Source organism: Mesorhizobium sp. M0954, assembly GCF_040319155.1.
Taxonomy (GTDB): domain Bacteria; phylum Pseudomonadota; class Alphaproteobacteria; order Rhizobiales; family Rhizobiaceae; genus Mesorhizobium.
On the sequence record NZ_JAMYNR010000008.1, the window covers coordinates 54,098 to 106,740 of the forward strand.

General features: G+C 63.9%; 61 protein-coding genes, 1 tRNA gene and 2 pseudogenes (2 of these 64 running past the window's edge). 35 read left to right on the top strand and 29 right to left on the bottom strand.

Going from position 1 to position 52,643, the window contains the following annotated elements:
- The 5 genes and pseudogenes from betI to NKH93_RS13060 form a co-directional block, all read left to right on the top strand.
- On the top strand, window positions 1-305 hold the 3' end of the coding sequence (betI, locus tag NKH93_RS13040) for a transcriptional regulator BetI (RefSeq protein ID WP_502893699.1). 412 nt of this gene lie to the left of the window's left edge; only the last 305 of its 717 coding nucleotides appear in the window; its start codon lies off the left edge, out of view; it ends in the stop codon at window positions 303-305.
- 76 nt (window positions 306-381) lie between these two features.
- Complete coding sequence (locus NKH93_RS13045) at window positions 382-1,683, top strand: flavin monoamine oxidase family protein (RefSeq protein WP_352618137.1); 1,302 nt, start codon at window positions 382-384, stop codon at window positions 1,681-1,683.
- 27 nt (window positions 1,684-1,710) lie between these two features.
- Window positions 1,711-1,887: pseudogene (locus tag NKH93_RS13050) on the top strand (aspartate aminotransferase family protein); the annotation flags it as partial.
- A gap of 50 nt (window positions 1,888-1,937) precedes the next feature.
- Window positions 1,938-2,141 carry a hypothetical protein gene (locus NKH93_RS13055; protein ID WP_352618134.1) on the top strand — a complete coding sequence of 68 codons (204 nt, stop codon included), beginning with the start codon at window positions 1,938-1,940 and terminating at the stop codon, window positions 2,139-2,141.
- 66 nt (window positions 2,142-2,207) lie between these two features.
- A complete protein-coding gene (locus NKH93_RS13060; protein ID WP_352618131.1) occupies window positions 2,208-3,002 on the top strand; it encodes an inositol monophosphatase family protein in 795 nt (264 codons plus the stop codon).
- On the opposite strand, the gene NKH93_RS13065 is transcribed toward NKH93_RS13060, so the two are convergent.
- The 6 genes from NKH93_RS13065 to NKH93_RS13090 form a co-directional block, all read right to left on the bottom strand.
- On the bottom strand, window positions 3,003-3,221 hold the full coding sequence (locus NKH93_RS13065) for an extracellular solute-binding protein (RefSeq protein ID WP_352970584.1): 219 nt from the start codon (window positions 3,219-3,221) through the stop codon (window positions 3,003-3,005).
- 293 nt (window positions 3,222-3,514) lie between these two features.
- Window positions 3,515-6,046 carry an NAD-dependent epimerase/dehydratase family protein gene (locus tag NKH93_RS13070; protein WP_352618126.1) on the bottom strand — a complete coding sequence of 844 codons (2,532 nt, stop codon included), beginning with the start codon at window positions 6,044-6,046 and terminating at the stop codon, window positions 3,515-3,517.
- A 190-nt stretch (window positions 6,047-6,236) separates the two neighbouring features.
- Window positions 6,237-7,124, bottom strand: a complete 888-nt coding sequence (locus NKH93_RS13075) for an arginase family protein (protein ID WP_352970586.1) — start codon at window positions 7,122-7,124, stop codon at window positions 6,237-6,239.
- Between the two features lie 370 nt (window positions 7,125-7,494).
- Window positions 7,495-7,995 (bottom strand): DUF6496 domain-containing protein, encoded by a 501-nt coding sequence (locus NKH93_RS13080; RefSeq protein WP_352451168.1) that lies wholly within the window; start codon window positions 7,993-7,995, stop codon window positions 7,495-7,497.
- 122 nt (window positions 7,996-8,117) lie between these two features.
- A complete protein-coding gene (locus NKH93_RS13085; protein ID WP_352471474.1) occupies window positions 8,118-8,795 on the bottom strand; it encodes a dienelactone hydrolase family protein in 678 nt (225 codons plus the stop codon).
- Between the two features lie 11 nt (window positions 8,796-8,806).
- Window positions 8,807-9,523, bottom strand: a complete 717-nt coding sequence (locus NKH93_RS13090) for a phosphoribosyltransferase (RefSeq protein WP_352471473.1) — start codon at window positions 9,521-9,523, stop codon at window positions 8,807-8,809.
- A gap of 297 nt (window positions 9,524-9,820) precedes the next feature.
- Here NKH93_RS13090 and NKH93_RS13095 point away from each other — a divergent pair, with 297 nt between their 5' ends.
- A complete protein-coding gene (locus tag NKH93_RS13095) occupies window positions 9,821-10,249 on the top strand; it encodes a CBS domain-containing protein (RefSeq protein ID WP_023677862.1) in 429 nt (142 codons plus the stop codon).
- Window positions 10,250-10,336: 87 nt separating this feature from the next.
- Here NKH93_RS13095 and NKH93_RS13100 read toward each other — a convergent pair whose 3' ends face one another.
- Complete coding sequence (locus NKH93_RS13100; RefSeq protein ID WP_352471471.1) at window positions 10,337-10,816, bottom strand: Hsp20/alpha crystallin family protein; 480 nt, start codon at window positions 10,814-10,816, stop codon at window positions 10,337-10,339.
- Window positions 10,817-11,095: 279 nt separating this feature from the next.
- Between NKH93_RS13100 and NKH93_RS13105 the strand changes: the two genes are divergently transcribed.
- Together NKH93_RS13105 and NKH93_RS13110 are read left to right on the top strand one after the other, a co-directional pair.
- Window positions 11,096-11,533: a DUF2267 domain-containing protein gene (locus NKH93_RS13105; RefSeq protein WP_023677864.1), complete on the top strand. Its 438-nt coding sequence runs from the start codon at window positions 11,096-11,098 to the stop codon at window positions 11,531-11,533.
- 49 nt (window positions 11,534-11,582) lie between these two features.
- Entirely contained in the window at window positions 11,583-12,053 is a 471-nt protein-coding gene (locus NKH93_RS13110) for a YbhB/YbcL family Raf kinase inhibitor-like protein (RefSeq protein ID WP_352918424.1), read from the top strand.
- Window positions 12,054-12,077: 24 nt separating this feature from the next.
- Here the strand turns inward: NKH93_RS13110 and NKH93_RS13115 are convergent, their stop codons facing one another.
- Together NKH93_RS13115 and NKH93_RS13120 are read right to left on the bottom strand one after the other, a co-directional pair.
- Window positions 12,078-13,553: an FAD-dependent oxidoreductase gene (locus tag NKH93_RS13115; RefSeq protein ID WP_352618116.1), complete on the bottom strand. Its 1,476-nt coding sequence runs from the start codon at window positions 13,551-13,553 to the stop codon at window positions 12,078-12,080.
- Between the two features lies 1 nt (window position 13,554).
- Window positions 13,555-14,544: a hypothetical protein gene (locus NKH93_RS13120; RefSeq protein WP_352814990.1), complete on the bottom strand. Its 990-nt coding sequence runs from the start codon at window positions 14,542-14,544 to the stop codon at window positions 13,555-13,557.
- 295 nt (window positions 14,545-14,839) lie between these two features.
- On the opposite strand from NKH93_RS13120, the gene NKH93_RS13125 reads away from it, so the two are divergent.
- Complete coding sequence (locus NKH93_RS13125) at window positions 14,840-15,109, top strand: hypothetical protein (RefSeq protein WP_352471467.1); 270 nt, start codon at window positions 14,840-14,842, stop codon at window positions 15,107-15,109.
- 24 nt (window positions 15,110-15,133) lie between these two features.
- A pseudogene (locus NKH93_RS13130) lies at window positions 15,134-15,569 on the top strand (YqaA family protein).
- A gap of 199 nt (window positions 15,570-15,768) precedes the next feature.
- Here the strand turns inward: NKH93_RS13130 and NKH93_RS13135 are convergent.
- The 3 genes from NKH93_RS13135 to NKH93_RS13145 all read right to left on the bottom strand — a co-directional run bounded on the left by NKH93_RS13135 (window position 15,769) and on the right by NKH93_RS13145 (window position 18,373).
- Complete coding sequence (locus NKH93_RS13135; RefSeq protein ID WP_352471466.1) at window positions 15,769-16,542, bottom strand: sulfite exporter TauE/SafE family protein; 774 nt, start codon at window positions 16,540-16,542, stop codon at window positions 15,769-15,771.
- A 224-nt stretch (window positions 16,543-16,766) separates the two neighbouring features.
- Complete coding sequence (locus NKH93_RS13140; protein ID WP_352970589.1) at window positions 16,767-17,654, bottom strand: DUF1259 domain-containing protein; 888 nt, start codon at window positions 17,652-17,654, stop codon at window positions 16,767-16,769.
- A 92-nt stretch (window positions 17,655-17,746) separates the two neighbouring features.
- A complete protein-coding gene (locus NKH93_RS13145; RefSeq protein WP_352970591.1) occupies window positions 17,747-18,373 on the bottom strand; it encodes a hypothetical protein in 627 nt (208 codons plus the stop codon).
- A gap of 262 nt (window positions 18,374-18,635) precedes the next feature.
- Between NKH93_RS13145 and NKH93_RS13150 the strand changes: the two genes are divergently transcribed.
- A complete protein-coding gene (locus NKH93_RS13150; protein WP_352471462.1) occupies window positions 18,636-19,541 on the top strand; it encodes an alpha/beta fold hydrolase in 906 nt (301 codons plus the stop codon).
- Here the strand turns inward: NKH93_RS13150 and NKH93_RS13155 are convergent.
- A tRNA-Arg gene (locus tag NKH93_RS13155) sits at window positions 19,536-19,612 on the bottom strand. The two genes, NKH93_RS13150 and NKH93_RS13155, sit on opposite strands and share 6 nt — an antisense overlap.
- 47 nt (window positions 19,613-19,659) lie before the next feature.
- Window positions 19,660-20,352: a winged helix-turn-helix transcriptional regulator gene (locus NKH93_RS13160; RefSeq protein ID WP_352457625.1), complete on the bottom strand. Its 693-nt coding sequence runs from the start codon at window positions 20,350-20,352 to the stop codon at window positions 19,660-19,662.
- Between the two features lie 338 nt (window positions 20,353-20,690).
- Here NKH93_RS13160 and NKH93_RS13165 point away from each other — a divergent pair, with 338 nt between their 5' ends.
- The 4 genes from NKH93_RS13165 (at window position 20,691) to NKH93_RS13180 (ending at window position 22,259) form a co-directional block, all read left to right on the top strand.
- Entirely contained in the window at window positions 20,691-21,017 is a 327-nt protein-coding gene (locus tag NKH93_RS13165) for a DUF1330 domain-containing protein (protein WP_023677873.1), read from the top strand.
- A gap of 115 nt (window positions 21,018-21,132) precedes the next feature.
- Window positions 21,133-21,663: a hypothetical protein gene (locus NKH93_RS13170; protein WP_352918418.1), complete on the top strand. Its 531-nt coding sequence runs from the start codon at window positions 21,133-21,135 to the stop codon at window positions 21,661-21,663.
- Window positions 21,664-21,783: 120 nt separating this feature from the next.
- Entirely contained in the window at window positions 21,784-22,074 is a 291-nt protein-coding gene (locus NKH93_RS13175; protein WP_352471460.1) for a hypothetical protein, read from the top strand.
- A gap of 41 nt (window positions 22,075-22,115) precedes the next feature.
- Window positions 22,116-22,259, top strand: coding sequence for a glycine zipper domain-containing protein (locus NKH93_RS13180; protein WP_198023575.1), 144 nt, complete (start codon window positions 22,116-22,118; stop codon window positions 22,257-22,259).
- A 72-nt stretch (window positions 22,260-22,331) separates the two neighbouring features.
- Here NKH93_RS13180 and NKH93_RS13185 read toward each other — a convergent pair whose 3' ends face one another.
- Window positions 22,332-23,495 (bottom strand): M20 aminoacylase family protein, encoded by a 1,164-nt coding sequence (locus NKH93_RS13185; RefSeq protein WP_352451192.1) that lies wholly within the window; start codon window positions 23,493-23,495, stop codon window positions 22,332-22,334.
- Window positions 23,496-23,765: 270 nt separating this feature from the next.
- Between NKH93_RS13185 and NKH93_RS13190 the strand changes: the two genes are divergently transcribed.
- A complete protein-coding gene (locus tag NKH93_RS13190) occupies window positions 23,766-24,944 on the top strand; it encodes a D-alanyl-D-alanine carboxypeptidase family protein (protein ID WP_352918610.1) in 1,179 nt (392 codons plus the stop codon).
- A gap of 4 nt (window positions 24,945-24,948) precedes the next feature.
- A complete protein-coding gene (locus NKH93_RS13195) occupies window positions 24,949-26,076 on the top strand; it encodes a CobW family GTP-binding protein (RefSeq protein WP_352918416.1) in 1,128 nt (375 codons plus the stop codon).
- Between the two features lie 194 nt (window positions 26,077-26,270).
- On the opposite strand, the gene NKH93_RS13200 is transcribed toward NKH93_RS13195, so the two are convergent.
- From NKH93_RS13200 to NKH93_RS13220, 5 genes are all read right to left on the bottom strand, one after another.
- Window positions 26,271-26,546 carry a sulfurtransferase TusA family protein gene (locus tag NKH93_RS13200; RefSeq protein ID WP_352471458.1) on the bottom strand — a complete coding sequence of 92 codons (276 nt, stop codon included), beginning with the start codon at window positions 26,544-26,546 and terminating at the stop codon, window positions 26,271-26,273.
- A 5-nt stretch (window positions 26,547-26,551) separates the two neighbouring features.
- Window positions 26,552-27,880 (bottom strand): L,D-transpeptidase family protein, encoded by a 1,329-nt coding sequence (locus NKH93_RS13205; RefSeq protein WP_352918608.1) that lies wholly within the window; start codon window positions 27,878-27,880, stop codon window positions 26,552-26,554.
- Window positions 27,881-28,090: 210 nt separating this feature from the next.
- Complete coding sequence (locus NKH93_RS13210) at window positions 28,091-29,041, bottom strand: acetyl-CoA carboxylase carboxyltransferase subunit alpha (protein WP_352471457.1); 951 nt, start codon at window positions 29,039-29,041, stop codon at window positions 28,091-28,093.
- 99 nt (window positions 29,042-29,140) lie between these two features.
- The gene (locus NKH93_RS13215; protein WP_352540217.1) at window positions 29,141-30,049 is read right to left on the bottom strand and encodes a site-specific tyrosine recombinase XerD; all 909 of its coding nucleotides are present in this window, start codon (window positions 30,047-30,049) and stop codon (window positions 29,141-29,143) included.
- Window positions 30,046-30,195 (bottom strand): hypothetical protein, encoded by a 150-nt coding sequence (locus NKH93_RS13220; protein WP_023677884.1) that lies wholly within the window; start codon window positions 30,193-30,195, stop codon window positions 30,046-30,048. Before NKH93_RS13220 ends, NKH93_RS13215 begins: the two co-directional genes overlap by 4 nt.
- 158 nt (window positions 30,196-30,353) lie before the next feature.
- Between NKH93_RS13220 and NKH93_RS13225 the strand changes: the two genes are divergently transcribed.
- The 4 genes from NKH93_RS13225 to NKH93_RS13240 are packed head-to-tail and all read left to right on the top strand — an operon-like array spanning window position 30,354 to window position 33,838.
- The gene (locus NKH93_RS13225) at window positions 30,354-30,956 is read left to right on the top strand and encodes a shikimate kinase (protein WP_352471455.1); all 603 of its coding nucleotides are present in this window, start codon (window positions 30,354-30,356) and stop codon (window positions 30,954-30,956) included.
- Entirely contained in the window at window positions 30,953-32,095 is a 1,143-nt protein-coding gene (gene aroB / locus NKH93_RS13230; RefSeq protein ID WP_352831624.1) for a 3-dehydroquinate synthase, read from the top strand. The genes NKH93_RS13225 and aroB overlap by 4 nt, the downstream gene beginning before the upstream one ends.
- Window positions 32,092-32,988, top strand: a complete 897-nt coding sequence (locus tag NKH93_RS13235) for an HlyC/CorC family transporter (RefSeq protein ID WP_352471453.1) — start codon at window positions 32,092-32,094, stop codon at window positions 32,986-32,988. The genes aroB and NKH93_RS13235 overlap by 4 nt, the downstream gene beginning before the upstream one ends.
- A gap of 40 nt (window positions 32,989-33,028) precedes the next feature.
- Window positions 33,029-33,838 carry an alpha/beta hydrolase gene (locus NKH93_RS13240; protein ID WP_352918414.1) on the top strand — a complete coding sequence of 270 codons (810 nt, stop codon included), beginning with the start codon at window positions 33,029-33,031 and terminating at the stop codon, window positions 33,836-33,838.
- 3 nt (window positions 33,839-33,841) lie between these two features.
- On the opposite strand, the gene NKH93_RS13245 is transcribed toward NKH93_RS13240, so the two are convergent.
- Window positions 33,842-34,144 carry a BolA family protein gene (locus tag NKH93_RS13245; RefSeq protein ID WP_352540216.1) on the bottom strand — a complete coding sequence of 101 codons (303 nt, stop codon included), beginning with the start codon at window positions 34,142-34,144 and terminating at the stop codon, window positions 33,842-33,844.
- Between the two features lie 133 nt (window positions 34,145-34,277).
- On the opposite strand from NKH93_RS13245, the gene NKH93_RS13250 reads away from it, so the two are divergent.
- The 6 genes from NKH93_RS13250 (at window position 34,278) to NKH93_RS13275 (ending at window position 39,984) form a co-directional block, all read left to right on the top strand.
- Window positions 34,278-34,907, top strand: a complete 630-nt coding sequence (locus NKH93_RS13250) for a J domain-containing protein (RefSeq protein WP_036238769.1) — start codon at window positions 34,278-34,280, stop codon at window positions 34,905-34,907.
- A 123-nt stretch (window positions 34,908-35,030) separates the two neighbouring features.
- Window positions 35,031-36,017 carry a cobaltochelatase subunit CobS gene (gene cobS, locus NKH93_RS13255; RefSeq protein ID WP_352451201.1) on the top strand — a complete coding sequence of 329 codons (987 nt, stop codon included), beginning with the start codon at window positions 35,031-35,033 and terminating at the stop codon, window positions 36,015-36,017.
- A gap of 11 nt (window positions 36,018-36,028) precedes the next feature.
- Entirely contained in the window at window positions 36,029-37,927 is a 1,899-nt protein-coding gene (gene cobT / locus NKH93_RS13260; RefSeq protein ID WP_352451202.1) for a cobaltochelatase subunit CobT, read from the top strand.
- Window positions 37,924-38,949 carry an esterase-like activity of phytase family protein gene (locus tag NKH93_RS13265; RefSeq protein WP_352683112.1) on the top strand — a complete coding sequence of 342 codons (1,026 nt, stop codon included), beginning with the start codon at window positions 37,924-37,926 and terminating at the stop codon, window positions 38,947-38,949. The genes cobT and NKH93_RS13265 overlap by 4 nt, the downstream gene beginning before the upstream one ends.
- Window positions 38,950-39,136: 187 nt before the next feature.
- The gene (locus tag NKH93_RS13270; RefSeq protein ID WP_352683110.1) at window positions 39,137-39,505 is read left to right on the top strand and encodes an ArsR/SmtB family transcription factor; all 369 of its coding nucleotides are present in this window, start codon (window positions 39,137-39,139) and stop codon (window positions 39,503-39,505) included.
- The gene (locus NKH93_RS13275) at window positions 39,502-39,984 is read left to right on the top strand and encodes an SRPBCC family protein (RefSeq protein WP_352683108.1); all 483 of its coding nucleotides are present in this window, start codon (window positions 39,502-39,504) and stop codon (window positions 39,982-39,984) included. The genes NKH93_RS13270 and NKH93_RS13275 overlap by 4 nt, the downstream gene beginning before the upstream one ends.
- Window positions 39,985-40,040: 56 nt before the next feature.
- Here the strand turns inward: NKH93_RS13275 and NKH93_RS13280 are convergent, their stop codons facing one another.
- The 3 genes from NKH93_RS13280 to rpmB all read right to left on the bottom strand — a co-directional run bounded on the left by NKH93_RS13280 (window position 40,041) and on the right by rpmB (window position 41,851).
- The gene (locus NKH93_RS13280; protein WP_352683106.1) at window positions 40,041-40,715 is read right to left on the bottom strand and encodes a spermidine synthase; all 675 of its coding nucleotides are present in this window, start codon (window positions 40,713-40,715) and stop codon (window positions 40,041-40,043) included.
- Between the two features lie 76 nt (window positions 40,716-40,791).
- Window positions 40,792-41,472 carry a queuosine precursor transporter gene (locus tag NKH93_RS13285; RefSeq protein ID WP_352451206.1) on the bottom strand — a complete coding sequence of 227 codons (681 nt, stop codon included), beginning with the start codon at window positions 41,470-41,472 and terminating at the stop codon, window positions 40,792-40,794.
- Between the two features lie 82 nt (window positions 41,473-41,554).
- Entirely contained in the window at window positions 41,555-41,851 is a 297-nt protein-coding gene (gene rpmB / locus NKH93_RS13290; protein ID WP_006328411.1) for a 50S ribosomal protein L28, read from the bottom strand.
- 612 nt (window positions 41,852-42,463) lie between these two features.
- Here rpmB and NKH93_RS13295 point away from each other — a divergent pair.
- The 3 genes from NKH93_RS13295 to NKH93_RS13305 are packed head-to-tail and all read left to right on the top strand — an operon-like array spanning window position 42,464 to window position 44,853.
- Window positions 42,464-43,255: a DUF3108 domain-containing protein gene (locus NKH93_RS13295; protein WP_352616079.1), complete on the top strand. Its 792-nt coding sequence runs from the start codon at window positions 42,464-42,466 to the stop codon at window positions 43,253-43,255.
- 42 nt (window positions 43,256-43,297) lie between these two features.
- The gene (gene yddG / locus NKH93_RS13300) at window positions 43,298-44,185 is read left to right on the top strand and encodes an aromatic amino acid exporter YddG (RefSeq protein WP_352683104.1); all 888 of its coding nucleotides are present in this window, start codon (window positions 43,298-43,300) and stop codon (window positions 44,183-44,185) included.
- The gene (locus tag NKH93_RS13305; RefSeq protein WP_352683102.1) at window positions 44,182-44,853 is read left to right on the top strand and encodes a lysoplasmalogenase family protein; all 672 of its coding nucleotides are present in this window, start codon (window positions 44,182-44,184) and stop codon (window positions 44,851-44,853) included. Before yddG ends, NKH93_RS13305 begins: the two co-directional genes overlap by 4 nt.
- 4 nt (window positions 44,854-44,857) lie before the next feature.
- Here NKH93_RS13305 and NKH93_RS13310 read toward each other — a convergent pair whose 3' ends face one another.
- Together NKH93_RS13310 and gloB are read right to left on the bottom strand one after the other, a co-directional pair.
- Window positions 44,858-45,286 carry a cupin domain-containing protein gene (locus NKH93_RS13310; RefSeq protein ID WP_352616071.1) on the bottom strand — a complete coding sequence of 143 codons (429 nt, stop codon included), beginning with the start codon at window positions 45,284-45,286 and terminating at the stop codon, window positions 44,858-44,860.
- Between the two features lie 21 nt (window positions 45,287-45,307).
- Window positions 45,308-46,075 carry a hydroxyacylglutathione hydrolase gene (gene gloB, locus NKH93_RS13315; RefSeq protein ID WP_352471442.1) on the bottom strand — a complete coding sequence of 256 codons (768 nt, stop codon included), beginning with the start codon at window positions 46,073-46,075 and terminating at the stop codon, window positions 45,308-45,310.
- Window positions 46,076-46,173: 98 nt separating this feature from the next.
- Here gloB and NKH93_RS13320 point away from each other — a divergent pair, with 98 nt between their 5' ends.
- The 3 genes from NKH93_RS13320 (at window position 46,174) to NKH93_RS13330 (ending at window position 49,788) form a co-directional block, all read left to right on the top strand.
- Entirely contained in the window at window positions 46,174-46,944 is a 771-nt protein-coding gene (locus NKH93_RS13320; protein ID WP_352451212.1) for a class I SAM-dependent methyltransferase, read from the top strand.
- Window positions 46,945-47,072: 128 nt separating this feature from the next.
- Window positions 47,073-48,905, top strand: coding sequence for an ABC transporter ATP-binding protein/permease (locus tag NKH93_RS13325; RefSeq protein WP_352683100.1), 1,833 nt, complete (start codon window positions 47,073-47,075; stop codon window positions 48,903-48,905).
- Window positions 48,906-48,981: 76 nt separating this feature from the next.
- Window positions 48,982-49,788, top strand: coding sequence for a DUF1194 domain-containing protein (locus NKH93_RS13330; RefSeq protein ID WP_352683098.1), 807 nt, complete (start codon window positions 48,982-48,984; stop codon window positions 49,786-49,788).
- Between the two features lie 18 nt (window positions 49,789-49,806).
- Here NKH93_RS13330 and NKH93_RS13335 read toward each other — a convergent pair whose 3' ends face one another.
- Window positions 49,807-50,832, bottom strand: a complete 1,026-nt coding sequence (locus NKH93_RS13335) for an RNA polymerase subunit sigma-70 (protein ID WP_352918407.1) — start codon at window positions 50,830-50,832, stop codon at window positions 49,807-49,809.
- 42 nt (window positions 50,833-50,874) lie between these two features.
- Window positions 50,875-51,621: an SDR family NAD(P)-dependent oxidoreductase gene (locus tag NKH93_RS13340; RefSeq protein WP_352683094.1), complete on the bottom strand. Its 747-nt coding sequence runs from the start codon at window positions 51,619-51,621 to the stop codon at window positions 50,875-50,877.
- A 235-nt stretch (window positions 51,622-51,856) separates the two neighbouring features.
- On the opposite strand from NKH93_RS13340, the gene NKH93_RS13345 reads away from it, so the two are divergent.
- A complete protein-coding gene (locus NKH93_RS13345) occupies window positions 51,857-52,177 on the top strand; it encodes a DUF1330 domain-containing protein (protein ID WP_352918405.1) in 321 nt (106 codons plus the stop codon).
- Window positions 52,178-52,262: 85 nt separating this feature from the next.
- Here NKH93_RS13345 and NKH93_RS13350 read toward each other — a convergent pair whose 3' ends face one another.
- Complete coding sequence (locus NKH93_RS13350) at window positions 52,263-52,469, bottom strand: hypothetical protein (RefSeq protein ID WP_352483502.1); 207 nt, start codon at window positions 52,467-52,469, stop codon at window positions 52,263-52,265.
- Here NKH93_RS13350 and NKH93_RS13355 point away from each other — a divergent pair.
- On the top strand, window positions 52,468-52,643 hold the 5' portion of the coding sequence (locus NKH93_RS13355) for a hypothetical protein (protein ID WP_352616055.1). The gene runs 46 nt beyond the window's last position; 176 of the gene's 222 nt are visible here — the first part of the coding sequence; it begins with the start codon at window positions 52,468-52,470; its stop codon lies off the right edge, out of view. The two genes, NKH93_RS13350 and NKH93_RS13355, sit on opposite strands and share 2 nt — an antisense overlap.

Genomic DNA, 52,643 nt, shown 5'->3' on the forward strand with positions numbered 1-52,643 from the left:
CCTTCTGGGGCGAGGCCAAATCGCGACCGAAATATCAGGCGCTGAGCAGCGCACGCGATGCCGTCTACCAGAACATATTCATCGATCTTTGCGCGGCGCTCAAGCAGAGCGGCTTCTATGCCTATGAGCCGCAAGTCATGGCGCTGGCGCTCAGCGCCATGCTGGATGGTCTGTGGCTGCATTTGATGATGGGCACCGAGGACGCCACACGCGAGACGGCGCTGCAGGCCGCGAACGAGTTCCTGTCTGCGGCATTCCCCAAGCACTATCCGAACTCAGCAGCCCGCGGTGCCAGGCCGGCATGAACCATCAAAAAGAGGGTGGACCAGCAATGAAGACAATGATCCGGCGCCTGACATTCGAGAAGATCAAGGCCGGCTAATGAAGTTCAAGATCGAACGAGCCGATGTGGCCATCGTCGGCGCCGGCTTCACCGGCCTGTCGGCCGCGCGTGAATTGAACCACGCCGGCATCGATGCCGTGCTGCTCGAAGCCCGCGACCGTGTCGGCGGCCGCGTCGAAGCCGTGCAGAACGGGCTCGGCGAGCGGATCGACAGCGGCGGCCAGTTCTTGTGCGAAGACATGCCGGAATTAATGGCGCTGGTGCGAGCGCGCGGCAAGACATTGGTCGAGACCCATGTCGCAGGCGAATTCGTCACGCAGCCGCGAATGAGCGAGGCGCAAGCCGGGCGCACTTACGGCACTGCGATGCGAATGCGCGAGCGGATGAACGCGATCGCACCGACCGACCCGGCCATCGCCGGCTTGACAGTCGCGGCATGGCTCGATCGCCAGAACGATCCCGACGATGCCAAGGCCGCCTTTCGGTCGATGATCGAGGGCCTGTGGTGCCTGGCAATGGAAAGGCTGCCGCTGTGGTACTTGATCGACAATGATCGCCGCATCACCAACGAGGTGTCGGAGCTGCAATATTTCGTGGGCGAAACCATGCATTCGCTGGCGGATGATCTTGCGCGGGATCTCGGCGATCGACTGCGGCTGAATACAGCTGTCGAGGCTATTGAGCACGGGCCGGGAGGGGTTCGCGTCGTTTCGCCCGCCGGCGTGACCGAGGCACGAGCGGTACTGGTCGCGCTACCGCCGATGATGGCCTCGAGAGTGGATTTCGTGCCGCCGCTGCCGGCTGCGCTGGAGAGAGCCCTCGGCGTCTGGCAAAGCGGCGCGGTGATCAAAATGCTGGTGCGCTATCCCAAGGCTTTCTGGCGCGACAGGGGCTTGAGCGGCATGGTAATGTGGCGGGAGCCGCACGGACTTTTTGCCTGCGATGCCAGCAAGGATGAGGATCATGCAGCACTTGTCGTCTTCATCGGCGGGCCGCTGGCGCAGCGCTGGCGGGATATGGACAGCGCGGCGCTACGCGCAACGGTGACATCAAAGCTGCAAGATGCGCTCGGTATCGAGGCCGCCGGCGTCACCGATCTCAGCCATCGCGACTGGACCGGGGATCACTGGAGCGGCGGCGGTTACAGCGATTCGATCGTCGATGCGACGGCAACGGATGCCGAACGCATTATCCGGGCGGGCGCCCCGCCGGTGCATTTTGCCTCGTCGGAGCTGTCGCCGTCATTTCCGGGCTATGTCGAGGGCGCGATCGTCGCCGGTCGCACTGCTGCGCAAAAAATTATTCAGTCGGTTATCGCCAGCAGAGCCTCAGGGTCATAAGCGAGGCGGATCGAGGTGCCGACCTGCATCGACGCGCATTGCCACGAGCTCGGCCTGTTGGTCCGGCTACTGATCAACATGTGCGTGATGTCGCCGCCATTAATCATCAAGCGCCAGTAGATCGACGATATGGTGTCGATCCTGCGCGAAGGCATTTCGCGCGCGATGGACGATCTGCGCCGCGAAGATGTCTGGCGGGGATAGGCGTTTATCGCCGGCAATCTCAGCCGTGGCATTGGTCGGCCGCTGGCAAGGTGGGCGGGGTCGATGAACTGGGCGGTGCCGCGATCTTCCTGGTTTCCGACGCGTCGAGCTTCATGACCGGCCAGATCATCTATATCGAAGGCGACATGACCCGGACCCGTATGAGCGCGACTGTCGCTGTCGGGCGCATGGAAGACCGGTCGGCCTCGGGGCTGCCCCGCAAAAGGCAGGGCTCGTCATTTGCACGCTCTTAGCTTCACCGCTAAGCTTCTTTGGCTGGGGTATTTTCCTCAGATCACATTCGCCATCCCAAGGATCTCATGACACCCGACACAGCAACGCGCGAACAGTTCGCCATCGATCTCGCGCGGCGCGCCGGCGCGCTCGGCCTGAAGTATTTTCGCGACCTCGACAGCCTCGCCATCGAGAGCAAAGGTCATCAGGACATGGTCTCGCAGGCTGACCGCGAGGTCGAGCTGTTCATCCGTGCGGCAATGAAAGCCGCTTACCCGACCGATGGAATTGTCGGCGAGGAGCATGCCTCGGTCACCGGATCGAGCGGGCATGTCTGGGTGATAGATCCGATCGACGGCACCGCGAATTTCGTGCGGGGCATTCCGGCCTGGTGTGTGGTCATCGCCTGCGCCAAGGACGGCGACACTGTCGTGGGTGTCATCCACGAGCCCTCTACCGGCGAAACGTTCCATTGCCGTAAGGGCGGCGGCGCTTTTCTCAACGGCAAGCCGATCAGGGCAAGCGCGGCCACCAGCCTGACCGACGGCTCGTTGGGCACCGGCTTTTCCAACCGCGCCGAAATGCAGAACGTCGCAACGCTCATCGGTTTGCTGTTTTCACAGGGCGGCGTGTTTTTCCGTAACGCATCCGGCGCGTTGATGCTCGCCTATGCGGCCGCCGGCAGGCTGCTCGGCTATGTCGAAGAGCATATGAACGCCTGGGACTGCCTGGCAGGCATGCTGCTGGTGGAAGAAGCCGGCGGCACTATAGTCAAGCCCGACCCAAAGACGGTGCTGGAAAACGGCGCGCTGGTGATTTGCGCCGGCAGCGGCGTGTTCGCCCAGGTCCGCCAGCTCTGCGTGCAATCCTTCAAGCTTTGATCAGAACCGGTCCGCATGAGCAGCGGCGATTTGTATTTCCACTGTCAGGCCCTCCTCGGCTGCCTGCAGATGCGGATCGCCGGCTCCGCCCCACCAGATGTCTCCCTTTGGGTTGGCGGCCTCGGCGCGCAATTGCGCATAGATTTCGCCAGCGCTCTTGCGGGTCATATTGACGGTGATGCCGGTCTTCTCCTCGAACGCCCGCGCCGTCTGCTGCACCAGACCTCGTCAACGCCGCAAGACATGGTCAGGCTTTCGGCGGACGCCGATGACGACGCGGACCACATACCGGCGGCGAGGATGCCGGCGCAGAGAATTGCCCTTTTATCACGTTGAAATTCCTCCCTAATTTATTTGCCGACTTATGAAATGCAGATACGCGGAAAATTCAAGTTGGAAGGGTACGGCCGCCTTTGCGCCTTTCGCCGACTTCCCGCTCGATGTGTTCGACAGGTTGATGCGGATCAATCTTTGCAGCCACCTGGCCGACCGTCCTGCGCCGCCGAACATTCTCAGACGATGGCCCGGTCCCAGCCGCCATAATGCGCAGCGCTGCGCGTGCCGCGCGGCAGGCTGAGCCCGACCAGCAGCGCTCCGATCGCCAGATTGGCGAGGCTCGCCGCCGCGCCGCCGGCGAGCATGAACGGAGAGAGGGCGATCCAGGCTCCAAGCGCTATGTTCACAAAGCGGACGGCGCGCGCCACCTCGGCCATCGCCGTAACGGCGATCATGATGACCAGGCAGCCGGTGACATTATCACTGAAGTAGAGCGGCGGGCTGGTGCCGAAGACAAGCGGCGTGATCATCAGCAGGGCGCCGGCGAGTGTGCTGGCGACAAGGGTCCGGGGAAAATTCACACCGCCAGTGACGAAGTCCCGCGCCACTGCCGATAGCGGCCGGTCGAGATCCGGCGTTGGCGTCTGGTCCTCCGAAAGTGCCGGACCTCCGCACCAGAATGTGCGCCAGAACGGCTCTCCCGCTTGTTTCGCGTGCCAAAGATACTGGCAGCTCGCCAGCACCTCGTCGACCGAATAAGGGATGAGGACGACGGTGACGGCAGCCTGGACGATGCAGAGCGTGCACAGCGCCCCGATGAGCGGTGGCTGAATGATGATGAAGCCGACGCTGACCACACCGAGCGGAACGACCAGCAAGCCGAACAAAAGCACCATCCACGGCATGGTACGCCAGCGGCGGCGATCGCCGATCGCGCCCGCGAGGATATCCAGCGCATAGGCAAAGGCGCCCAGCCCGGCATCGGCGATCGGAAAACCCTTGGAGACCCAGGAGGTGACCACCGCCTCGCTGCCATTGCCGGCCGGCGTTTCGCCCGGGCCGAAGAACGGATCCCAAAGACTGTCGATGTGCCCTAGCTGATAGGCAGCGAGATAGCGCGAGACGAACAGGCCGACAAAGGCGAGGCCGATTATGGGAATGCGCTGGGTGAAGAGGGAGGGCGAATAGCTCCAGCCGAGCGGGCGGTCGTCATCGGCGGCAAGGGCACGCCGGCTGATACCCGGCGTCGGCGGGATCATCACCGCGAACGCGACGATCAGCATGCCGGCCAACGTGTCGGTCGCGTAGGCTCCGGCGCTGGTGGTCCAGAACAGCAGCGGCGCGAACATCACCCAAACCCCGATCGAGGCGGTGATCCATTGCAGCCCGTGCCAGCGCCGGCGCATGCCGACGAGCGCCAGCGACAGGATGGCGAGGCCGGATACGATCTCACTGATGCCGAGCCTGCCATCGCGCGTCTCCGGCGAGGCGATCTCATGTCCGAGCGCCGGCGGAATCGGTGCTGAAGCGGGATCGAACAGGCCGAGCGTGAAGGGCGACGCCACGAGCCACAGCCCGATCGCAACGTTGGTCAGCGGCGCCCAGAGCGTTGCGGCCCGGCGGCGTTCGGTTTCCGCCTCGACCTCGTCGTCCGAGCGCTCGAGCGGGCGCTGCAGCCGTTCGGCGGCCTGGTCGAGCTCGGGCGCGGAAGCGGCGGCCGCCGACGGTTCAAGCTTGTTCTTCTTGTACCAGTCGGTAGGATCCGCCTTCAGCCGCCGGATCATTTCCGGCAAGGTAGCGGTCAGGCGGTGCCGCGGGTTCCAGCCAAGCAGGCGCCTGGCGCGGGAGATGTCGATCTCGTAGTGATCGTCGGCGTTCTCGATCATCCATGGCTTGATGTCGGACTCCTGGTCGAGAACCTTCTCCTGCATCCAGGCACCGAGCTTCGTCACCTCTTTCGGCAGGGACAGGGTCCGCCAGGTCTCGCCATGCAGGAGCTGCCCGATCTGCTTCTGCATCTCGTCGTAAGACGGCGTCTCTTCTTCGCCGATCAGCAGTACGGTCTCGTCGGGAAGCGGGCTGCGCCGGTCGACAGTGCGCACCACGGCGTCGACGAGATCGTCCAGATGCAGGTAGGGCTGGCCGGTGGTGATGTCGCCGGTGAAAAGATAGGCGGTCGGCATGCGCTCGAAAATGCGGGCGATCTGCTGGGCGATGAAGGCCGCGTGACAATCCTCGTCATAGACACCCGCCAGTCGCAGGATCGCAACCTTGATGTCGCCGTGCTCCTTCTGGATCAGCGTCTCGGTCTCGGCCTTCGATCTCGGATAGGCCCAGGCCGGATCGATCGGCGATCGCTCGTCGATCCTGGCGCCCTTTGCCGGGCTCGGCGCATGCACCAGCAGCGTGCTCGAAAACACGAACTGCTCCGTCTCGAACCCCCTCAGCGCGTTCAGCAGCCGGCGCGTTCCCTCGACGGTCACCGCGCCGTATTTCGGATTATCCTCGCCGGTCGTGTCGTAATAAGCCGCGAGATGGATCACCGAGGCAACGCGGCCGCCGCTCCGCTCGCGCACCTCGGCCAGTGCCTTCGCCACGCTCGCGTCCGAGGTAAGGTCGATCTCGATCGTCTCGACGCTGGGCAAGGATCGTCTGGCAACATCAAGGCCGATGATGTCGTAGCGCTCCATCAAGCCGCGAGCGATGGCCTGGCCCAGAAACCCGCTGCTGCCTGTGATCAGGACGGTGGGACGGGTTTTGCCGGTCATGGCGAATCTCCTTGGCGATAGCCGGGTAGAAGAAGCCGAATGCTTCGGTCGCACACTCCGAACCATGTTCGTTGAGAACGGTTCCCGATGAGGTAGCACCACAGAATGGGTGCGCGCGGCGATCCGTCAGACCGACGGCCATTCGTGCCGGCGGATTGCATTTGTGCACAAGTGCAGGACTCCCATTGGTCTACCGGCCGCGAAGGGAAGCGACCAGAATGTCGATCAGCAGCTCGCCACAGCGACGATCCGGATCGCGGTCGGGATCATAGATCGTCACCTCCATCCCAATCACGCGTGGATCGTTGCACCATGTGCGAAGGGCTTCGACAGCTTCGTCGGGCAAGACACCGCCGGCCTCCGGCGTATCGACAGCCGACATGATCTCGCTGTCCAGCACGTCGACATCGAAGTGAACGAATACACCCTCGATGTCCTGCCCTGCGACCGCGTCAAGCGCTATGCGTGCCGCATCGGCGAAGCCGCGCCGCCGCACTTCAGCCAAATCCATCCGGTGAACATCGGTGTCGAAGACGGCCTTGGACCTGTAAGTCGCGGGGTCCTGCACATCGCGATAGCCAAACGCGACTACGTCGGCCTCACGGACCAAAGGAGTGTGCTCGCCGAAATCGGTCAGGAGCGTCGGGCCATGGCCGGTCACGAAGGCCAAATCCATGCCCGCGGCTCCCTTTGACGGCGAGGTATCCGGCAATTTGAAATCGGTGTGCCCATCGAAGAAGATAAGGCCGTAGCGGCCACGACGCCGTAGCGCGAGCGCAGGGCCAAGCAACACACGGCAATCGCCGCCGAGCATGAGCAGGAACCCTCCCGAGTTCAGCTCCTCGTCGACCGCTTCGGCAAGCGTCTTGGAATACTGGCGCAGGGCCTGGGCATTGCGCACGCCCGTCGCAGGATCCACCTCAGGCCGATAAGGCGGAGCCCGAACCGAGCGCAACGGACCGGCGCCTAAACGGTCGGCGAGACCAAGCGATTGAAGTGTCTCCGGCGCCTTCCACACGCCGGGCTCCGGCTCACCCTCCTGCGGCATCAGCCCAAGATTAGAGGGCGCGCCGAGCAAAGCGATATGTCTCGTCTGAGTGGTGTCTCGCGGCATTGTCGTGCTGGCAGCTGAGGTCATGATCAGAGTTCTCCGCGTTATGGGCGATACGCATCATGCTCAAGAAACAGGCTGCGCTTTCCTGACCGGTCTCCCGCTGCCCTTGCCGCCGTGTACCTCCGGTTGGTGTCACGCGTCAGGCAGCGTCGCGAGTGACGCGTATTGCTCGTTCAGCGCCACCGTTTCGTCAGCGGTGATTTCGAAGTCGATGTTGTCCCGCGGATGCAGGTTCGCCTTGGGCAGCGGCGTTGTCCCGCGCTGCCGGGGCAGATCTCGATACCGGTCGCTTGGGCCATATCGGATTTCCAGGAGGCGAACTGCCGTCTTTGAACTATGCGTGGTGCGCGCGCGTTCTGGCGGCCTTCTGCGCCGCCGCCTTCCTTCCGCTGGCGCCTTTCGTCTCGGCGGCCTTCTTGGCAGCGGCCGAGCGCTCCTCAGCCGTCCGGCGCGAGGCCGCACGCTTGGCTTGCTGCGCCAGCGCCTCGTGCGACGCCGTACTCCTCGGCTCGTGCTCGAGCACCTTGGAGACGGCTTTCGAGACCCGCGGGCGGCGTTTCGGCGTGCGTTCACCCTGGCCGGCCTCATAGGCGTATTCGGCGCTTTTGCGCGTGCTCTCCTTCACCTTGCCCTTTTTGGGCGGGGGCAGGTCTACGCCTGCGCGTCTTGCCTCGGAAAGCCCGATGGCGATGGCCTGCTGGGTCGAGCGCGCGCCGTGCTCGCCGCGGCGGATTTTATCGATCTCCTCGTGCACGAACTCGCCGGCCTGTGTGCTCGGCGATTTGCCCTCGCGCTTGTCCTTTCGGGCCTTCTCGATGGTTTTCTTGTCCGGCATTGTCTTTCTCCCTCATACGGGTTGCGACAGCCATTCGGGTTGCAGCTGCGCGCGGTCTTATGAGGATCATAACGCGTTGAGGACGCAAATGATCCCGGGACTGGTGATCCAAGCCCCAGCTGTCAGGACGTCGACGCCGATCTGTCCGAAATCAGATGGCGCAAGAACCATCGGCTCGCCAGGCCCGCGACTTCGTCCAGGGCGCCGGGTTCCTCGAACAGGTGCGTCGCGCCAGGGACGATGGCGAGCTCCTTCTCGCAGTGGAGCGCCGCCAGCGCCGAGCGGTTGAGCGCGATCACCTGCTTGTCCGCGCCTCCGACGACGAGCAAGGTCGGCGCCCGGACGCGCGGCAGGGCGTGCGCTGCAAGATCGGGCCGGCCACCACGCGAAACCACGGCCGCGGCCTGGTCGGGCCGCTCGGCCGCCGCCACCAGGGCGGCACCGGCGCCCGTGCTCGCGCCGAAATAGCCAAGACGCAACCCCGATGTTTCCGGCGAGGCGCCGAGCCAATCCGTGACGCCGACCAGCCGGTCGGCGAGCAGTCCGATATTGAAGCGCAACTCGGCCGTGACCTGGTCGATCCGCTCCTCTTCGGCCGTTAACAGGTCGATGAGGAAGGCGGCGAGGTTCGCCTCGTTCAGCCTTCCTGCCACGTAGCGGTTGCGCGGGCTGTGGCGGCTGCTTCCGCTGCCATGGGCAAAGAGCACAAGGCCACGAGCATCCGAGGGCAACGAAAGATTGCCCTCAAGCGTGACAGGTCCCGCGGGAACATGCACGACGTGCTCGCTATCCCGGTCCATATCCATCTCCGCTATGTCGATCTGGTGCCAGGCGCCGGACCCGCGCCTGCGCGCCCAGCCAATTCCTCTTCGGAAGCGGCGGGCTTGGGCCCGGACCTGGCGAGGAGCGCGCGGACCTCTTCATCGCTCGTCTGCGAGAAATCCACGTACCAGCGCCCGACACCCAGCAACGGCTCTGGTGTCGTCGCGCAAACGACCTCGTCGGCGTCCGCCCGCATCGCGTCGCAAGTGTCGGGGCTACCGACGGGAACGGCCGCGACAATATGGGCGGCGTGGTTTTTTCGCAGCGCCTTGATCCCGGCCCGCATGGTCGATCCGGTCGCAAGCCCGTCATCCACGAGGATAATGGTTCGTCCATTCAACTGCGGTGGGGGTCGCCCGTCCCTATAGAGGTGCTCGCGGCGCAGAAGCTCTTTTTCCTCCCTTGCAGCGACCGCGTCGATGACATGTGGCGGGATCGCGAGACCGTTGACGATTTCGTCGTTCAGGACACGTACGCCTGAGGGCGCGATCGCCCCCATGGCCAGTTCCTCGTGGCCGGGGACGCCGAGCTTGCGCACGACGAAGACGTCGAGCGGTGCCTTGAGTGCCTGGGCGACCTCGTAGCCGACCGGCACGCCGCCTCGGGGCAGCGCCAATACGATCACATCGTCGCGGCCGGCAAAGCGAACGAGTTCCCCGGCGAGTTGCCGCCCGGCCTCGCGGCGATCTGAAAAGATGATAGCCATGACCTTCAATCCGCGTGCATCTGTTTTCCCGGTGGATGTTTTTTCACCAGCCTGCGTCCACATTCCGTGGGATGGCTGCGGCACCGGTACCATTTTGGAACTCGCTCGCTGCCTGGACGTTCCAAGAATAGTTTCGATCGCGAGGTGCCGGCACCGGCACGCGCCTCAGCGCGGATCGGGAAGATCGAAGATAGTGATCCGTACATGCCTCGTCCGGCCAGCTGGCAATCTAGCGATGCGTCGCAACAGGTCCGTCTGGCGACTTGTTGCCTCAGCAATCAGGGAAAGGAAGATCCCATGCAAGTTCAGGAGATCATGAGCCGTCGGACCGAGTTGGTCGGCCCGAACACGACAATCAGGGATGCCGCCCGGAAAATGCGGGCCGACAATCTCGGCGCCCTTCCGGTCGGCGAGAATGACAGGCTGGTCGGCATGGTGACAGACCGCGACATCGTGATGCGCGGCGTCGCCGAGGAGCGCTCAGCCGGCAACACGACCGTTCGCGAGGTCATGTCCGAGCATGTCTATTGGTGCTTCGATGACGCCGATATCACCGATGCGGCGAAGATCATGGCCAAGCATCAGGTGCGTCGTCTTCCGGTGATCAATCACGACAAGCGCCTCGTCGGCGTCATCGCCCTGGCCGACCTCGGGCGGACCGATGAGGAAGCCGCCAAAATCGCTCTCGAAGGCGTTTCCGAGGCAACGGACGATCCCCGGCGCTAGACGCTCGCTGGGCGGTTGCCGCCGTGCTCGCCGTTCTTCTCCATCTGGGCTGAACGCCGCCTGCTCAGGCAGCCTTCAGTTTGGCAACTATCTCGCTTTCACTTCTATGCGGCGTGTCTTGTCCTTTGCCGCGGGGTTCTTCGGAAGCTCGACAGCCAAAATGCCGTTTCTGAAAGTGGCCTGCACCTTGTCGGCATCGATCTCCGCTTCCAGCGGGATGGTCCGCTGAAACCGGCCATAACTGCGTTCGCTGTAGGTGCGGCCGCCTTCGCCTTCCTTGTGCTCCGAACGCTTCTCGCCCGTAATAAAGAGGGTGTTTTCGCGCAGCTTGAGCTCAACGTCCTTCTGCTCGAGCCCCGGCAATTCGGCGGTGACCTTATAGGCTTGGTCTGTTTCATGTACGTCGACGCTCGGCCAAAGATCGCCGGCCGTAGTCGCTTCGGCCATCGGCGCGAAGAAGTCGTCGAACAGGCGGTCAATCTGCCGGTGGAATGACGTGAGCGGGTCGCGCGCGGATGGGTAGAGGCTGCGCGATGGCGTCCGGGGCGCCAAATCGTGATGTGCCATGGTTCTTCTCCTGTTTTTTGTGTCTGCATCACTCGTCGCCATGTGATCGGCGACGGCAAACAAAACTCGTCCACCCATGAGGATGTTCCGGTGCCGGCCAAGAAAGGTGGTCGAAAAACAGCGGCAAAAAAGCCGGCCCGAATTCCCTCATGACGGGCCGACAACAGACGGGACCTCCGACAATAAATGCGCATCAGGACATGCGCTTGGGGGAACAACGGGCAGGTACGGCTGTTTGGTCACATCACCTAGTCGGATTTGAACGGAAGGAGGATCTCGATGAACGCCACCGGACTCGACGTATTCGACAAGACACTGCAGACCACGAACATCTGGCTCGACGAGATCATGGACGAGATTGGACCGGATCGGCAGGTCGCCTGGCACGTTCTCGGAGCGGTGCTGCACGCCCTGCGCGACCGTATGCAGCCGGATCTTGCAGCCCACCTCGGCTCGCAGCTGCCGATCCTGGTGCGCGGCGCCTTCTATGACCAATATCAGCCTTCCAAAGCTCCCGAGAAGATGCGGTCGCTCGACGAGTTTCTGGCCAAGATCAAGGCGGAGCTGGAATTTACCCGCCCGGTCGATTCCAAGGATGCATTCAGGGTCGTGTCCAAGGTACTCGCCCATCACGTCGGAGAAGGACAGATGCACAAGGTCTGGGAATCCCTGCCGGGCGAGATAAGACGCGTCGCCGAAGCTCAGCAAGCGGCGTGAACGGCGCAGGCGCGGGCTTCTCGGTCGCAACCTCCTTGGGGAAATAGCAATGCCACTCACCCTTATCAGCCCGGCGTTCCGGGCAGGCGGAAGAATTCCCGAAAGGTATACGCGTGACGGCCAGAACGTCTCGCCGCCGCTGAAGTGGTCCGGTGTCCCGGATGGTACCAAGAGCGTTGTTCTTGTCGTGCGGGATCCCGATGCACCAAGCGGGATTTTCGGGCACTGGGCGGTGTTCAACATCCCGCCGGATGCCGGGGGACTAGCCGAGGCCGAAGACGGCAAGCCCGGCCCGTCGGCACTCAGGCAAGGCACCAACGATTTCGGCAATGCGTATTACGATGGTCCGCAGCCGCCTGCAGGGCACGGCGTCCACCATTACCACTTCCTGCTGGCCGCGCTCGATGTGCCGAGCCTCAGCGTACCAGGACAGGCGGGCGTGCATCAGGTCTGGAAGCAAGCCCAGAAACACGCATTGGAGGAGACGGAGTTGGTCGGAACCTACGAACGGCCGGCGTGACGCGGGCCGTGTCGGTCGCCGCCTTCACAATGTAATCTGGGCAAGCGGTTTTCGGGCAGGGCCGTGGATGACCGAACCGTCGGCGGCGAAGATCGAGCCGTGGCAGGGACAATCCCAGGTGTGGTCCGCATTGTTCCAGGTTACGGTGCAGCCCTTGTGGGTGCAAATCGCCGAAACCGCCTGGAGTGCGCCTTCGGTGTCTCTCCACGCCGCAATCTTTTCGTCTCCCCTGACGATCACGCCGCCCATACCAGGCGCAATGTCGTGGGTGCTCGAGACGATCGATTGACTGCGGCCGTTCTTGTGGAAGTCCTCAGGATAGGGCCGGGCCGGATCGTAGAGTTTTTGCCATGGGCTCGGGCGGCCGCAGATCAGGTCGGCGATCATCTCGCCCACGGCCGTCCCGTTGGTGATGCCCCAGGCGTTGAAGCCCGTGGCAATGTGGAAGCCGGCGGCCTTGGCGGGATCGGGTTCGCCGGCATATGGGATCCTGTCGGCCGTATCATAGTCCTCATTGCACCAGCGCCAGGCGACGTCGCCGACCGGAAGGTTCTTTCTTGCCCAGTTTTCCAGTTCGACAAACCGCTTGGCCACGTCGCCGTCCCAGCCGGTGTTGAACTTGGGGCCGAGCGTGACCAGCAGTGGCCCTTCGGCATCACGGCCCGTGCGGATGGAATGCGTCGGGTCGTCGATGCCGATGAACATGCCGTCGACAGGGAGGGGATCGTCGATCCGAAAGGCCATGGCGGTGTGGCAGCGCGGTTGCGTCCGGTTCGCCATGCCGACGGGGCTCTTCACCGTCATGTTGGTGGCGACGACGACATGCCCGGCATCAACGGCGCCGCCATCGGTGGCAACGCGCCAGCGGCTTGCCTCGTCGATCGAGGTGGCGCGGCTGTTTTCGAAGATCCGACCGCCACGGGCCGTCACCGCTTCCGCCAGGCCAACCAGATACATCGCCGGATTGAACTGCGCCTGGTCGGGGAACCGTAATGCCGCGGCCGTTTCGAAAGGCAGCGGCGCGCGGTCGAGGATCTCGGCCTCCAGCCCGACCTGGCGCGCGGCCTCCGCCTCGGCCGCAATCTCCGCGCAGCGGCTTTCACTGCAGGTGTAGGTATAGGCGTCCTTGCTCTCGAAATCGCAGGCGATGGCGCAGTTGTTAACCCAATCGCGGATTTGGCGGGCGCCGGCGGAATTCGCATCGGCATAGGTCTGCGCCAGGTCCCGGCCAACGCTGTCGATGAGATGACGATAGATCAGCGCATGCTGCGTGGTGATCTTGGCCGTCGAGCGGCCGGTCACCTGGCCGCCTGTGCGCAGGCCTTCGAGGACGACCACCGACCGGCCCGCCTCGCAAAGCTGAAGCGCCGTCGTCAGCCCGACAATTCCAGCACCCACGACAATGGCGTCCGCACGGATCGAACCTTCGAGCTGGGGATAGTTCGTGGAGGCGGCTGCCGCCACCCAACAGCTTCCCGGTTTTCCCAAGAGAATGGCCATTTCAACCGCGCCCCTTGCGTCTCCATGCACTTCCATCGACAACCGCGCCGGCGGAGGAACGTTCCCGAGCTTGGTCGCTTTCAATCATTGTCTCGCCACCCCGGGTCAGAAAAGCGCCGGGAAGATGCGAGGTGCAGGCCATCACCCAGGTGATCGCCTCGCGGTCGTATTCGTCACCGGAGCGCCAGTCCTCGAAGAAGGCGTTCAGCCTATCGACACGCCCCGGCCAGATACCGGCGGCCTGCAGGCCGAGCGAAACGCCGTAATTGGTGAAGGCGAACTTGGTATCGCGCAGCCATGGCGCGCGGCTGAAATAACCGGGCGGGTCGACCCACATCGTTTCCAGGGTTCGCAGCGAACGCCTCGTCTGGGCCTCGGCCCACGGCTCGTCGGGAGAGAAATGGGCGAGCCACAGCATCATGCCGAGGCCGAGGTCCTGGTCGATGTCGAGGCTGCGCCAATCGCGCTCCATCAGGGCACGCATCTGCGCGATCTCGGGCGCCAGTTCCTCGTCGTCGAGCATTCGGTAAGAGACGTAGCCGTCATAGGCATCCATGCTGCCGAGGCCGTAGCCGGGGTAAGGACCGCTCAAATCCTCCTGCATCTTCCAGATCACGCCGCGGCCAGGGACCACAAACGCCGGGTGAATGTCCCTCGCCAGCGCAATGCCGCGCTTGCGGTATTCCGGCTTCAGATCGCCGAGACGCGCCAAAGCAAACAGCCACATCGCCAGATAGTGGAAGTACTGGCCGTCGCGATCGGCCGCTTCGCCGATCCTCAGTCCGCGCCGGCGGCCGAGCACACGCTCGACATCGGCCACCAGCCGCTCGGCCGCGTCCAGCCAGCGCTGTTCGCCAGTTTCTGTGCAAAGCGAGACGTAGAGCACGACCCCGAATGCGTCGGTCCACAGATACCGCAAGCCGTTCGGCCAGATGCCTTCGCCGCGCATCCAGTCGAGTTTTTGCAGGACATAATCGACGTCACGCAGCATTGCACCAAGCCCCGAATCCACGGCAGACTTTGCCGATGTTCGGTTCCATGCGATTGCGGGCATGCGGCATATCTGCCTCCGCTCCGGTAGGCCTTAGCCAGATACCGCGAAACGATCTGATCGGCGGCAGGTTCCTTGGCCGCTTTCACCGGCGCGACCCTCACGATTCTCGCGGAGACTTTGCAGGCTGAAGGAACAGCAGAATTATGATGCGCTGCGCTGGCCACGGACCGGTATCGCAACTGACGCTGCGCCGGAGCCCTTTAAGGTCGCCTGCGGTCTGGCTGCGGGGACGTTGGAAATCGTCGACACACCGGCCGGCGAGCGGACGCGGCTGACCATCGATCGCCAGGCCGACGATCTGGCAGCGACGGTGATCATCGACCGGCCCGGCGGGCCGGAGACGCTTCGCCTCGAACCTGTCGGCGACAACCATCACCGCCTTGAGAGCACCGTCGCCCCTGCCGAACCGCATGAGTTCCAGGCAGGTCTGGTGCTGACCGCGAAAGATCGCGAACAGGTGCTGCCGTTCAAGATGGTCGAACCCGAAGGTCACCATCATTAGGTCGACTGGCGGATATGCGGTTCAATGACCGATCTCGCGGCCTGTGCTGGTCTGTTCCTGGCGGCCTTGCTCGCCGCTACGATCCTGCCGATGCAATCGGAAGCAGTGCTGGTCGAACTCGTGCTTGCGGATTACTCGCCCTGGCTGTTCATCGGAGTCGCGAGCGTCGGCAACGTGCTTGGATCGGTGATCAACTGGCGGCTCGGGCGAGGCATCGAGCGCTTTCGGGGCCAACGGTGGTTTCCGATGAACCAAGCGCAACTGGACCGCGCGCAAGTGTGGTATCGCCGCTATGGAAAGTGGTCGCTCCTGCAGAGTTGGCTGCGGTTGTCGGTGATCCGCTAACCGTCGTCGCGGGCGTCCTGCGCGCGAGCCTTTTCGGGTTTTCCTTTTGCTGGTCACTGCCGCCAAGGTCGGCCGCTATCTGGTTCTTGCCGCCGTGACCCTGAGCGCGATCTAATCTCACGAAGCCTCTCGAAGCTGAGCTGGTTAGGTCGGCTGGTTCGAAGAGCCTTGTATGATGCGCGCGGACGGGAAGCGCTAGCTCTTTTTGACGGCGACCTTGTCGAGGGCTGCGCGCAGGCCTTTTGCCAGCTTCTGCGTATCGCGCGACCGGTCAACCAAGCTACGGCGCAGCGCTCCAGCCAACATCGACATTGTTAAGACATTCCTGTGGCCGCGCGCCAGGCCTGCACAACGAAGCTGTGCTGGTTCCAGATCATCAGCGCTCCACTCACAGCCATGAGCGCGACCACAAGGCCGCGGAACTGTCGTCCACTTAGGCGTTCGAGCCAGCGCTTGGCCAGCAGATTGGCAAGCGCAGCGCCCAAACCCGCGGCTGCGCCGTACATGACCGCCTGACCACCGAGCGCGCCGAGTCCGGTGAATACCGCGATCTTGACGACATCGGTCACAAACGAGTTCACCGATTTCGTGGCGACCAACGTCTCCTTCTCCGAACCGTAGTTCAGATAGAGCGAATTCAAGACGGGTCCCACCGTGCCCATCAGCGCCGACAACAGCGCGACGATCAGGCCGGCCGGGAGGAACCACCAGCGGCGGGCTCGGTAGCTCCGCTCGCGCGCGCCGCCGCGAAATTCCCAGACTGCACTGATCAGATAGATCCCTATGAGTATCTGGAGCCATTCCGCCCGACTGTTGGCGAAGAGCCAGGAGCCCGCAGCGGCACCGGCGATGGCGCCGGGCAGGTACCAACGGACCAGGCTCCAATCGATGTCGCGCCGGAAGGCCAGGGCGCGGATGGGATTGCCGATGAGCTCGGTCAAGGTGATGACCGGCGCAACCGCCGCGCTCCCTGTGATGAAAGTCACGGCGGGGATCAGCAATAGACCTCCGCCTCCGGCCGAGAGGGTGTTCAGTGTCCAGGTGAGGAACCCCGCCAACGCCAGGAGGCCTAGTCTAATCCAGTCCATCCGATCAGAACGAAGCGGACCTTTGATCGTTCCGAACGCGTTAGTTCGCAAAAGCCCGGCCCGCCCCTTGAGTCTCGTGTGCGATGGAAAGGTGATCTCAGGCGCAATGCTGGTGGCGGAGAGACGCTGTGCCAGAGAACCATTCCCGAGGCGGCGGGAAGAAGGCCGACGATCGCTCCGAGTCGGCCGAACTCCGCCGTTGGACGCGCGCGCGGACGCCCAATCTAGCTCTTTTTGACGGCGACCTTGTCGAGGGCTGCGCGCAGTCCTTTCGCCAGCTTCTGCGCATCGTCGTACGCCCAGAAATGCATGAAGAAGAGCCGCGGTTGCTCATCGAGCATGTGGCTATGCAACGCGGTGATCTCGATGCCGTTATCCAGCATGGCTTTGATAACCGGATTGACCTCCTTTGCTGTCAGCACAAAATCACCCGTGATCGCCGCCTTGCCGCCACCTGTCGATTGGAAGTTAATCGCTATTGCCGAGCCCATGGCCGCCGGCACTTCCATTCCATTTTCCTCGACCGGCTCAGCGCGCGAGATCGTGAACTGGTAGACCGCGCCATTGGCCTTACCCTTATAACCGATGGTTTGGTCGACACCGGCCGTGTCGAACTCGATCTGTGGTGCGGCTTGCGGCTGGGCGCCGCCTCCCATCGGTGTTTTGCTCAGCGCCAATCCGGCATGAAGCGCTGTGGCGAGCGTAACCGGGTCGCCCTGGCCGAAGACGTGCATGTAGAGTGTCATCGGCTCCGCGCGCAGCAAGTGGTTGTGTACCGCAGTGATCTCGATCCCGCTTTCTTCAAGCTTCTTGATGACCGGGTTCACCTCGTCCTGCGTCAGAACGATGTCGCCCATAACCATTGCCTGATCTCCCATGGGTTCGAACGCAATCCAGCCTCCAAGCGCAAATCCGGGTTTCAGGGCCACGCCGTCGAGCGAAACCTTCAGGTCCGTTCGCGGCAGCCCGACCCGGTAGACGCCATCAGGCGTCTCGGTTCCGGATTTGCCGAGCGCCTTAGCGATTGTTTGCCAATCGGGTGCCGCCGATGCCGGTTGGAGCAGCGCCGACATCGCGATCAGCATTGCTCCGGTCACGAGTTTTGCATGCATGGGATTTCTCCTTGTGATCTGCCCCCCAATTTGTCATGCGGCTGCTGGCTTCGTGGCGGGAGGGTCGGCGCCGCGCATGATCGCGGCAATGATTACGATCGCCGGGTCGCGCTCGAGCCCATTTTTGGATCGGGCTCGCCGGCATATGGAATCCTGTCGGCCGTATCATAATCCTCATTGCACCAGCGCCCCACGACGTCGCCGACCGGAAGGTTCTTTCTCGCCCATTTTTCCAGTTCGGCAAACCGCTTCGCCACGTAGCCGTCATAGGCATCCATGCTGCCGAGACCAAAGCCAGGATATGGGCTGCTCAGATCCTCCTGCATCTTCCAGATCACGCCGCGGCCAGGGACCACAAACGCCGGGTGAATGTCCCGCGCCAGCGCAATGCCGCGCTTGCGGTATTCCGGCTTCAGATCGCCGAGACGCGCCAAAGCAAACAGCCACATCGCCAGATAGTGGAAGTACTGGCCGTCGCGATCGGCCGCTTCGCCGATCCTCAGTCCGCGCCGGCGGCCGAGCACACGCTCGACATCGGCCACCAGCCGCTCGGCCTCGTCCAGCCAGCGCTGTTCGCCAGTTTCCGCATAAAGCGAGACGTAGAGCACGACCCCAAAGGCATCGGTCCAGAGATAACGCAAGCCGTTGGGCCAGATGCCTTCGGCGCGCATCCAGTCGAGTTTTTGCAGGACATAGTCGACGTCACGCAGCATCGTCACGCAGCATCGCGCCAAGCCCCGAACTGGCAAAGCCGGCCCGTGTTCGTGTCCCACGATTGTGAGCATGCGGCATGTCTGCCTCCGCTCCGATTGGCCTTAGCCAGATACCGCGAAACGATCTGATCGGCGGCAGGTTCCTTGGCCGCTGTCACCGGCGCGACCGGGAACCCTCGACCTGATCATGAGTTTCGGATCCAGGCGCTCACAACGGGATGCGGGGGTTACCAGTCATTTTCGGAGCCTTTCGATCGAGGAGGCAAAGTTGCGACACCGCCAAATCAGAGTTGACGGAATTACTGTCTTCTTTCGCGAGGAAGGCCCGGCCGACGCTCCGGTGCTTCTGCTGCCGCACGGCTATCCCTGTTCGTCCTATCAGTTTCGAAGGCTGATGCCCGGACTGGCTGATCGCTGGCACACGTTCGCCCCGGATTTTCCTGGCTTCGGCTACAGCGCTACGCCCGACATGGCTGCATTCGGCTACGATTTCGAGACCTATGCCGGGTTTTTGGCGGCTTTCGCGGACGCGCTCGGCCTGTCTCACTATGCGCTCTGGCTGCACGATTACGGCTCGCAGATCGGATTGCGCCACGCCATCGCCTATCCGGAGCGCGTTGCCGCGCTTATCATCCAAAACGGCGACATCTACGAAGACGTGCTCGGCCCGAAATACGCAGCCATCAAGGCGTATTGGAACGACAAGACGCCCGACAAGCATCGCCCGCTGGAAGAAGCGGTGAGCGAGGAGGGCTTCCGGCACGAGTTCATCGGTGAGGTTGGCGAGGCCGTGGCCGAGCGCGTGCCACCGGATCTGTGGAAACTCCATTGGCCTCTGATGGACACGCCGCCCCGTCGGCGGCTTGCGGTCGGCCTGATGGAGAAGCTGGAGGCGAACCTCAACTGGTTCCCGAAATACCAGGCTTATCTGCGCGAACGGCAACCACCGACACTGATCGTCTGGGGTCCCGAGGATGGCTATATGCCGGCCGCATCGGCCCGCGCCTACAAGCGCGACTTGCCGCAAGCAGAGCTCCATCTCCTCGATGGCGCCGGCCACTGGCTACTGGAAACCCATTTCGATGAGGCGCTTGCGTTGGTGCGCGACTTCCTCGCACGCGTTCACAGCCGAGCACCGACGCGACCGTCAGGTAACCAGTTGAAAGCGTGGTGATCCCGACAGGAATCGAACCTGTGACCTACAGATTAGGAATCTGCCGCTCTATCCTACTGAGCTACGGGACCACGCGGCCCGACACATAACCGCTTCGGGACGTTTCGCCAAGAGGCAGCTAGGCCGCTCGCTTGGGTTCGACCGCGAACGGGCTCAGGCCGAGCCAGGTCTGCATTTTGCGCGCGATGTCCTGGTCGCCCGTCAAGATGACTTTCGGCCCGGCCTTCTCGACGGTGATCAGCCCCATCCAGATTTCGGTCATGGTGTGCAGGTCGGTCGAGACGTAGAGATCGACATCGAAGCCCGGATCGTACCAGCAGAGGTCGACCTCGCCGTGCTTCTCGACGATCAGCCACCATGACCGCTTGGAGGCGGGGAGCTCCTGATACAGAAATTGTATTACTGTGCGCCCGTCGGGCAGCGGCGACGCGTTGAGATTGCGCCGCATGTCCCACATCAGCAGCGATGGATCGAGGTTCTTCAGCGACAACCGGGACTCGACCCATTTCTGGCCCCAAAAACCCATCGCCTCGACGACGGAACGCAGATCCCTGCCTGCCTCGGTCATCCGGTATTCGAAGATGCCTTTCTCGCCGCGCACCTCCTTGCGCTCGACGATCCCGGCCAGCTCGAGCTCCTTGAGGCGTTGCGACAGAAGGGTCGGCGACATTTTGGGGACGCCGCGGCGCAAATCGTTGAAACGGGTCGAGCCCGCCACCAATTCGCGAAGCAGAACCATGGTCCAGCGGGTGCACAGCACCTCGGCGGCCATCGATAACGGGCAGAACTGTTTGTATCCGGACTGGGTCACGATGTTGCCTTCCCTCAAACTCCGCCGGAACCATAGGCCTTTCCCGGCGACGCGGCGAGTACAGAAACTGTACCGGCCCAGTGCGGTGGATTCGAAGTTCCTGCTTTCTGGGTGGCATCAGCATTAGGAACTTCAAATCCAAAACCACACTGGAAATCCAAGCACTTGCTGGTGTGGCTTTTGAATCCGAAATTCGCTCGCTGCGTTGCTCCAAAGTGAATGCGAATTTCGGATTCGCCACACCAGTACAGATCGGGGACTGGCTGGCGCGACCCTTGCCATGCGACCCCTCTGCCGCTGCACGGGATACCCCTGTGCACGACCAGGAGACATGACCCATGACCGCTTACGTTATCGCAGACATCAAGGTGAGGGACCCGAAGTGGATGCCGGCCTATGCCGCGTCGGTCCACGACCTCGTTCACAAGCACGGCGGCAGATATCTGTCGCGCAGCGGCAATGTGAAGACGCTCGAAGGCAAGCCGCTCGACACGACGCTGATTGCCTTGATGGCGTTCCCGACCGAGGCCGCGGCGCGCGCCTTCACCGACGATCCTGCCTACGCGCCGTTCGTTTCGGCCCGTCAGGGCGGCAGCGACAGCCGTTTCCAGCTGATCGACAACTCCGATCTGGCCGGAACCATCCCCTATCTGCCGAAGGGATGATCGGCATTCGTCGCATCGGGACAGGGATCTCCCAGCAACAACAGCCACAGCGCCCACCTGCCGGACCTCCTTACTTCCGGCGGCCGGCCGGGCTGTGCTTTTCAAGAAGAATGGAATGACTATGACAATCAACTTTCGCAACAAGTTCCTCGCTGCCGCGGCGCTGCTGTCGGCCTGCACCGCGCTGGCGCAGGCGCATCAGGCAGCGCCCGCGCCCGGTCCCAATCCGCTGGCCGACAAGGTACGCGCGGCCAACAGCCGCTTCGAGAATGTGGCGGCGGCGACCGCCGAGGGCTACGCGCCCATTCCCTGCGCCAGCGGCATCACCGGCGGCGCCATGGGCATCCACTATGTCAATCCCGGCTACCTCAAGGACGACGCGGCCGATGTCGCCAAGCCGGAAGCGGTGATGTACGAGCCGATGGCCGACGGCACGCTAAAACTGATCGCGGTCGAATACATCACCTCGAAAGGCCCGGCCTCGCTCGATGGGCATCTGTTCAACTTCAACAGCGCCCCCAACCGCTACGGCCTCGGCCCGTTCTACGAGCTGCATGTCTGGGCCTGGAAGGGCAACCCGACCGGCGCGTTCGCGGACATGAACCCGAACGTGTCGTGCGAACCGACGACTGCTGTCAGCCAGTAAGCAGCCGAGCCAGGCGGCGCCAACGCCGCCTGGCCGAATGTGGGAGCAGGCCCCAAAGAGGTCGGGATAGCGGAACTTTCGGGACGCCGGCGCGCTTTAGTGTCCCGAAGGAGACACCGCATGAGCGCCACCAAAGAGTTCTTTCAAACGTGGCTGCAGGAGAATGTCGGCAATTTGCCGGCCGAGAGCGAGGTGAGCGTCGCCGTTCTGGCGCAGCAATTCGAGCAGGACGCCGACGCTGCCGGCTATGGCCACGAGGTTCGCGAAGACGAACTCGGCAATATCCAGGAGGCGATCGAGGCAGCCCTGAAGAAGGCGAGGACAGGCGAAGAGCCGCAGGCTGCCGACGACAATGAGCTGGCGCCGGTCATGGAGGCGCTGGAGGTCGAGGATCCGAAGAGCGGACCGTAGCGGTTGCGGCTCTTCCCTTCCACGCTACATGACCGGGCATAATGGATGCCAAACACCTCACACTCGGCGTCGTGATCGGCGTGGCTATCGGCGTCGTGTTGGACAACATTGTTGCGGGCATCGGTATAGGTATTGCTCTGGGCATTGCCTTCGGCCTTGCCCGGAAGTCGTCCGGCCGGAAGTGACCAGCAGAACATGTCCTGCCCGGTTTTGCCGCCCAGAGGTGCGGCGGTTGCCGCACCGCCGATGCCGAATGGCTACGCCGCCAGCGCTGTTTCCGCCAGCTTCACCCAATAGCTCATGCCGTGCGGGATGACCTCGTCGTTGAAGTCGTAGGCTGGGTTGTGCAGGCCGGCGGTATCGCCGTTGCCGATGAAGATGAAGGCGCCCGGCCGCGCTTCAAGCATGTAGGAGAAATCCTCGCCGCCCATCACCGGCTGGATGGCGCGGTGCACATGGCTGTCGCCGGCGACGTCGGCCGCGATGTCGCTGGCAAAGACCGTCTCTTCCGGATGGTTGAAGGTGACGGGGTAATTGGCATTGTAATCAACCTCGATTGTCGCGCCGAAGGCAGCGCCCAGGCCTTGGCAAAGTGCGCGGATGCGCTCCTCTGCCTTCTTGGCGACTTCCTTCTTCAGCGTGCGTACGGTGCCGGCGATCTCGGCGGTCTCGGGAATGACGTTATAGGCGTCGCCGGCATGGAATTTCGTCACCGAGACGACCACCGCCTCGACCGGATCTGTGCTGCGCGAGGCGATCGTCTGCAATGCGCCGACGAGTTGGCTGGTGATGACGATCGGATCGATGGTGCCGTGCGGCATCGCCGCGTGGCCGCCCCGGCCCTTGACGGTGATGGTGAATTCGGCGGTCGCCGCCATGATCGGGCCCGGCCTGATGGCGAACTGGCCGACCGGCAGGCCCGGCATGTTGTGCATGCCGAAAACCTTGGAGATACCGAAGCGCTCCATCATACCGTCCTTGACCATCTCGTTGCCGCCGCCGCCGCCTTCTTCGGCCGGCTGGAAGATGACCGCGACGGAGCCAGCGAAATTGCGCGTTTCGGCGAGGTATTTGGCGGCACCCAACAACATAGCGGTGTGGCCGTCATGGCCGCAGGCGTGCATCTTGCCGGGGACGGTCGAGGCATAGGATTTGCCGGTGATCTCGTTGAGCGGCAGGGCATCCATGTCGGCGCGCAGGCCGATGGTCGACCCTTCGCCGTGGCGGCCGCGGATGATGCCGACGACGCCGGTCTTGCCCAAACCCGTCACGATATCGTCGCAGCCGAAAGCCTTCAGCTTCTCGGTGACGAAAGCGGCGGTCTTGAAGACGTCGAAATTCAGCTCCGGCGTCTGGTGCAAATGGCGGCGCCAGCCGGCCACCTCGTCCTGCATTTCGGCGGCTCGGTTCAGGATCGGCATGATGGTTCCATTTCGCTGTTGGAGCAGGCGGTCTTGGCCTGCTGCTTTGCAATTGTGCCTGCTGCCTTGCAACCATGCACGCTGCTTTGCATTGTGCTGCTGCTTCCACGTTGTGATCGGCAGCACTTTGCCATGTTGACGTCACATAGAGTAAATAGCACCGCGACTGTGGTCCGGGAACAGAGGGCCGGACCATTATCCTGGCGATCGTGTAACGAAATCTTACGGAGCCAGGTGCGACTGCGGCAAGAGGCTATTTCGGTTTTCATGATGCGCTACAGGCATTTCCTCAGACTGTTGGTGGCTGGCACGGTGGTGCTTGCGTCGCTGGCCGGGCCTGCCTTGGCCAATCCGACAATCCTGTTCGACCTGAACAGCGGCAAGATCCTGCAGCACAAGGAGGCGTTCAGGCGCTGGTACCCGGCGTCGCTGACCAAGCTGATGACCGCCTATGTGGCGTTTCGGGCGATTGCCGCGGGCGAGGTCCAGCTCGATTCGCCGATCAAGGTAACGAAACATTCCGCCGGCGAGCCGCCGAGCAAGATGGGCTTCAAGCCGGGCTCGGTGATGCGGTTGGACAATGCGCTGAAGATGATGCTGGTCAAATCGGCCAACGATATCGCCATGGCGGTCGGCGAGAATATCGGCGGTTCGCAAGCGGCTTTCGCCGAGCGCATGAACGCCGAAGCGCAGAGGCTCGGCATGAGCGGGTCCCATTTCGTCAATCCGAACGGGCTCTATTCGCCGGACCAGTATACGACGGCGCGCGATCTCGCTTTGCTGGTGATGGCGATTCGCAAGGAATTTCCGCAATATGTCCCCTGGTTCTCGATCGAAGGCCTTGCCGTCGGCAAGAAGGCGATCTCCAACTACAACCTGCTGATCGGCCGCTATCCGGGTGCCGACGGCATGAAGACGGGTTTCGTCTGCTCGTCCGGTTTCAACATGATCGGCTCGGCGACCCGCAACGGCCGCACCCTGGTCGCCGTGGTGCTCGGCGAACGATCGGCAGTCACCCGCGCCGAGGCGGCGGCAAAACTGCTCGACCAGGGTTTTGCAACCCCGGCGCCGAGCTGGCTGACGGTCGCGGCGCTGCCCGCCTATGGGGACACCATGTCGGCCAACGACATGAATGACGAAATCTGCAAGAAGAAGCCGGTCGAGGAGCAGTCGGAGGCCGCCCCCGCGGTCGGCGACAAGGGCAAGGACGTGCCGAAATCGCCCTATCAGGAAAAGCTCGACCATGTGCCGACGCTGATCGCCGTCGGCCTCGGCGGCGCCACGGGGCCGAAGCCGAAGGCGATGGTCGACGCTTCCGGGCAGGAATATGCCGACGTGCCGCTGCCGACATGGCGGCCGGACCGGGCGCCGCCGGCCGGCGCCGAGCCAGTTGTGGCCGGATCCGCCACCGCCGCGCAGGTCCAGCAGCCGGCCAAGGCGCTGAACTAGCCGCATGGCCGGCTTCCCGATCCCCGTTTCGGTGCTCACCGGCTTTCTCGGTGCCGGCAAGACGACGCTGCTCAACCGGCTGCTCCGGGATCCGGCGCTCGCCGACACCGCCGTCATCATCAACGAGTTCGGCGAGGTGGCGATCGACCATCTCCTGGTCGAGCAGGCCTCCGACGGCATCATCCAGCTCTCCGACGGCTGTCTCTGCTGCACGGTGCGCGGCGAGCTGGTCGATACGCTGGCTGACCTCGTCGACCGGCTGCAGACCAGCCGCATCGACCGGCTTGCCCGCGTCATCGTCGAGACCACCGGGCTCGCCGATCCCGCCCCCGTACTGCAGTCGATCATGGCACACCCCGCCCTGGTCCAGGCCTTCCGGCTCGACGGCGTCATCACCCTGGTCGATGCCGTCAACGGCAATGCGACGCTCGATGCGCATGTCGAGGCGGTGAAGCAGGTGGCCGTCGCCGATCGCATGGTGCTCAGCAAGGCCGACCTGACCACGGATGCAGGCGATGTCGAGGCGTTGCGGGCGCGGCTCAGGCAGCTCAACCCGGGCGCCGTGGTGCTCGACGCGGGCGAGGCAAGCACCGCGACCCTGTTCGATAGCGGCCTCTACAATCCGGCCACCAAATCCGTCGATGTGCAGCGTTGGCTGGGCGAACAAGCCGGCCACGACCATGACCACGGCGGGCATGATCACGACGGGCATGATCACGACGAGCATGACCATGCCGACCATGATCACCATGACCACAGGCACGATTCCCGTGTGCGTTCGTATTCGCTGGTTCATGACGGGCCGGTGCCGTTTTCGGCAATCGAGATGTTCCTCGATCTGTTGCGCTCGGCGCATGGCGAGCGCCTTTTGCGGATGAAAGGCGTCATCGAGCTTGCAGAAGACCGGTCGCGGCCGCTGGTTATCCATGGCGTGCAGAAGATCCTGCATCCGCCGGTGCAACTGCCGGCCTGGCCGGACAGCCAGCGCGGCACCAGACTGGTGCTGATCACGCTCGACATGCCCGAAGACTATGTCCGGCGGCTGTTCGCCGCCTTCACCAACCGGCCGTCGATCGACACGCCGGATCGCGCAGCACTGGAAAGCAACCCGCTGGCTATTGCCGGATCGTGATCTCCCCCCTTGAGGGGGAGATGTCGCCGAAGGCGACAGAGGGGGTCGCCTCGGCTGGCGCGACCCCCTGTGGGACGAAAGAAAAGGTTGGCGCTTCACGCGCGGCAACCCCCTCTGGCCTGCCGGCCATCTCCCCCTCAAGGGGGGAGATTATCCCGCTCAGCCGCTTTCGCCAGAACGAGCTAAGTCGAGACTCAGTCGATCCCGCGCTCGACCAGGAAGCGGTGGCCGCCTGCCATCGCCGTCGTTTCGATCAGCCGATGGCCGCTCTCGGCGCAGAAGGCGGGAATGTCGATGACGGCGAGCGGGTCGGTGGTTTCGAGCCACAGGCGGCTGCCCGGCTGCATTGCGGCCAGGCGCTTTTTTGCCTTGAGCACGGGCAACGGGCAGTTCAAGCCTTTGAGGTCGTAGACGGCAGCGGGGCTGGTTGAGGGCCTGTCTTCCTGGCCCCCATCTTCCTGTTCAAGCATGAACCTCAGCCGCCAAACATGCCGAGCAGTTTCTTCTTCAGCCTTGTCGCCGTGCTTTCGGCGTCCGCAGCCTGCGTTTCGGCGACCGGAACGGCCTCCGCGGATGGCGCGACGGTTGCGGTCGCGACAGGCGCTTCGGCCGCCGACTTGGCAGCATCCTTTTCGGCCAATGCCTGCGCCTTGGCGGCTTCCTTCTCGGCCAGGGCTTGCGCCTTGGCTGCCGCTTTCGCTGCCTTCGCCGCTTCTATCGCGGCAAGCCGCTGTTCCTCGGCCTTCTGCTTGGCAGCCTTTTCGGCGTCGAGCGCTGCCATCTTGCGACCCGCCGGCGAATCGATGCGGCCCATGCGTGCCGTTTCGGCCACCGTGCCGTCCGGGTTGAGCGAGGGCGGCTCGATCGGCACGCGTTCGCCGCGCGCACGCCGTTTCGACCAGTCGGAAACGATGCTGGCTTCCTTGATCCCGGCGATGGTCGGCTTGGGTGCCGGCACGCTGGCCTTCATGGCGCCGTTGAAGGCCGCCTCATAGGTGCTTTGATAGGCGTTGATGGCGCTCTTCAGCGAATCGGGCTGGGTGGTCACAGGGCAAGCGCCGGTCGGATTAAACGTCGAGCCGTCGGCCGCTACCTGGTTGAAGACGTAGCGCTTCTCGCAGACGTCGACTTTCGGCGGCACCTTGGTAACCTCGAAATTGTCGTAGCCGACCTTCAGCATCTTCCAGAATTCGTAGTTCGGATCGTTGCGATAGCGCGCCATGTTGGCTGCGGTCATGCGGAACGGAAAAGCCTGGATCTGGAACTCGGTCTGGCCGCCCTGGAAGGCGTCGCGGCCGAAAGCGTAGATCTGCTCGATCTGGGCGTCGGTCATCGAATAGCAGCCGGACGACGAGCAGGCGCCATGGACCATCAGGTTGGAACCGGTGCGGCCATTGGCGCGGTCATAGGCGTTCGGGTAGCCGATGTTGAAGGACAGGTGATAATTCGACCGCGGGTTCATCTGTGCCGGGCGGACCGTGTAAAAGCCTTCCGGCGCCTGGCGGTCGCCTTCGGTGAACTTCGGTCCGAGCTTGCCCGACCATTTGCAGATGTCGTAGCTGGCGACCAGGTCGTAGCGGCCGTTGGTCTTGGCCTTCCAGATTTCGAGCTTGCCTTCTTCCTTGAAGATGCGGGCCATCACCGAAGAGGTGCGGACCATTCCCTTGGCCTTCATCTCGGCCAGGATCTTGTCCGGCAGCGGCTTGTTGGCTTGCGGCGCAAAATCCTTCATCGAAGCGTCATTGCAGCCGGCGACGCCGATCGCAGCGATCAGAACTCCGGTGCGGGCAAGCTTGGCAAACATGGATATGGCTATCGTCTTCATCTCTGCGCCGCGGATGCCGCAGCTGCTAAACCGACCGCTGACGGACCTTAAGCCCGTTAACCTTGAAAATTCCTTACCGCAAGCATGCGGCGCGTCCCCTTACGTTAAGCTCACTGAGCCGAATGCAGCGGCATTTTTGTGGCGAAACTGGTTCACGCCGCCACATTTCAGGCCGCGTGCCTGCGTTGGTTACAGATTGCGGCCCATCGCCAGGTATTTCTCGCGGCGATGCTCGCGGAAGTCGGTGTTGGCGCCGGAGAATTCCTTCATCGTCCTGGCGATGAGGTCGCCGGTGGCGGCGATCACCGTTTCGGGGGCGCGATGGGCACCGCCGAGCGGCTCGGCGATGATGGCGTCGATGATCTTCAGCTCCAGCAGGTCCTGCGCCGTGATCTTCATATTGGTCGCAGCATCCTTGGACCGCGTGGTATCGCGCCACAGGATCGAGGCGGCGCCCTCCGGCGAGATCACCGAATAGATGGCGTGTTCGAGCATGTAGACGCGGTTGGCGGTGGCGATCGCTATAGCGCCGCCCGAGCCGCCTTCGCCGATCACCACCGAGATCGACGGCACCTTCAGGCCAAGGCAGGCCGAGGTCGAGCGGGCGATGGCTTCCGCCTGGCCGCGCTCTTCGGCGTTGACGCCGGGATAGGCGCCGGCCGTGTCGACCAGCGTCAGCAGCGGGATCTGGAAGCGGTCGGCGAGTTCCATCAGCCGCACCGCCTTGCGGTAGCCCTCCGGCCGCACCGAGCCGAAATTATGCTTCAGCCGGCTTGCCGTATCGGAACCCTTCTCCTGGCCGATGATCGCCACCGGCTCGCCGCGAAAGCGGGCGAAGCCGCCGACGATCGCCTGGTCCTCGCCGAAATTGCGGTCGCCGGCAAGCGGCGTGAAATCGGTAAGCAGGCCCTTGATGTAGTCGATGCAATGCGGCCTGTCCGGATGGCGCGCCACCTGCACCTTCTGCCATGGCGTCAGCGCCTTGTAGGCGTCGCGCAGCGCATCGCGCGAGCGCTTCTCGAGACGTGCGATCTCATCGCCGACGTCGACCGCCTCGCCGTTCTCGGCAAGCTTCTTCAGCTCAAGGATCTTGCCTTCGAGATCCTGCACAGGCTTTTCGAAATCGAGGTAATTGTACATTCTTGGGCGAACCGGCAAGTCGGAAGGCAATGACTGACGCAAGCCCGAAAATGCAGGCTGGGCGCGGTGGAGCGTCGTTCTCACATAGCGACATGACGCCTAGTCGGCAAGCGGATGATGATCGTTGACCAGACGCACCAGCCGCTCCTCCAGCACATGCGTGTAGATCTGCGTCGTTGAAATATCGGCATGGCCGAGCAGCTGCTGCACGGCCCTGAGATCGGCGCCGTTCTGCAAGAGATGGCTGGCGAAAGCATGTCGCAGCACATGCGGCGATATCTTCGCCGCGGCAATGCCGGCCCGTGCGGCAAGCGCTTTCAGCTCGCGGGCAAAGACCTGTCTCGAGAGATAGCCGCTGTCGGCGGCGGCCGGAAACAGGAACGGGCTGTCGGCAAGAGCCGGCACCGCCGCCCGGGCGGCAAGCCAGGTCCGCATCGCCGTGCGCGCCTTGGCCGACAGCGGCACCATGCGCTCCTTGTTGCCCTTGCCGCGCACCATGAAGAAGCGGTCGTCGCGCTGCGCCACCGTCACGGGAAGGCCGACCAGCTCCGAAACGCGCAAGCCGGTGGCGTAGAGCACCTCGACCAGCGCGTGCAGGCGCAGCGCCGCCAGCCTGTCGGCGCCATGCATGGAGGCCTCCTGCGCGGCGCGGTCGAGCAGCCGGCCGGTATCGGCTTCGCTCATCGTCTTCGGCAGCGGCCGGCCCTTCCTCGGGCTGTCCAGCGTGCCGGTCGGATCGTCGCCGCGCAGGCCCTCGGCATAGAGAAACTTGAAGAACTGCCGGATCGCCGACAATTTGCGCGCCTGCGAGGTGGCGGCAAAGCCGCGCGCGGCGATGTCGTCGAGATAGGCACGGATGTCGGCGCTGGTGGCAGCGGCAAGCCCACCGCCGATCCCGGCGGAAGCATCTTCGAGGTCGCGGCGATAGGAGGAAAGCGTGTTTTCGGCGGCGCCGCGCTCGGCGCTCATCATCTCCAGGAAGGCTTCGATGCGAGCGGCGCTGTTCATTTTTTGGGATTGAGCTTTTCCGGAGGGATACGCACGCTCATTTCCGCCTTCCTCGGCTCGACGAACATGACCAGGGCGAACATCGCGCCATAGACAATGCCGGCCAGAATCGCGAGCGTCACGACAAAGCGAAACAGTGTTGGCATTAATTTTCGCCCGTCGTCTTATTCTGCATTTCCAACCCTGTGCCCTTATGAGACGCCAATCCGGCCAATTCAAGGGTGAAGCCCATAGTCCCGGTTGCGCCGCGCTTGACGCAAACAGGCTTTTGATGTCGATACGCCGCCAAAGAGGCTCTAGAAGCATGAACGCGCTACCAGCAAATCCTCCGGGCGAGAGCCATGCCGCGCTGCTCGGCCGGCTGGGCGGCCGTTCCATCGTCTTTGTCGGGCTGATGGGCGCCGGCAAGACGGCGATCGGCCGCAAGGTGGCGGCGATGCTGGCACTGCCCTTCATCGACAGCGACCAGGAGATCGAAAGCGTCTCGCGCATGAGCGTCCCGGACCTGTTCGAGCGCTATGGCGAGGCGGAGTTCCGGGCACTGGAGCAGCGCGTCATCCTGCGTGTGCTGGAGCACGGGCCGCAGGTGCTGTCGACCGGCGGCGGTGCCTTCATGAACGCGCAGACGCGCGAGGCGATCGCCAGCCATGGCGTTTCGGTTTGGCTGAAGGCCGAGATCGACCTGTTGATGGAGCGCGTTTCCAAGAAACAGAACCGGCCGCTGCTGAAAAGCGCCGATCCGCGCGCCGTGCTTGAACGGCTGATGGCGGAACGCTACCCGGTTTATGCCGCGGCCGATGTCGTCGTGCCGACCCGCGACGACCGCAAGGAGATCATTGCCGCCGAAGTGGTGGACGCGCTGCGCGGCCATCTTGGCGTTGCCGGCATCGACGAGGTGCGGTCGTGAGCGCTGATGCAACGGTCACTGTCGAAGTCGGGCTTGGCGAGCGTGCCTACGACATTTTGATCGGCCCCGGCCTGCTGTCACGCGCCGGCGCCGAGATCTCGCGCCGTCTGCCGGGAACGCGGGCGGCGGTCGTCACCGACGAAAACGTCGCTAGCGCGCATCTCGCAGCGCTTGCGGCCGGCCTGGCAAGCGGTGGCATCCAACATGCCGTCATCACGCTGCCGCCAGGCGAAAAGACCAAGAGCTTTGCGCATCTCGAGGAGGTGGTCGACGGCGTGCTGGCCGCCAAGCTGGAGCGCGGCGATGTCGTCATCGCGCTCGGCGGCGGCGTCATCGGCGACCTGGCCGGCTTCGCCGCCGGCATCGCGCGGCGCGGCATGAACTTTGTGCAGGTTCCGACCTCGCTGCTGGCGCAGGTCGATTCCTCCGTCGGCGGCAAGACCGGCATCAACAGCAAGCGCGGCAAGAACCTGGTCGGGGTATTCCACCAGCCGAAGCTGGTGCTGGCCGACACCGAAGTGCTCGACACGCTGCCGATCCGCGAGTTTCGCGCCGGCTATGCCGAACTGGCCAAATACGGGCTGATCGACCGGCCCGAGTTTTTCGCCTGGCTGGAAGAAAACTGGCGTCAAGTGTTTGCCGGCGGGCCGGAGCGGGCTGCGGCCATCGCCGAGGCCTGTCGTGCCAAGGCCGACGTCGTTGCCCGCGACGAGTTCGAGACCGGCGACCGCGCGTTGCTCAATCTCGGCCACACCTTCGGTCATGCGCTGGAGGCGGCGATCGGCTATGACGGCGCAAGGCTCGTGCATGGCGAGGGCGTCGCCATCGGCATGGCGCTGGCGCACCGCTTTTCGTCAAGGCTCAATTTGGCGAGCCCCGACGACGCGGCGCGTGTCGAGGCGCATCTTCGCGCCGTCGGTCTGCCCTGGCGGATGGCCGACATTCCAGGCGAACTGCCCGACGCCGAGACGCTGTTCTCCTTCATCACCCAGGACAAGAAGGTGTCGCGCGGCGCGCTGACCTTCATCCTGACGCGCGGCGTCGGCCAGGCCTTCATCGCCAGGGATGTGCCGGCCTCGGAAGTGCTGGCGTTCCTCCGGGAGAACCATCCGGGTCGGCAGGAAAGCCGGCCGGGATGAGCCAGGCCGGCTGGATCGCGGCTGCCGTGCTCGCCGGCCTCGGCGTGCTGGGCTTCGTCTTGCGCCGGCGCCTGCTCGCCGCCTTCGGCTACGAGCTGCAACGCATGGAGCCGCAGCGCTCTGCGCGCGAGGAACTGCGCGGCGCCGTCGACGATTTCCGCCGCGACGGCCAGGTGGTGCGCGAGGACCGCGCCCGCATCGGCGGCCTGTTCGACCTCGAGGAGCTCGAAGTGTCGGACGTCATGGTCCACCGCACCAATATGCGCTCGGTCAACGCCGACGACCCGCCCGAAGCGGTGGTTCGCGAGATCCTGCAGAGCCCGCACACCCGCATGCCGTTGTGGAAGGGTTCGCTCGACAACATTGTCGGCGTGCTGCACGCGAAGGATCTGCTGCGCGCGCTGAACGAGGTCGGCAACGATTTTTCCAGGATCGACGTGATGAAGATCGCGTCGAAACCGTGGTTCGTGCCCGACACCACGACGCTTCAGGAGCAGCTCAATGCCTTCCTGCGCCGCAAGGCGCATTTCGCCATCGTCGTCGACGAATATGGCGAGGTCGAAGGGCTGGTGACGCTGGAGGACATCATCGAGGAGATCGTCGGCGAGATCGCCGACGAGCACGACATCGACATCCAGGGCGTCAAGCAGGAGGCCGACGGCTCCGTCGTCGTCGACGGCACGGTGCCGATCCGCGACCTTAATCGGGCGCTCGACTGGAACCTGCCGGACGAGGAAGCCACCACCATCGCCGGCCTTGTCATCCACGAGGCGCAGTCGATCCCGGACGAAAAGCAGGCTTTTACGTTTCACGGCAAGCGCTTCGTCGTCATGAAGCGCGACAAGAACCGTATCGCGCGGCTGAGGATCAAGCCGGCGATGCTTGGAGAATGACAGTGCGCACCTTGTGGCAGCCGTGGGCAGTCAGGCGTTGATGAAGATCGATCGGCGAAGCCTGCTTCTGGCGTCGATGGCGGCGCTGCTGCCGGGACAGGCTGCGGCGGCATTGCGGCTGCGTTCGCCGTCGCCCGAAACCTTCCACTATGGGCCGGCCAAGCTCGACATTTATTCCCTCGACGGCGCAAGCGGCCTGCCGGTCGTCTTTTTCGTCCATGGCGGCGCCTGGCGAGTCGGCAACCGCGGCAACGTCAATGCCAAGCCGCAATTCCTGCTCGACAATGGCTTCTGCTTCGTCTCGATCGACTACCGGATGCTGCCCAAGGCCGACGTCGCCACCCAGGCGGCAGATGTCGAACTGGCCTATCGTTACGTCCGCGCCAACATCGCCAGGCATGGCGGCGATCCGGACCGGATCGTCGCCATGGGCCATTCGGCCGGCTGCCATCTCGTCGCATTGACCGGGCTGCGCGGCGGCCTGCCCGGCGTCGCGGCGCTGGTTCTCGACGACACCAGGGCCTACGATCTGGAGGCGCTGGCCAGAAGCGGCGGCATGGCAGGGGTCTATGCCCGCGCCTTTCCCGATCCGGCACAGTGGCGCGCGCTGTCGCCTGTCACCTATGTGGAAGGGCGCAAGCACCCGCCGACCTTCATCGCCCATTCGCGGGCGAAAGCCCGCGCGGCGGACGCGCAGGCCTTCGCCGGGCGTCTGCGCGCCACCGGAACCAGGGTCACGCTGTTCGACGGCGGCGCCTATTCGCACATGTCGATCAATCGCGACTTCGGCACCGAGGGCGATGCATTGACCGCAGCGGTGATGGCTTTCCTGAGGGCGAGCCTCGGCTGAAATCTACCAGCGGGTCTTTTCGCCGGGCGCTGCCGGCTCGATCGCCAGGGCATGCACGCCGGATTTCAATTCCTCGGCCAGCAATGTGTTGACGGCGCGGTGACGTTCGACGCGGCTCATGCCGGCAAAGGCTGGCGCGACGATGCGGACGCGGAAATGCGTCTCGCCGGCGCCGTCGAAGGTGGCGTGATGGCCGGAATCCACATGATGATGCCCGGCATGGAGATGGCTTTCGTTGATGACGTCCAGCCGTTCCGGCGAAAACGCCTTTTTCAGCTTATCTTCCATCGTTGCCTGTATGGACATCGCCGCTTCCCTTCACCACATCTATGTCATCGCACAAAATTCGCAATTCGCCGGTTTTATGCCGCGATTCAGCGGTTAGGGCGATCATCGCGAAAATGTCAATTCTTGTTTCGCATGCGCGAACAGCCCATAAATGGGTGAGATGAAGCCGTACCCAAAATATTTCGAAAAGATTCGCATCCGCCCGGAGAAGGACGCGGAGCTGAAGTCGCGTTCGCCGATCTGCCAGTGGGATGGCTGCAAGGAGGCCGGTACCCACCGTGCCCCGGTCGGACGGATGAAGGAAGGCGAGTATTTCCAGTTCTGCTTCGACCATGTGCGCGAGTACAACAAGGGCTTCAATTATTTCTCGGGCGTTCCCGACACCGAGATCGCCCGCTTCCAGAAGGAAGCCATGACCGGCCACCGGCCGACCTGGAAAATGGGCGTCAACGGCGCATCGACCCGCTCCTCGCCGGACTTTGCCCAGGCGCGCTCCGGTCGCGCCGGCTACTACAATCGCATGCGCGATCCGTTCGACCTGTTCAAAGGCCCGAAGGACCCGCGCGAAGCACGCGAGCGCAAGGCCAAGCCGCTTGAGGCCAAGGCACTGGAAACGCTTGGCCTTGATACAAAGGCAACTGGCAAGGATATCAAGGCGCGCTATAAGGAACTTGTGAAACGCCACCATCCGGATGCGAATGGCGGCGACAGAGGTTCGGAAGACCGGTTCCGCGATGTGCTCCAGGCGTATCGCGTGCTCAAGCAGGCAGGTTTGTGCTGAGCGACCTTACGGTTCGTGTCGTTTTCCAACTTTCATAAGGTTGGAAAAGGCTCTAAGACCGCCCCCGAACAAAATCGATTGCCGGCGAAACGCGGCGTTTCGCTTGTGGAGACGTTGATAGAGATGAACAAGGTCGATCGCGACATCGCCAACCTGCCCGACACCACGGTGTCGGTGAAGGAGACATTCGGCTTCGACTCCAAGATGGTGGTGCCGGCCTATGCGGTGACGAGCGAGCATGTCCCCGACATCGACCCGGACTACCTGTTCGACAAGAACACGACCATGGCGATCCTCGCCGGCTTTGCCTACAACCGTCGGGTCATGGTGTCGGGCTATCACGGGACCGGCAAGTCGACGCATATCGAGCAGGTCGCCGCCCGGCTCAACTGGCCTTGCGTGCGCGTCAATCTCGACAGCCATGTCAGCCGTATCGACCTCGTCGGCAAGGACGCCATCGTCGTCAAGGACGGGCTGCAGATCACCGAGTTCCGCGACGGCATCCTGCCCTGGGCCTACCAGCACAATGTCGCGCTGTGCTTCGACGAGTACGATGCCGGCCGCCCGGACGTGATGTTCGTCATCCAGCGCGTGCTGGAATCGTCGGGCAGGCTGACGCTGCTCGACCAGAGCCGGGTGATCCGCCCGCACCCGGCGTTCCGGCTGTTTTCGACCGCCAACACGGTTGGCCTCGGCGACACCACCGGCCTCTATCACGGCACCCAGCAGATCAACCAGGCGCAGATGGACCGCTGGTCGATCGTCACCACGCTGAACTATTTGCCGCACGACAATGAGGTGAACATCGTGCTCGCCAAGGCCAAGCACTATCGCGACGGCAAGGGCAAGGAGATCGTCAACAAGATGGTGCGGGTTGCCGACATGACGCGCTCAGCCTTCATCAACGGCGATTTGTCGACGGTGATGAGCCCGCGCACGGTCATCACCTGGGCCGAGAATGCCGAAATCTTCGGCAATATCGGCATGGCGTTCCGGCTGACCTTCCTCAACAAATGCGACGAGCTCGAACGCTCGCTGGTCGCCGAGTTCTACCAACGCGCCTTCGGCGAGGATCTGCCGGAATCGGCGGCGAATGTGGTGCTGGGCTAAGCAGAGTCTCGATGGCGGGTCCGGGCGACAACACGCGAAACAAATCCAAGACCGGCGCTGAGAACGACAGCTTCAAGCGCGCCGTCACCGTCTGCATGCGCGCCATCGCCGGCGACAAGGATCTCGAGGTCGGTTTCGCCAAGGATCGGCCGGCGCTGGCCGGCAGCCGCGCCCGGCTGCCGGAACTGCCGAAGAAAGCGTCGAAGGCGGACATCGCCATCACCCGCGGGCTCGGCGATTCCATGGCGCTGAAGCGCGCCTGCCACGATGCGCGCATCCACACCAGGCTGGCCCCGGAAGGCAAACAGGCCCGCGCCATCTATGACGCGGTCGAGCAGGCCCGGGTGGAGGCGATCGGCAGCCGCGCCATGCAGGGCGTCGCCGACAATATCGGCTCGATGCTCGAGGACAAATACGCCAGGGCCAACCTCGTCGACGTCAAGGACAAGGCCGACGCGCCGATCGAGGAAGCGCTGGCGCTGATGGTGCGCGAAAAGCTGACCGGCCGCACTGTGCCGAAGAGCGGCGAACGGCTGGTCGATCTCTGGCGCCCCTGGGTCGAGGAAAAAGCCAGTGCCGATCTGGACGGGCTGTCGGCAAAGCTCGATGACCAGCAGGCGTTCGCCCGCGTCGTGCGCGAGATGCTCGCCTCCATGGAAATGGCCGAGGAGCTCGGCGATGACCAGGAGACGGAAGACTCCGAGGACAACGACGAAAACCAGCCGCAAGGCGAGGAGCAGAGCGAGGAGGGCGGCGAAGACGATTCGGGCTCCGAGCAGTCGCAGTCCGAGGATACCGAGGCATCGTCGGACGACGAGCAATCGGCCGAGACGGAAGCCTCCGACGCTACCGCCGAGGATCTCTCCGACGATGACGACGCCGATGCGGAGACGCCCGGCGAGGCGCGCCGCAACGACAACCCCTTCACCAATCTCCCGAAAGAGATCGACTACAAGGTCTTCACCACGGCCTTCGACGAGACCGTTGGTGCGGAGGAACTGTGCGAGGAGGAGGAGCTCGACCGGCTGCGCGCCTTCCTCGACAAGCAGCTCGCCAACCTTTCCGGCGTCGTCGGGCGGCTGGCCAACCGGCTGCAGCGCCGTCTGATGGCGCAGCAGAACCGCTCCTGGGATTTCGATCTCGAAGAAGGCTATCTCGATCCGGCACGGCTGGTGCGCGTCGTCATCGACCCGATGCAGCCTTTGTCCTTCAAGCAGGAGCGCGATACCAAATTTCGCGACACGGTGGTGTCGCTGGTGCTCGACAATTCGGGTTCGATGCGCGGCCGGCCGATCACCGTCGCCGCGACCTGCGCCGACATCCTGGCGCGCACGCTGGAACGCTGCGGCGTCTCGGTCGAAATCCTCGGCTTCACCACCCGCGCCTGGAAGGGCGGACAGGCGCGCGAGAAATGGCTGAAGGAAGGCAAACCGCCGAACCCCGGCCGGCTCAACGATCTGCGCCACATCATCTACAAATCCGCCGACCATCCGTGGCGGCGGGCGCGCCGCAACCTCGGCCTGATGATGCGCGAGGGCCTGCTCAAGGAAAACATCGACGGCGAGGCGCTGCTGTGGGCGCACAACCGGCTGATCGCGCGGCCGGAGCAGCGCAAGATCCTGATGATGATCTCGGACGGCGCGCCGGTCGATGATTCGACGCTGTCGGTCAATCCGGGCAATTATCTCGAGCGGCATCTGCGGGCCATCATCGAGCTCATCGAGACGCGCTCGCCGGTCGAGCTTTTGGCCATCGGCATCGGCCACGACGTCACCCGCTACTATCGCCGCGCCGTCACCATCGTCGATGCCGAAGAACTGGCCGGCGCCATGACCGAGCAGCTGGCCTCACTGTTCGCCGAGGAAACCGTGCGCGACACGCGGCGCGGCGGCATGCGGCGCGCCGGATGATTTTTTCCCGCGGCGGCTTTTGGCAGAAGCTTTTGGCCGCCATTGCGTTGTTGGGCGTCAGTTTGGCGCCGGCTGTCGCTGCCGGGCCGGCCTCGGTCGAGCCGGCCGAAATCTCGGCACGGCCGATCAGCGAATTCCACATCGGCCGGCCGGACAAACAGTTCGGGCCGCTCGAATTCATCGGCGGGCTCGAAATGACCTCGTCGACGCGCGATTTCGGCGCGCTGTCGGCACTTCGGTTCCTCGAGCCCGGCAGCGATTTCATCGGCGTCGCCGACACCGGCTTCTGGTTCTTCGGCACCCTCGTCCACGATGCCGAGAAGCGGCCTTCCGGCATCCAGAATTTTCGCATGCAGCAGATGGTCGATGCGGCCGGTCAGCCGATCGACGAGAAATGGGCGGTCGATGCCGAAGGCCTCGCGGTCAAGGACGGCATTGCCACGGTCGGTTTCGAGGGCGATCACCGTATCGCAGAGTTCAAGATCGATCCGGACGGCATGAAGGCGCCGTTCAGGCAATTGGGCTTCCTGATTCCAGCCTGGGAACTTCGCCGCAATCGCGGCTTTGAGACCGTCACCCGCGCCAACCCCAACGGGCAGCACGCGGGCGGACTGGTCGTGGTGTCGGAAAAGAGCCTCGACAAGGCCGGCAACATCTTTGCCGCGATCATCGAAGGGCCGCACAAGGGCGTCTTCACCGTCAAGCGCAATGGCGATTTCGACATCACCGACGGCGCCTTCCTGCCGGACGGCGACCTGTTGCTTCTGGAGCGCAGTTTTTCGATGGCCGGCGGCGTCAAGATGCGGCTGCGGCGCATCTATGGCGAAAGCGTCGAGAAGGGCGCCGTCGCCGACGGGCCGGTGCTGCTCGAAGCCGACATGGGCTACCAGATCGACAACATGGAAGCGCTCGACGTCTGGACCCGCGACGATGGCGCGCTGATCGTGGCGCTGATGTCCGACGACAACCACTCGATCCTGCAGCGCAATCTTTACCTGGAATTTGTGCTGCACGAGGATTGACGCGCGACCGGCCTGCTGGCTGACAGCATCGCTGGCGTTTCCGCGCCGTTTTGCAGCGCAGGCAATTTCCCTTGCAATTTCCCCTGGCAATGACCCGCGTCGCGGGTTTTCCAGCCGGCTCTCACCATCTGCAAAATACTTTAGTCGTGACTTGACAATTTGTGTCATCGGCGAAATACTCAAGTCCATGCTTAAGTATTCCGAGATTGACAGCATCCTGCGGGCTCTTGCCGAGCCGACGCGCCGGGCAATCCTGGAAAGGCTGAGCCGCGGGCCGGCCACCGTCAGCCAGTTGGCGGAGCCGTTCGGCATGACCTTCGCCGCCGTGCTCCAGCACCTCCAGGTGCTTGAAGCGTGCGGGCTGATCCGCAGCGAAAAGATCGGGCGCGTGCGCACCTGCCGGATCGAGCCCGGCGGGCTAGCCCCGCTTGCCGACTGGATCGCCGCGCGCCGTACGCCGGCCGAACGCCAGCTCGACCGTCTCGGCCAGATCCTGGCGGAGACTGACCAATCGAAAGCAACACTCCACGAGCAGGAAAAGGACGAAAAGAAATGAACCAGATTGCCCCCGTGAACGACCAGTCCGTCATCCATTCAAGCTTCACGATCGAGCGGACCTACCCGCAATCGCGCGAACGCGTCTTCCTCGCCTTTGCCGACAAGGCGACGGTGCGGCGTTGGCGCGTCGAAGGCGACGGCTTCACCATCGCCGAATTCACCTTCGATTTCCGTGTCGGCGGCGGCGAGGTTTCGCGGTTCAGCTACCAGGGCGGCCCGGAGATCAGGCTCGATGCGCAGTTCCAGGACATCGTCCCTGACCGGCGCATCGTATTTTCATACCGGATGGCGGTCGGGGCGCAGCCGCTGTCGGCGTCGCTCACCACGGTCGAGCTTGCACCTTCCGGCGAGGGCACCCGCCTGACCTATACCGAACAGGGTGCGTTCTTCGATGGCGTCGATTCAGCGCAAGGGCGCGAGGAGGGCACACGCGGGCTGCTGCAGGCGCTCGCCGCCGAGCTTCAGAAGGCGAAGTAGAGGTTCGTCGGCGTGGCGGGCGGCGACCACAAGGCCCGCCCGGATTGCGAGGTGGCCTATTGCCCCTTGGTCGCGAGCCAGACGATGTGCCGGGCGCCGCGCTTGCCGTGAGCCCGCACCTTGACCTCCTCGACCGTGAAGCCGGCCTGCTTGAGCCTTCGGGTGAAACCTGCGTCAGGGCCCTGCGACCAGACCGCCAGCACACCGCCGGGCTTGAGAGCTGCTCTCGCGCTGATCAGGCCGGCTGCGCTGTAGAGCGCATCGTTGGCCTTGTAGACGATGCCCTCGGGGCCGTTGTCGACATCGAGCAGGATCGCGTCCCAGGCCGAAGCTTGCGATCGGATGAGCTGACCGACATCGGCCTCACGAATGCTGACGCGCGGGTCGTCAAGGCAGCCGCCGAACAGCTCGGCCATCGGGCCGCGCGCCCAAATCACGACCGCCGGCACCAGTTCGGCAACGGTGACCTGGGCGTCGTCGGCAAGCTCGGCCAGCCCCGCGCGCAAGGTAAAGCCCATGCCGAGGCCGCCGATCAGGATGTTTGGGGTCCGGCGGCCGGCAATCCTTTGGCAGGACAGTTTCGCCAGCGCCTCTTCGGAACCGCTGAGCCGGCTGTTCATCAGCTCGTTCGCGCCAAGCATGATCGAGAATTCGCCGCCGCGCCGCTTCAGGCGGAGTTCCTGTCCGCCGTCAGGCGTTTTTGCCGAGTCCAGTTGAAGCCAGGGGATCATGCTCGATAGTCTTTGAGCATGATCTTGTCCGAAAACCGGTTCCCACTTTTCGCTAACGCGGACCTTTGGTTCGGGATCATGCTGCCAGTGCCGGCTGGCTCCAGCGGGCGGCAAGCAGCCGGTAGGGGATCAGCGCCACCACCGCTATGATCAGCTTGACGCTGAGATCGCCGAGCGCCCAGGAGACCCAGCGCATCGTCTCGACCGGCAGCACGCCCATCAGCGGCGCGGTTTCCAGCGCAAAGCCGTCGTTGGGCCCGGCGAAGGCGAACGCCGCCGCGAAGGCGACGGTGAAAAACACCACCGTATCGAAAACGGAGCCGACCAGCGTGCCGACGATCGGTGCGCGCCACCAGCTCTGCCGGCGCAGCCGGTTGAACACGGTGACGTCGAGCAACTGCGCGGTGAGGAAGGCGGCACCCGACGCCGCGGCAATGCGCACCAGCCGGTCGGCGGCGGTCTCGAATTCGATCAGGCCGTGGCGAAACAGCAGCGGTGGGATGACGATCGAGCAGATCACCGCTGTCATGAAGCCGACAAAGACGATCCTGCGCGCCACCGCCGGCCCATAGCGGCGGTTGGCGAGATCGGTGACCAGGAAGGAGAACGGATAGGTGAAGGCGCCCCAGGTCAGGATGTCGGCCAGCGACAGCCCGCCGATTGCGCCTTGCATCGGGAACTGCACGAGGATGTTCGAGGCCACGACGACGAGCGCCATGGCCGCCACGAAGGGCAGGTACCGCGAGAGGAAAATCATTTTTTTATCCTGGGTAATGGAACCAGCGGAACGCGATCCGGAGTTCGGACCACGCCCTGGAAGGCGGCTGCCGCCGAAAAACTCAGGCGGCCGGCTGCTCGGCGAGCTTCTTGGCGATCTGCTTCTTCAACAGGCGGGCGCGCTGCGACAATTCCTTGGCATCGGCCTTGGCCAGGAAGGCGTCGAGGCCGCCGCGATGCTCGACCGAACGCAGCGCGTTGGCCGAAATGCGCAGGCGCACGTTCTGGTTCAGCGCTTCCGAGATCAGCGTCACATTGACGAGATTGGGCAGGAAGCGACGCTTGGTCTTGTTGTTGGCGTGGCTCACATTGTTGCCGGACATGACTGCCTTGGCAGTGAGTTCGCAGGTGCGGGACATGGTTCTAACCTTCGGTTCTCGGTCCTGGCCAAACATTCGACCCGCGCCGGGTGGCGCGCGGTTTCGGTCAGGCGGCCTTATGGAAAAAGTTGGCGTTCCATAGTTGCATTTCGCCGAGGCGTCAAGCTTGGGGTTGGTTAGTGCCAAGGGAATCAATCAAAAGATGACCGATGCCGGCGCTGCCCCTCATCCGCCTGCCGGCACCTTCTCCCCGTATAGTGACGGGGAGAAGGGGCTTGGCCGCAGGCTCGGCGCTTCTGCAACTTCGCAAATTGGCGAAACCCTTTGCAAGGCGACCTTCTCCCCGTCCCTATACGGGGAGAAGTGCCCGGCAGGGCGATGAGGGGCTGCGCAAACCTGTAGCGATTTTCCAGGTGGCCACATTTTGTTCTTGCTTTGTGCCGGCAGCTATGCTACTAATTTCGGTATGGTGCTAATTGGCTCCAACGACCCGCCCGCCGAGGCGGGTTTTTTATTTTGGCTGTCGACCAGCCCCAACGTTGCCTGCCGACGGCGCCTTTCACATTAAGGCCGGAATTCAGCCTATAAGCGGTCGCACAGGGACATGCCAGACCGGAGCCGCCCCGTCCGGTCGACAATCAAGGACCCGCCATGCCTCGTTCTTTCCTCCATGCCCTGGTCGTGCTGATGGCCGTCGCGCTTTCGACGACGGTTTCGGCCGCTGAGCCGCAATCCTTCACGGGCGAATATTCGGTGTCGTTCCTCGGCCTCTCCGTGGCCAAGGCGAAATTCTCCAGCCAGTACGAGGGTGACAGCTATTCGATCGAGGGCAGCGTTTCCGCCGCCGGGCTCGCCACTTTGTTCGACGATACGCGAGGCACGATCTCGTCGAAGGGCAAGATTTCGGGCAAGCAGTTGCAGCCGCAAGCGTTCCACGCCGACTACACGTCCGGCAAGAAGGCATCGATGATCGACATCCAGTTTGCCAACGGCGTCGTCACCTCGACCAAGGTCGTGCCTGAGCCGAAGAAGCGCAATCCCGAGAATTGGATACCGCTGGTCGGCAGCCATCTCGTATCGGTCCTCGATCCGATGGCCGCCACCGTCATCCATGCCGACAGCCTCGACCAGGTCTGCGGGCGCACGGTGAAGCTCTATGACGGCGAAATGCGTGCCGATCTGAAACTGACCTACGAGTCCAAAGGGTCGATCTCGGTGGCCGGCTACAAGGGCGATACGGTCACCTGCAGGCTGGGCTTCGAGCCGGTGGCCGGTTACCGCAAGAACCGCAAGGCGCTGAACTACCTGAAGAAACGCAGCCGCATCATGGTGACGTTTGCACCGGTCGGCCAAAGCGGCGTATATGCGCCGATCCGCGCCACGGTCAGCACGCAAATCGGCCCGTTGACGATCAGTGCGGAGCGGTTCGAAGCAAACGAATAGGCGTGACGGTGCGCCGCCAACGATGGGCAGGGGGCGACCGGTATGGCGCGCGCAACACTGATCGGCTTCTCCGCGGTCGCCATGTGGGCGCTGCTGGCGCTGCTTACGGATGCTTCGGGCGCCGTGCCGCCGTTCCTGCTTTCGGCAATCACCTTCACGATCGGCACCTGTGTCGGGCTGGTTGCCCGGCTGTTCATGCCGGCAGCTGATGGCGCCGCGAAGATACCGCGCCAGGTTTGGGCGATCGGCATTGCCGGCCTGTTCGGCTACCACTTCTTCTATTTCACCGCGCTGCGCAATGCGCCGGCCGTCGAGGCCAGCCTGATCGCCTATCTGTGGCCGCTGCTGATCGTGCTGGGGTCGGCGCTGATGCCGGGCGAGCGGCTGGCCTGGAACCACGTCGCCGGCGCGCTGCTCGGCCTTGCCGGCACGGTCCTGATCGTCACCAAGGGCGGCGGGCTTGCCTTCGATGCGCGTTATGCCTTCGGCTATGCAATGGCCGGCGTCTGCGCGGTGCTGTGGTCGTCCTATTCGCTGTTGTCGCGGCGCTTCCCGTCGGTGCCGACCAGCATCGTCACCTGGTTCTGCGCCGCCACCGCGGCACTTTCGCTGGTCTGCCATCTGTTGCTGGAAGAAACGGTGCTGCCCAACGGCGCCGGCCAGTGGCTGGCCGTGCTCGGCCTCGGCCTAATGCCGGTGGGGGCGGCGTTCTATGCCTGGGACATCGGCGTCAAGCGCGGCAACATCCAGGTGCTGGGGGCGGCGAGCTATGCCGCGCCGCTGCTGTCCACCCTGGTGCTGATCGCCGCCGGCTTCGCCGAGCCGTCATGGCGCATCCTCGCCGCCTGCGTGCTGATCACCGGCGGCGCGGCACTGGCGGCGAAATCGCTGTTCCTGCGCAAGAGGGCCACGAGCGAGGCAAACGCATGATGCCGTTTCCCGGCGGCATCGATGCCAATGCCAATGCGACGCTGGTATTTTCGCTGGCGGCGGCGGTGATTTACGCGTTCAGCCTCGGCATGCCGCCGCGCCTTTCGCGGTCGGCGGCAAGGACATTGCCGGTGGCGATGCTGGCGGTGCTGGTCGCGCAGCAGGGCGGCCCATGGCTGCTCGTCGCCGCGCTGGGCGTCAGTGCCGTCGGCGACGCCTTCCTGTCGCGCGACGGCGAGAAGGCATTTCTTGGCGGCACGGCCAGTTTTCTTGCCGCGCATGTGCTTTACGTCGTGCTGTTCCTGCGCGCCGGCAGCGGCCTCGGGCTGCTCTCGGCCGAACCGTGGCGAGGAATTATTGCCCTGGCGATGGCCGTGTTGGCGCTGGCGATGATTTTCGCGCTCTGGCGCCGCACCGGCCCGGCCTTGCGTTTGCCGATTGGCATCCATGCCGCGGCGCTGCTTGGCATGGGCATTGCGGCGCTCACCCTGAACAGCGTCTGGGTCGTCGGCGGCGTCATCCTGCTCATGCTGTCCGACGGGCTGCACGCCGCGGAAAAGTTCCTGCTGCCCGCCATCTCGGCGCACCGCATTTGGGTGCGCCATGGGGTCTGGGCGCTGTATTATGCCGGCCAGCTGGCGATCACGCTGGGTTTGCTGCTGGGCTAGGTGCCTAGGGCGTTCCCGGCAGCCAGCCTGGTTCGGCGAGTTCGAAGGCGGAGAAATCGAAACCCGGCGCCACGGTGCAGCCGACCAGGGTCCATTCGCCGAGGCTGCGTGCCGACTGCCACCAGCCTGCCGGCACGACGATCTGCGGCCGCTCGCCCGCGGCAAGCGCCGTACCGAGGACCTCCTCGATGACGGGACCGCCTTCTCGGTGTATCGACAGCGCCAGCGGCGCACCGTCATAGAAATGCCAGACCTCGGCCGCGTCCTTGACCCGGTGCCAGGCCGACAATTGGTCCTTCTCGAGGAGGAAATAGATCGCCGTCGAATGCCCGCGCGTGCCTGCCGTGCCGTCGCGAAAGGTCTCGGCATACCAGCCGCCTTCCGGATGCGGCTTCAGGCCGAGCAGGGCGATGATTTCGGCGGAACTGGTCATGACCCTAGCTCCTGGCGCCGCTCAGAAATTGTCCTTGCGCTTGCGGATCTCGGCGAACACTTCGGCGTCGGAGGCCTTCTCCAGGCCGAGATGCCTGCGGATCGCCGGATCGTGCCAGCGCAGGAACGGATTGGTCGACAGTTCCTCGCCGATCGTCGTCGGCAGCGTCGGCTTGCCGTCGGCGCGCAGCGCCTCGACCTTGGCGGCACGCTCTTTCAGCGCCGAATTGGTCGGGTCGACGGTGAGCGCGAAACGGGCATTGGCCAGCGTATACTCATGGCCGCAATAGACGACCGTCTCGGCCGGCAGCGCCGCGAGCTTCTTCAGGGATTCGTACATCACCGGCGGCTTGCATTCGAGCAGCCGCCCACAGCCGAGCGCAAACAGCGTGTCGGCGGCGAATGCCACTTTCGACGCCGGCAGATGATAGGTGACATGGCCGGCGGTATGGCCGGGTGTGGCGATGACCTCGATCCGCTCGTCGCCGAGATGGACGACCGAGCCTTGCTCGACAGTTTCGTCGATGCCGGGAATCTTTGCCTTTTCGGCTTCCGGCCCGACAATGCGCAGCTTGAAGCGCTCCTTCAGCGCCAGATTGGCCTCGACGTGGTCGAGATGGTGGTGAGTGGTCAGGATCATCGTCGGGGTCCAGCCGGTGCGCTTGATCGCCGCCAGGATGGGCGCCTCCTCGGGCGCATCGATGAGCGCCGTCTGACCGCTTTTCGGGTCATGCACCAGCACGCCGAAATTGTCGCTGCGGCACATGAATTGTTCGATCTCGACCGGCATCGCATCTCTCCCTTTATTGCCGCAGACATAGGGCGCCCGCCAGCCGATGTCATCTGCCTTTGTTGAACTTGGACTGCTTCGAAGCTACCGTTCCGCGCATGCATTCAGACATTGTCGATCTCCGTTCGTTTTATTCAACCACGCTCGGCCGCCTGGCCGAACGCTCGATCACCATGGCGCTGTCCTCGATATGGGCCGTCGTGCCCAACGAGCGGCTGGTCGGCCTCGGCTACACCTTGCCGTGGCTGGAACGCTTCGGCAGCGATGCCGAGCGTGTCTTTGCCTTCATGCCGGCAACACAGGGCGCGGTGGTCTGGCCGGCGACCGGGCCGACGGCGACCGCGCTGGTCTTCGATGAGGAACTGCCGCTGGTCGATTCCTGCATCGACCGCATGCTGCTCGTCCATTCGCTCGAACATGTCGAGAACCCGCGCGAGACGCTGAACGAGATCTGGCGGGTGCTGTCGCCGGCCGGCCGTGTCGTCATCGTCGTGCCCAACCGGCGCGGTGTCTGGGCACGCTTCGAGCATACGCCTTTCGGCAATGGCCGACCGTTCTCGCGCGGCCAGCTGACCGAATTGCTGCGCGAAGCGAATTTCACGCCGGCGGCGTGGTCCGATGCGCTGTTCTTCCCGCCGTCGCCGCGACGTTTCATGATGCAGTTCCATAATGTGCTGGAACGCGCCGGCCGGCGCTTCTGGCCGATCTTTTCGGGCGTTATCGTCGTCGAGGCGCAGAAGCGGCTCTATCAAGGCGTGCCGGTTGCCCAGCGCGCGTCCCGCCGCGTCTTCGTGCCGGTTCTCTCGCCGCATGGCGCGCCGACGCTTGGCCGGCTGTCGCGGGCCGAACACCCGGCACCGCCAGGATGACGCGTTCGTGATCCGAGACGTGCTTTTTCACGCCTATCTGACGATATCAGGTTTGCTGTCCGATTGAAGGCCGTGCGGCCGATCCCTATGACCGGTTTGGCATTGCTCCGAATGCAAGGATTTAACCGATGGATGATCGTCCGGATGTCGAGGCCAGCGCCCAGAAGCTTGCCACGTCGATCGAAGCCAGCAGCCTGCGTGAGCAGCTGGCAACAATCAAGATAGCGCTGACCAGCTCGCCGGTGCGAAAACAATTGCTTTGGGCAGCGATCGGCATCGTCGCCGTCATCGTGGCGAGCTCGATCGGGCAGGTTCTGCTCAATCGCTGGAACCAGCCTTTCTACGACGCGCTGGCGCGGCGCGACATGCCGGCTTTCCTGCATCAGCTTCTGGTCTTTGCCGGCATCGCCGGCGGGCTTGTGGTGCTCAATGTCGGCCAGACCTGGCTCGACCAGATGCTCCGCCTGAAGCTGCGCGAGGCGCTGACGCTCGACCTGATCGACGAATGGATGCGGCCGGCGCGTGCCTTCCGGCTGACCCATGCCGGCGCCATCGGCGTCAATCCCGACCAGCGCCTGCAGCAGGATGCCGGGCATCTCTCCGATCTTTCCACCGGTCTTGGCATCGGCCTACTGCAGTCCTGCATCCTGCTTGCCTCGTTCGTTGGGGTCCTGTGGTCGCTGTCCTCCGGCTTCGTCTTCCACATAGGCGGCCATTCGCTGGCCATACCCGGCTACATGGTCTGGGCGGCGATCCTTTATGCCGGCACCGCCTCCTGGTTGAGCTGGCTGGTCGGGCGACCGTTGATCCGCTTCAACAACGATCGCTATACGCGTGAAGCGGAGCTGCGCTCCTCGGTGGTTCGCGTCAACGAGAATGTCGATGCCATCGCGCTGGCGCATGGCGAGGCCGATGCCAGGCGCCGGCTCGAATTCGATCTCGGCATGGTGCTGGGCGCCATGCGGCGCATCTACAGCGCCCAGATCAATCTTTCCTGGGTTACCGACACCTATGGCTGGATCACTGTCGTCGCGCCGATCCTAGTCGCCTCACCGGTCTATTTCGCCGGCGATATCAGCTTTGGCGGCTTGATGATGGCAGTCGGCGCTTTCAACCAGGTCCATTCGTCGCTGCGCTGGTTCATCAACAATATCGGCGGCATCGCCGATTGGCGCGCTACGCTGATGCGGGTCGCCGACTTCCGCATCGCGCTTGCCGATACCGACGCGCTGCACCATACGGAAAGGCGCATTTCGTTCGGCGAAAACCCGGACGGCAGCCTGACCTTCGAGAAACTCGAGGTCGCCTCGCCGGAGGGATGCACCAAGCTTGCCGAGCCGCATGTCGAAATCCGCGCCGGCGACCGGGTCATGATCACCGGAGATCCGGGCGCCGGCAAGACGCTGTTCTTCCGGGCCATTGCCGGTCTGTGGCCATGGGGCAGCGGACGGATCGGCATGCCGGCCGGAGAAGCGCCGATCTTTGTTCCGCGTACCCCCTATTTCCCGCTCGGCAAGCTGCGCGAGGTGCTCAACCATTCAGACGGCGCGGCGGAGGCGAGCGATGCCGAGATCTCGGAGGTGCTGGCCGATGTCGGGCTGCAACGCCTGTCGTCCTCGCTCGATCGCTCGGCGCGCTGGGAGCGTGAGCTCAGCGACGACGAGCAACGTCTGCTGGCCTTTGCCAGGCTGGCCTTGCGACGGCCGAAATGGGTGATCATCGACGAGGCGCTGGACGCGTTCGACGGCCCAACGCTGAGACAAGTGCTGTCGATGCTGGAGAAGCGCCTTCCCGACGCCGCGATCCTCAATATCGGCCGCGGCCAGCACAATGGCCGCTTCTTCCGGCGGGCGTTGACCATCGTCAAGGATGCCGGCCAACCGCCACTCAAGCCGGCCCGTATCAGGGCAGGTGCCATCGAACCGCCCCCGGCGATCGCCTCGACCGGCCGAAAGAAATAGAAGGCAAGCTTTATTTCGCCGCGATCGCGGCGAAAAACTGTCGCGATCGTTTCAGATGGGAACGTTCCGATCGGCCATGCTTGACGCTCTCGCCCTGCTCGCCTGCCTTGCCTGCACCCCGGCGGCACCTGCGGCCGCGCCGGCCAATGCAATTGCCGTCGATGTCGAGCTGGTGCTGGCCGTCGACATCTCGCAGTCGATGGATGAAAGGGAGTTTGCCCTGCAGCGCGCCGGCTATGTCGCGGCGCTGCGCCACCCCGACTTCATCAACGCCGTGCGCGCCGGCACCTTCGGCCGCATCGCCATCGCCTATTTCGAATGGGCCGGCACCATCCGCGACGATGCGGTCATTGCCTGGCAGATCGTCGACAGCAAGGAGAGCGCCAACGCTTTCGCCGACAAGATCGCGGCCCGCCCGTTCAGGAGCTTTCGCGGCACCTCGATTTCCGGTGCTGTGGCTTTCGGCGCCGAGCTTTTCAACGGCACGGCCTTCACCGGCAAACGCCGCGTCATCGACGTCTCGGGGGACGGCCCAAACAACACCGGCTTGCCGGTCACAACGGCACGCGATGCGGCGCTGGCGAAGGGCATCGTCATCAACGGGCTGCCGATCCTGATCAGCCCGTCACCCACTTTCAGCCATCTCGACCGGTATTATGCCGAATGCGTTACCGGCGGGCCGGGCTCGTTCGTGCTGCCGATCTATGCTGCTTCCGAATTCGCCACCGCCACTCGCCGCAAACTGATCCTCGAGGTCAGCGGCATCGAGTATCCCAAGGTGGATCCGAGGACGATCCGCATCGACGCACCGATCGACTGCCTGCAAGGTGAGCGCGACCGAAGGTTTTTCTCGGACCCCTATTTCCCGGAACTTGACCGATAAGGCTGGCCCAGGGGTAAGCTAGGCTGGTGGCAGGCCGAAGGCCGGGAACAGAGATGGCCCGAGCGGCCCTATGAAGATCGTCAAGGAAGCGATCCCGCCCTCGGCTGCGTCGAACACATGCAGGGAATGGGCCCGCCATTCAGGGCCATCGTGGCTGCGGGAATAAACCCCGACCGCCGGCTGGGCATTGGCGCGGGTGGCCAGCGTGCGGAAGCCGCCAAACCTCGGCCAGACGGTCTCGAAGAAACCGCGGATCGCTTCGCGGCCTTGATACCATTCACGCCAAGGCGGCATGGTGTAGATGGCGTCCTCACGCAGCAGCTCGATCAAGCTGTCGAGATTGGCGGCCTGCCAGGCCTGCATGTAGCGTTCGAGCAGCAGGCCTTCTTCGGGGCTGGGCCGTGATCGGCTGGCCGGCCGTCCCTGAGGATAGCGCGCCGCCAGCGTTGCGCGGGCCCGTTGCAACGCGCTGTTGATCGAAGCCGTCGATCCGCCCAGCAAACGCGCCGTCTCGACAGCCGACCATCCGAGGACGTCGGCAAGCAGCAGCGCGGCGCGCTGCCTGGGCGGCAGATCCTGGATCGCCGCGACGAAGGCGAGCTGGACGGCCTCGCGGCTCTCGTAACGGGCTTCCGGACCTGGCTCGCTGCCGGCAACGTCTGGAAGCTCGGCGTCGGGGTAGGGCTCCAGCCAGGCGATGTCGGCTACAGGCCCGCCTATGGCCGCCCCGTGCGAGGGCTGCCGTCCGGGTTCCCGGAGAATGCGACGCGCCCTCGACCTCGCCTTGATGGCGTTGAGGCAAGCGTTGGTCGCGATCATGTAGAGCCAACCGCGAACCGAACCTCGCCCGTCGAACTCCGATCTTGCGCGCCAGGCGCGAAGCAACGTGTCCTGGACGAGGTCGTCGGCCTCGTGCAGCGAACCCATCATGCGATAACAATGCAGCTTGAGCTCGCGGCGATGCGCGGCCGTGACCTTCTCGAAGGCCAGCCGATCGAGGATCGGCTGGCGTGATGGTTGCAGAGGTGGTTGACCGTTTGTCATGTGGCTTCTGCGGTTACGAGCGAGCGTTGCATTACGCGCCCCTCAGGCGGCCGGGGCAAGCCCGCTACCGCTCACCATGAAGGAACTGCCTTGCGGCTGGCCGGTGGCGAGTGCGACCACCGCCCGTCCGACATCGGCCGGCGTTTGCATGTCGGTCATGGCGGCGATGAAGTCCGCCGGCTGGATGCCCATATAGGCCGCTATGCTGTCGACGCCGGCTTTGCCCACGCCGGTTTCCGGCATGATGCGCATCGGCGCGAGCGCCATGAAGCGCAGGCCGAGGCCAAGCCGGTCGGCCTCCTTCTGGCTATGACCGGCCAGGAACATCTGCATGCGTTTTGCGCCAGCATAGCCGCCGGCGTTCGGTGGTCCGCCGGTCAAGGCCGCGCCGCTGGAGATCAGAACGATCCGGGTCCCCGGCTTGAGCGGACGCCGCAGAGCGGCCCGGCAAAACAGGAACGACGCCTTGACGTCCGTGTCCCAATTTGCCGAGAACGCCTTCCAGTTCTGTTCATGCACCGGCGCAGAAGGCGCCAGCGCACCTGCGCAGATCACCAGTACGTCCGGCTCAAGCGCGGCGAAGACCTTATCCGGGGCGGAGTCCATCGTAGCATCGGCCGCAAGCGTCTTCACGCCCGAGACCTCCCAGGCAAATTGCGCCAGGGCCTGTTTTCCGCGGGCGACGGCCAGCACCGTCGCTTTCTCCTTGAGGGCGGCCTCCGCGATGGAGCGGCCGACACCACGGCTGCCTCCGACGACGACGACATTCTGATTTTGCAACGATCCCATGGATCACCTCTCTATTCCCGGCCGCCGGACCATCCAGGCGCGCTCATCGATAAGGACAGCGCAGGTGGGTGGAAATCATCGGTGCCAGGCGGAAATATCTTTCCGCTGACGGCAGCGGCGCGTCGGTTTTGTATTCAGTGTCATTACCTCGGGGGTAATCGACCTGTGCGCGACGTCTCGGCAAACTGCTCCCATCAAGCCGGTTGTCCGGCCTTCGACCACAAGGAGTTACGCCATGACCGCCTACGCCGTCGCCCATATGCGCCAGGTCACGCCGGGACCGCAGATCGCCGAGTACCTGCACAAGATCGATGCCACGCTGGAACCGTTTGGCGGCCGCTTCGTGGTGCACGGAGGCGAGGTGGAAGTCGTTGAAAACACCTGGCCGGGCTATCTCATAGTCATCGAGTTTCCCAACCGGCAGCAGGCACGTGCATGGTACGACTCGCCCGCCTATCAGGAGATATTGCCGCTGCGTACCAGCAATTCCCGGTCCGACGTGGTCTTCGTTGATGGCATCCAGCACCCGCACAAGGCCACGGACGTGCTTGAATAGAGGGAATGATCGGGTACAACCGGCGTCTATGGTGCCGCCATCTATCTGGCGGCACCGAATTTGGATCGCGTCTGCATCGGCAGCTTCACCGCCCCTGCAGCACCTTGATCGCGTTGGACATGTCGCCATGCGACAATGCAGCCAGGTAATCCGAGTAGTTGATCCTGCCGTTCGCGAAGCCGTTCATCAATCGCGTGCAGAACGTGTGTTCCAATCCGGCATCCGGGACGTTCATGAGCGCGGCGAGGTTTGCCCTTTCAACCTTGCCGAACCGCATCTTGAATTTGGTCATGCACCGCTGGATCGCCTGCCGTTTCAGCGCCGGGCTGCCGCTCAACGCGACTTGTCCATTCTGGAAATCGGTCTTCGACGTCGTGCATCCGGAAATCAAAGTGGCCGACATCAAAGCTGTTGCTAATACTAACGTCTTCATTGCTTCCCCCAAACCAACCCGTTTGAGACCTGT

What these genes read in the sequence shown, in the direction of transcription:
- NKH93_RS13045 (WP_352618137.1), top strand. Translation starts at nt 382, where the DNA reads ATGAAGTTCAAGATCGAACGAGCCGATGTGGCCATCGTCGGCGCCGGC.
- NKH93_RS13060 (WP_352618131.1), top strand. Translation starts at nt 2,208, where the DNA reads ATGACACCCGACACAGCAACGCGCGAACAGTTCGCCATCGATCTCGCG.
- NKH93_RS13070 (WP_352618126.1), bottom strand. Translation starts at nt 6,046, where the DNA reads ATGACCGGCAAAACCCGTCCCACCGTCCTGATCACAGGCAGCAGCGGG.
- NKH93_RS13080 (WP_352451168.1), bottom strand. Translation starts at nt 7,995, where the DNA reads ATGCCGGACAAGAAAACCATCGAGAAGGCCCGAAAGGACAAGCGCGAG.
- NKH93_RS13085 (WP_352471474.1), bottom strand. Translation starts at nt 8,795, where the DNA reads ATGGACCGGGATAGCGAGCACGTCGTGCATGTTCCCGCGGGACCTGTC.
- NKH93_RS13090 (WP_352471473.1), bottom strand. Translation starts at nt 9,523, where the DNA reads ATGGCTATCATCTTTTCAGATCGCCGCGAGGCCGGGCGGCAACTCGCC.
- NKH93_RS13095 (WP_023677862.1), top strand. Translation starts at nt 9,821, where the DNA reads ATGCAAGTTCAGGAGATCATGAGCCGTCGGACCGAGTTGGTCGGCCCG.
- NKH93_RS13100 (WP_352471471.1), bottom strand. Translation starts at nt 10,816, where the DNA reads ATGGCACATCACGATTTGGCGCCCCGGACGCCATCGCGCAGCCTCTAC.
- NKH93_RS13105 (WP_023677864.1), top strand. Translation starts at nt 11,096, where the DNA reads ATGAACGCCACCGGACTCGACGTATTCGACAAGACACTGCAGACCACG.
- NKH93_RS13110 (WP_352918424.1), top strand. Translation starts at nt 11,583, where the DNA reads ATGCCACTCACCCTTATCAGCCCGGCGTTCCGGGCAGGCGGAAGAATT.
- NKH93_RS13115 (WP_352618116.1), bottom strand. Translation starts at nt 13,553, where the DNA reads ATGGCCATTCTCTTGGGAAAACCGGGAAGCTGTTGGGTGGCGGCAGCC.
- NKH93_RS13120 (WP_352814990.1), bottom strand. Translation starts at nt 14,544, where the DNA reads ATGCTGCGTGACGTCGATTATGTCCTGCAAAAACTCGACTGGATGCGC.
- NKH93_RS13135 (WP_352471466.1), bottom strand. Translation starts at nt 16,542, where the DNA reads ATGGACTGGATTAGACTAGGCCTCCTGGCGTTGGCGGGGTTCCTCACC.
- NKH93_RS13140 (WP_352970589.1), bottom strand. Translation starts at nt 17,654, where the DNA reads ATGCATGCAAAACTCGTGACCGGAGCAATGCTGATCGCGATGTCGGCG.
- NKH93_RS13165 (WP_023677873.1), top strand. Translation starts at nt 20,691, where the DNA reads ATGACCGCTTACGTTATCGCAGACATCAAGGTGAGGGACCCGAAGTGG.
- NKH93_RS13170 (WP_352918418.1), top strand. Translation starts at nt 21,133, where the DNA reads ATGACTATGACAATCAACTTTCGCAACAAGTTCCTCGCTGCCGCGGCG.
- NKH93_RS13175 (WP_352471460.1), top strand. Translation starts at nt 21,784, where the DNA reads ATGAGCGCCACCAAAGAGTTCTTTCAAACGTGGCTGCAGGAGAATGTC.
- NKH93_RS13180 (WP_198023575.1), top strand. Translation starts at nt 22,116, where the DNA reads ATGGATGCCAAACACCTCACACTCGGCGTCGTGATCGGCGTGGCTATC.
- NKH93_RS13185 (WP_352451192.1), bottom strand. Translation starts at nt 23,495, where the DNA reads ATGCCGATCCTGAACCGAGCCGCCGAAATGCAGGACGAGGTGGCCGGC.
- NKH93_RS13190 (WP_352918610.1), top strand. Translation starts at nt 23,766, where the DNA reads ATGCGCTACAGGCATTTCCTCAGACTGTTGGTGGCTGGCACGGTGGTG.
- NKH93_RS13195 (WP_352918416.1), top strand. Translation starts at nt 24,949, where the DNA reads ATGGCCGGCTTCCCGATCCCCGTTTCGGTGCTCACCGGCTTTCTCGGT.
- NKH93_RS13200 (WP_352471458.1), bottom strand. Translation starts at nt 26,546, where the DNA reads ATGCTTGAACAGGAAGATGGGGGCCAGGAAGACAGGCCCTCAACCAGC.
- NKH93_RS13205 (WP_352918608.1), bottom strand. Translation starts at nt 27,880, where the DNA reads ATGTTTGCCAAGCTTGCCCGCACCGGAGTTCTGATCGCTGCGATCGGC.
- NKH93_RS13210 (WP_352471457.1), bottom strand. Translation starts at nt 29,041, where the DNA reads ATGTACAATTACCTCGATTTCGAAAAGCCTGTGCAGGATCTCGAAGGC.
- NKH93_RS13215 (WP_352540217.1), bottom strand. Translation starts at nt 30,049, where the DNA reads ATGAACAGCGCCGCTCGCATCGAAGCCTTCCTGGAGATGATGAGCGCC.
- NKH93_RS13220 (WP_023677884.1), bottom strand. Translation starts at nt 30,195, where the DNA reads ATGCCAACACTGTTTCGCTTTGTCGTGACGCTCGCGATTCTGGCCGGC.
- NKH93_RS13225 (WP_352471455.1), top strand. Translation starts at nt 30,354, where the DNA reads ATGAACGCGCTACCAGCAAATCCTCCGGGCGAGAGCCATGCCGCGCTG.
- NKH93_RS13235 (WP_352471453.1), top strand. Translation starts at nt 32,092, where the DNA reads ATGAGCCAGGCCGGCTGGATCGCGGCTGCCGTGCTCGCCGGCCTCGGC.
- NKH93_RS13240 (WP_352918414.1), top strand. Translation starts at nt 33,029, where the DNA reads ATGAAGATCGATCGGCGAAGCCTGCTTCTGGCGTCGATGGCGGCGCTG.
- NKH93_RS13245 (WP_352540216.1), bottom strand. Translation starts at nt 34,144, where the DNA reads ATGTCCATACAGGCAACGATGGAAGATAAGCTGAAAAAGGCGTTTTCG.
- NKH93_RS13250 (WP_036238769.1), top strand. Translation starts at nt 34,278, where the DNA reads ATGGGTGAGATGAAGCCGTACCCAAAATATTTCGAAAAGATTCGCATC.
- cobS (WP_352451201.1), top strand. Translation starts at nt 35,031, where the DNA reads ATGAACAAGGTCGATCGCGACATCGCCAACCTGCCCGACACCACGGTG.
- cobT (WP_352451202.1), top strand. Translation starts at nt 36,029, where the DNA reads ATGGCGGGTCCGGGCGACAACACGCGAAACAAATCCAAGACCGGCGCT.
- NKH93_RS13265 (WP_352683112.1), top strand. Translation starts at nt 37,924, where the DNA reads ATGATTTTTTCCCGCGGCGGCTTTTGGCAGAAGCTTTTGGCCGCCATT.
- NKH93_RS13270 (WP_352683110.1), top strand. Translation starts at nt 39,137, where the DNA reads ATGCTTAAGTATTCCGAGATTGACAGCATCCTGCGGGCTCTTGCCGAG.
- NKH93_RS13275 (WP_352683108.1), top strand. Translation starts at nt 39,502, where the DNA reads ATGAACCAGATTGCCCCCGTGAACGACCAGTCCGTCATCCATTCAAGC.
- NKH93_RS13280 (WP_352683106.1), bottom strand. Translation starts at nt 40,715, where the DNA reads ATGATCCCCTGGCTTCAACTGGACTCGGCAAAAACGCCTGACGGCGGA.
- NKH93_RS13285 (WP_352451206.1), bottom strand. Translation starts at nt 41,472, where the DNA reads ATGATTTTCCTCTCGCGGTACCTGCCCTTCGTGGCGGCCATGGCGCTC.
- rpmB (WP_006328411.1), bottom strand. Translation starts at nt 41,851, where the DNA reads ATGTCCCGCACCTGCGAACTCACTGCCAAGGCAGTCATGTCCGGCAAC.
- NKH93_RS13295 (WP_352616079.1), top strand. Translation starts at nt 42,464, where the DNA reads ATGCCTCGTTCTTTCCTCCATGCCCTGGTCGTGCTGATGGCCGTCGCG.
- yddG (WP_352683104.1), top strand. Translation starts at nt 43,298, where the DNA reads ATGGCGCGCGCAACACTGATCGGCTTCTCCGCGGTCGCCATGTGGGCG.
- NKH93_RS13305 (WP_352683102.1), top strand. Translation starts at nt 44,182, where the DNA reads ATGATGCCGTTTCCCGGCGGCATCGATGCCAATGCCAATGCGACGCTG.
- NKH93_RS13310 (WP_352616071.1), bottom strand. Translation starts at nt 45,286, where the DNA reads ATGACCAGTTCCGCCGAAATCATCGCCCTGCTCGGCCTGAAGCCGCAT.
- gloB (WP_352471442.1), bottom strand. Translation starts at nt 46,075, where the DNA reads ATGCCGGTCGAGATCGAACAATTCATGTGCCGCAGCGACAATTTCGGC.
- NKH93_RS13320 (WP_352451212.1), top strand. Translation starts at nt 46,174, where the DNA reads ATGCATTCAGACATTGTCGATCTCCGTTCGTTTTATTCAACCACGCTC.
- NKH93_RS13325 (WP_352683100.1), top strand. Translation starts at nt 47,073, where the DNA reads ATGGATGATCGTCCGGATGTCGAGGCCAGCGCCCAGAAGCTTGCCACG.
- NKH93_RS13330 (WP_352683098.1), top strand. Translation starts at nt 48,982, where the DNA reads ATGCTTGACGCTCTCGCCCTGCTCGCCTGCCTTGCCTGCACCCCGGCG.
- NKH93_RS13335 (WP_352918407.1), bottom strand. Translation starts at nt 50,832, where the DNA reads ATGACAAACGGTCAACCACCTCTGCAACCATCACGCCAGCCGATCCTC.
- NKH93_RS13340 (WP_352683094.1), bottom strand. Translation starts at nt 51,621, where the DNA reads ATGGGATCGTTGCAAAATCAGAATGTCGTCGTCGTCGGAGGCAGCCGT.
- NKH93_RS13345 (WP_352918405.1), top strand. Translation starts at nt 51,857, where the DNA reads ATGACCGCCTACGCCGTCGCCCATATGCGCCAGGTCACGCCGGGACCG.
- NKH93_RS13350 (WP_352483502.1), bottom strand. Translation starts at nt 52,469, where the DNA reads ATGACCAAATTCAAGATGCGGTTCGGCAAGGTTGAAAGGGCAAACCTC.